The 53,996-nt window shown below is 67.6% G+C and carries 60 protein-coding genes (2 of these 60 running past the window's edge); 32 read left to right on the top strand and 28 right to left on the bottom strand.

The genetic code is table 11. From position 1 onward, the window contains the following. Positions 1-326: the final stretch of a mechanosensitive ion channel domain-containing protein gene (locus tag E4P24_RS08565; protein ID WP_115802672.1), read on the top strand. The gene continues 565 nt to the left of window position 1, outside the view; only the last 326 of its 891 coding nucleotides appear in the window; its start codon lies off the left edge, out of view; it ends in the stop codon at positions 324-326. A 102-nt stretch (positions 327-428) separates the two neighbouring features. Here E4P24_RS08565 and E4P24_RS08560 read toward each other — a convergent pair whose 3' ends face one another. Together E4P24_RS08560 and purD are read right to left on the bottom strand one after the other, a co-directional pair. After that, entirely contained in the window at positions 429-971 is a 543-nt protein-coding gene (locus E4P24_RS08560; protein ID WP_115859774.1) for a DapH/DapD/GlmU-related protein, read from the bottom strand. A 90-nt stretch (positions 972-1,061) separates the two neighbouring features. Then, complete coding sequence (gene purD, locus E4P24_RS08555; RefSeq protein WP_004063169.1) at positions 1,062-2,348, bottom strand: phosphoribosylamine--glycine ligase; 1,287 nt, start codon at positions 2,346-2,348, stop codon at positions 1,062-1,064. A gap of 189 nt (positions 2,349-2,537) precedes the next feature. Between purD and E4P24_RS08550 the strand changes: the two genes are divergently transcribed. Continuing rightward, a complete protein-coding gene (locus tag E4P24_RS08550; protein WP_188148356.1) occupies positions 2,538-4,649 on the top strand; it encodes a thioredoxin domain-containing protein in 2,112 nt (703 codons plus the stop codon). 36 nt (positions 4,650-4,685) lie between these two features. Here the strand turns inward: E4P24_RS08550 and E4P24_RS08545 are convergent, their stop codons facing one another. Beyond that, complete coding sequence (locus tag E4P24_RS08545; protein ID WP_115802670.1) at positions 4,686-5,066, bottom strand: thioredoxin family protein; 381 nt, start codon at positions 5,064-5,066, stop codon at positions 4,686-4,688. 145 nt (positions 5,067-5,211) lie between these two features. On the opposite strand from E4P24_RS08545, the gene E4P24_RS08540 reads away from it, so the two are divergent. Further along, positions 5,212-6,132, top strand: a complete 921-nt coding sequence (locus E4P24_RS08540; RefSeq protein ID WP_115802669.1) for a PLP-dependent cysteine synthase family protein — start codon at positions 5,212-5,214, stop codon at positions 6,130-6,132. A gap of 20 nt (positions 6,133-6,152) precedes the next feature. On the opposite strand, the gene E4P24_RS08535 is transcribed toward E4P24_RS08540, so the two are convergent. The 3 genes from E4P24_RS08535 to thiI form a co-directional block, all read right to left on the bottom strand. Beyond that, positions 6,153-6,605, bottom strand: coding sequence for a DUF5804 family protein (locus tag E4P24_RS08535; RefSeq protein ID WP_004063174.1), 453 nt, complete (start codon positions 6,603-6,605; stop codon positions 6,153-6,155). A gap of 42 nt (positions 6,606-6,647) precedes the next feature. Next, entirely contained in the window at positions 6,648-6,902 is a 255-nt protein-coding gene (locus E4P24_RS08530) for a hypothetical protein (protein ID WP_004063175.1), read from the bottom strand. Between the two features lie 221 nt (positions 6,903-7,123). Continuing rightward, complete coding sequence (thiI, locus tag E4P24_RS08525; protein WP_115859780.1) at positions 7,124-8,299, bottom strand: tRNA uracil 4-sulfurtransferase ThiI; 1,176 nt, start codon at positions 8,297-8,299, stop codon at positions 7,124-7,126. Positions 8,300-8,563: 264 nt separating this feature from the next. On the opposite strand from thiI, the gene ppk1 reads away from it, so the two are divergent. After that, entirely contained in the window at positions 8,564-11,035 is a 2,472-nt protein-coding gene (gene ppk1 / locus E4P24_RS08520; RefSeq protein ID WP_188148355.1) for a polyphosphate kinase 1, read from the top strand. Positions 11,036-11,106: 71 nt separating this feature from the next. Here ppk1 and E4P24_RS08515 read toward each other — a convergent pair whose 3' ends face one another. Both E4P24_RS08515 and cyaB read right to left on the bottom strand, forming a co-directional pair. Next, on the bottom strand, positions 11,107-12,315 hold the full coding sequence (locus E4P24_RS08515) for a methionine adenosyltransferase (protein ID WP_115802666.1): 1,209 nt from the start codon (positions 12,313-12,315) through the stop codon (positions 11,107-11,109). Between the two features lie 127 nt (positions 12,316-12,442). Continuing rightward, positions 12,443-13,000 carry a class IV adenylate cyclase gene (gene cyaB, locus E4P24_RS08510; RefSeq protein WP_188148354.1) on the bottom strand — a complete coding sequence of 186 codons (558 nt, stop codon included), beginning with the start codon at positions 12,998-13,000 and terminating at the stop codon, positions 12,443-12,445. Between the two features lie 114 nt (positions 13,001-13,114). Between cyaB and E4P24_RS08505 the strand changes: the two genes are divergently transcribed. The 7 genes from E4P24_RS08505 (at position 13,115) to E4P24_RS08475 (ending at position 18,707) form a co-directional block, all read left to right on the top strand. Next, positions 13,115-13,630 (top strand): DUF6789 family protein, encoded by a 516-nt coding sequence (locus E4P24_RS08505; protein WP_188148353.1) that lies wholly within the window; start codon positions 13,115-13,117, stop codon positions 13,628-13,630. Positions 13,631-13,837: 207 nt separating this feature from the next. Then, positions 13,838-14,629: a cytochrome c oxidase subunit II gene (gene coxB / locus E4P24_RS08500; protein WP_115859788.1), complete on the top strand. Its 792-nt coding sequence runs from the start codon at positions 13,838-13,840 to the stop codon at positions 14,627-14,629. Further along, entirely contained in the window at positions 14,626-17,187 is a 2,562-nt protein-coding gene (locus tag E4P24_RS08495; RefSeq protein WP_188148352.1) for a cbb3-type cytochrome c oxidase subunit I, read from the top strand. Before coxB ends, E4P24_RS08495 begins: the two co-directional genes overlap by 4 nt. A gap of 10 nt (positions 17,188-17,197) precedes the next feature. Further along, the gene (locus tag E4P24_RS08490; protein WP_004063182.1) at positions 17,198-17,458 is read left to right on the top strand and encodes a cytochrome C oxidase subunit IV family protein; all 261 of its coding nucleotides are present in this window, start codon (positions 17,198-17,200) and stop codon (positions 17,456-17,458) included. Next, the gene (locus E4P24_RS08485) at positions 17,455-17,688 is read left to right on the top strand and encodes a hypothetical protein (protein WP_049896063.1); all 234 of its coding nucleotides are present in this window, start codon (positions 17,455-17,457) and stop codon (positions 17,686-17,688) included. The genes E4P24_RS08490 and E4P24_RS08485 overlap by 4 nt, the downstream gene beginning before the upstream one ends. A gap of 216 nt (positions 17,689-17,904) precedes the next feature. Continuing rightward, positions 17,905-18,306 (top strand): hypothetical protein, encoded by a 402-nt coding sequence (locus tag E4P24_RS08480; protein ID WP_004041533.1) that lies wholly within the window; start codon positions 17,905-17,907, stop codon positions 18,304-18,306. A gap of 191 nt (positions 18,307-18,497) precedes the next feature. Then, a complete protein-coding gene (locus E4P24_RS08475; protein ID WP_115891231.1) occupies positions 18,498-18,707 on the top strand; it encodes a hypothetical protein in 210 nt (69 codons plus the stop codon). Positions 18,708-18,731: 24 nt separating this feature from the next. Here E4P24_RS08475 and E4P24_RS08470 read toward each other — a convergent pair whose 3' ends face one another. From E4P24_RS08470 to E4P24_RS08455, 4 genes are read right to left on the bottom strand one after another with little or no spacing between them, the layout of a single operon-like run. Beyond that, positions 18,732-19,019, bottom strand: coding sequence for a hypothetical protein (locus E4P24_RS08470; RefSeq protein WP_115891232.1), 288 nt, complete (start codon positions 19,017-19,019; stop codon positions 18,732-18,734). A gap of 20 nt (positions 19,020-19,039) precedes the next feature. Then, entirely contained in the window at positions 19,040-20,464 is a 1,425-nt protein-coding gene (locus tag E4P24_RS08465; protein WP_115891233.1) for a hypothetical protein, read from the bottom strand. Next, positions 20,461-21,168, bottom strand: a complete 708-nt coding sequence (locus tag E4P24_RS08460) for a hypothetical protein (protein ID WP_115802660.1) — start codon at positions 21,166-21,168, stop codon at positions 20,461-20,463. The genes E4P24_RS08465 and E4P24_RS08460 overlap by 4 nt, the downstream gene beginning before the upstream one ends. Before the next feature lies 1 nt (position 21,169). Then, positions 21,170-21,655 (bottom strand): hypothetical protein, encoded by a 486-nt coding sequence (locus tag E4P24_RS08455; protein WP_115802659.1) that lies wholly within the window; start codon positions 21,653-21,655, stop codon positions 21,170-21,172. Positions 21,656-21,810: 155 nt separating this feature from the next. Here E4P24_RS08455 and E4P24_RS08450 point away from each other — a divergent pair, with 155 nt between their 5' ends. After that, positions 21,811-22,743 carry a peptidylprolyl isomerase gene (locus E4P24_RS08450; RefSeq protein WP_115802658.1) on the top strand — a complete coding sequence of 311 codons (933 nt, stop codon included), beginning with the start codon at positions 21,811-21,813 and terminating at the stop codon, positions 22,741-22,743. A gap of 73 nt (positions 22,744-22,816) precedes the next feature. After that, positions 22,817-23,083 (top strand): hypothetical protein, encoded by a 267-nt coding sequence (locus tag E4P24_RS08445; RefSeq protein WP_004041526.1) that lies wholly within the window; start codon positions 22,817-22,819, stop codon positions 23,081-23,083. Positions 23,084-23,147: 64 nt separating this feature from the next. Here E4P24_RS08445 and E4P24_RS08440 read toward each other — a convergent pair whose 3' ends face one another. From E4P24_RS08440 to E4P24_RS08425, 4 genes are all read right to left on the bottom strand, one after another. Beyond that, positions 23,148-23,771, bottom strand: a complete 624-nt coding sequence (locus E4P24_RS08440; RefSeq protein ID WP_004063190.1) for a hypothetical protein — start codon at positions 23,769-23,771, stop codon at positions 23,148-23,150. Between the two features lie 26 nt (positions 23,772-23,797). Further along, the gene (locus E4P24_RS08435) at positions 23,798-24,415 is read right to left on the bottom strand and encodes a CDP-4-keto-6-deoxy-D-glucose-3-dehydrase (RefSeq protein WP_004041524.1); all 618 of its coding nucleotides are present in this window, start codon (positions 24,413-24,415) and stop codon (positions 23,798-23,800) included. A 73-nt stretch (positions 24,416-24,488) separates the two neighbouring features. After that, complete coding sequence (locus E4P24_RS08430; protein WP_004041523.1) at positions 24,489-24,863, bottom strand: YlbF family regulator; 375 nt, start codon at positions 24,861-24,863, stop codon at positions 24,489-24,491. 81 nt (positions 24,864-24,944) lie between these two features. Further along, complete coding sequence (locus E4P24_RS08425; protein ID WP_115802657.1) at positions 24,945-25,598, bottom strand: alpha/beta hydrolase; 654 nt, start codon at positions 25,596-25,598, stop codon at positions 24,945-24,947. A gap of 165 nt (positions 25,599-25,763) precedes the next feature. On the opposite strand from E4P24_RS08425, the gene dph2 reads away from it, so the two are divergent. The 3 genes from dph2 to E4P24_RS08410 all read left to right on the top strand — a co-directional run bounded on the left by dph2 (position 25,764) and on the right by E4P24_RS08410 (position 29,011). Further along, positions 25,764-26,798, top strand: coding sequence for a diphthamide biosynthesis enzyme Dph2 (gene dph2, locus E4P24_RS08420; protein ID WP_004041521.1), 1,035 nt, complete (start codon positions 25,764-25,766; stop codon positions 26,796-26,798). Between the two features lie 163 nt (positions 26,799-26,961). Then, on the top strand, positions 26,962-27,336 hold the full coding sequence (locus E4P24_RS08415) for a hypothetical protein (RefSeq protein WP_188148351.1): 375 nt from the start codon (positions 26,962-26,964) through the stop codon (positions 27,334-27,336). A 79-nt stretch (positions 27,337-27,415) separates the two neighbouring features. Then, positions 27,416-29,011, top strand: coding sequence for a hypothetical protein (locus tag E4P24_RS08410; protein WP_188148350.1), 1,596 nt, complete (start codon positions 27,416-27,418; stop codon positions 29,009-29,011). 18 nt (positions 29,012-29,029) lie between these two features. On the opposite strand, the gene E4P24_RS08405 is transcribed toward E4P24_RS08410, so the two are convergent. Both E4P24_RS08405 and E4P24_RS19180 read right to left on the bottom strand, forming a co-directional pair. Next, on the bottom strand, positions 29,030-29,479 hold the full coding sequence (locus tag E4P24_RS08405; protein WP_004041518.1) for a TIGR00725 family protein: 450 nt from the start codon (positions 29,477-29,479) through the stop codon (positions 29,030-29,032). Positions 29,480-29,632: 153 nt separating this feature from the next. Beyond that, the gene (locus tag E4P24_RS19180) at positions 29,633-29,755 is read right to left on the bottom strand and encodes a hypothetical protein (protein WP_013035294.1); all 123 of its coding nucleotides are present in this window, start codon (positions 29,753-29,755) and stop codon (positions 29,633-29,635) included. A gap of 211 nt (positions 29,756-29,966) precedes the next feature. Between E4P24_RS19180 and E4P24_RS08400 the strand changes: the two genes are divergently transcribed. From E4P24_RS08400 to E4P24_RS08390, 3 genes are all read left to right on the top strand, one after another. Further along, entirely contained in the window at positions 29,967-30,800 is an 834-nt protein-coding gene (locus E4P24_RS08400; RefSeq protein ID WP_115802653.1) for an MBL fold metallo-hydrolase, read from the top strand. Positions 30,801-30,953: 153 nt separating this feature from the next. Further along, on the top strand, positions 30,954-32,948 hold the full coding sequence (locus tag E4P24_RS08395; protein WP_188148349.1) for a hypothetical protein: 1,995 nt from the start codon (positions 30,954-30,956) through the stop codon (positions 32,946-32,948). 75 nt (positions 32,949-33,023) lie between these two features. Next, the gene (locus E4P24_RS08390) at positions 33,024-33,920 is read left to right on the top strand and encodes a hypothetical protein (protein WP_188148348.1); all 897 of its coding nucleotides are present in this window, start codon (positions 33,024-33,026) and stop codon (positions 33,918-33,920) included. Here E4P24_RS08390 and E4P24_RS08385 read toward each other — a convergent pair. Next, a complete protein-coding gene (locus E4P24_RS08385; protein ID WP_115859802.1) occupies positions 33,897-34,889 on the bottom strand; it encodes a hypothetical protein in 993 nt (330 codons plus the stop codon). The two genes, E4P24_RS08390 and E4P24_RS08385, sit on opposite strands and share 24 nt — an antisense overlap. 42 nt (positions 34,890-34,931) lie before the next feature. Next, entirely contained in the window at positions 34,932-35,552 is a 621-nt protein-coding gene (locus E4P24_RS08380; RefSeq protein ID WP_115802650.1) for a transcriptional regulator, read from the bottom strand. Positions 35,553-35,740: 188 nt separating this feature from the next. On the opposite strand from E4P24_RS08380, the gene E4P24_RS08375 reads away from it, so the two are divergent. Beyond that, on the top strand, positions 35,741-36,124 hold the full coding sequence (locus E4P24_RS08375) for a RidA family protein (RefSeq protein WP_004041511.1): 384 nt from the start codon (positions 35,741-35,743) through the stop codon (positions 36,122-36,124). Positions 36,125-36,195: 71 nt separating this feature from the next. Here the strand turns inward: E4P24_RS08375 and E4P24_RS08370 are convergent, their stop codons facing one another. The 3 genes from E4P24_RS08370 to E4P24_RS08360 form a co-directional block, all read right to left on the bottom strand. Next, complete coding sequence (locus E4P24_RS08370; RefSeq protein ID WP_115859804.1) at positions 36,196-37,245, bottom strand: tyrosine-type recombinase/integrase; 1,050 nt, start codon at positions 37,243-37,245, stop codon at positions 36,196-36,198. After that, on the bottom strand, positions 37,235-37,681 hold the full coding sequence (locus tag E4P24_RS08365) for a DUF5805 domain-containing protein (RefSeq protein WP_188148347.1): 447 nt from the start codon (positions 37,679-37,681) through the stop codon (positions 37,235-37,237). Before E4P24_RS08365 ends, E4P24_RS08370 begins: the two co-directional genes overlap by 11 nt. A gap of 1,368 nt (positions 37,682-39,049) precedes the next feature. After that, positions 39,050-39,754 carry an SOS response-associated peptidase gene (locus E4P24_RS08360; protein WP_115859808.1) on the bottom strand — a complete coding sequence of 235 codons (705 nt, stop codon included), beginning with the start codon at positions 39,752-39,754 and terminating at the stop codon, positions 39,050-39,052. 122 nt (positions 39,755-39,876) lie between these two features. Between E4P24_RS08360 and E4P24_RS08355 the strand changes: the two genes are divergently transcribed. From E4P24_RS08355 to E4P24_RS08340, 4 genes are all read left to right on the top strand, one after another. Further along, positions 39,877-40,632, top strand: a complete 756-nt coding sequence (locus E4P24_RS08355; RefSeq protein WP_115859810.1) for a ribonuclease H-like domain-containing protein — start codon at positions 39,877-39,879, stop codon at positions 40,630-40,632. A 102-nt stretch (positions 40,633-40,734) separates the two neighbouring features. Continuing rightward, positions 40,735-41,088, top strand: a complete 354-nt coding sequence (locus E4P24_RS08350; RefSeq protein ID WP_004041506.1) for a hypothetical protein — start codon at positions 40,735-40,737, stop codon at positions 41,086-41,088. A 75-nt stretch (positions 41,089-41,163) separates the two neighbouring features. Continuing rightward, positions 41,164-41,850 carry a dolichyl-phosphate hexose transferase gene (locus tag E4P24_RS08345; protein WP_004041505.1) on the top strand — a complete coding sequence of 229 codons (687 nt, stop codon included), beginning with the start codon at positions 41,164-41,166 and terminating at the stop codon, positions 41,848-41,850. 119 nt (positions 41,851-41,969) lie between these two features. Beyond that, on the top strand, positions 41,970-43,145 hold the full coding sequence (locus E4P24_RS08340) for a DUF3179 domain-containing protein (protein ID WP_188148346.1): 1,176 nt from the start codon (positions 41,970-41,972) through the stop codon (positions 43,143-43,145). A gap of 121 nt (positions 43,146-43,266) precedes the next feature. On the opposite strand, the gene E4P24_RS08335 is transcribed toward E4P24_RS08340, so the two are convergent. Beyond that, positions 43,267-43,470, bottom strand: a complete 204-nt coding sequence (locus tag E4P24_RS08335; RefSeq protein WP_004041503.1) for a DUF5800 family protein — start codon at positions 43,468-43,470, stop codon at positions 43,267-43,269. A gap of 120 nt (positions 43,471-43,590) precedes the next feature. Here E4P24_RS08335 and E4P24_RS08330 point away from each other — a divergent pair, with 120 nt between their 5' ends. The 3 genes from E4P24_RS08330 (at position 43,591) to E4P24_RS08320 (ending at position 46,693) form a co-directional block, all read left to right on the top strand. Next, positions 43,591-44,442, top strand: a complete 852-nt coding sequence (locus E4P24_RS08330; RefSeq protein WP_115859814.1) for a polymer-forming cytoskeletal protein — start codon at positions 43,591-43,593, stop codon at positions 44,440-44,442. Between the two features lie 120 nt (positions 44,443-44,562). Next, entirely contained in the window at positions 44,563-45,435 is an 873-nt protein-coding gene (locus E4P24_RS08325) for a DUF4349 domain-containing protein (RefSeq protein ID WP_188148345.1), read from the top strand. An 82-nt stretch (positions 45,436-45,517) separates the two neighbouring features. Beyond that, positions 45,518-46,693 (top strand): redox-regulated ATPase YchF, encoded by a 1,176-nt coding sequence (locus tag E4P24_RS08320; RefSeq protein ID WP_115859818.1) that lies wholly within the window; start codon positions 45,518-45,520, stop codon positions 46,691-46,693. Positions 46,694-46,917: 224 nt separating this feature from the next. Here E4P24_RS08320 and E4P24_RS08315 read toward each other — a convergent pair whose 3' ends face one another. Then, a complete protein-coding gene (locus E4P24_RS08315) occupies positions 46,918-47,163 on the bottom strand; it encodes a hypothetical protein (RefSeq protein ID WP_004041499.1) in 246 nt (81 codons plus the stop codon). 81 nt (positions 47,164-47,244) lie between these two features. Here E4P24_RS08315 and E4P24_RS08310 point away from each other — a divergent pair, with 81 nt between their 5' ends. Further along, positions 47,245-47,664: a DUF5367 family protein gene (locus E4P24_RS08310; protein ID WP_013035489.1), complete on the top strand. Its 420-nt coding sequence runs from the start codon at positions 47,245-47,247 to the stop codon at positions 47,662-47,664. A gap of 20 nt (positions 47,665-47,684) precedes the next feature. Here E4P24_RS08310 and E4P24_RS08305 read toward each other — a convergent pair whose 3' ends face one another. Both E4P24_RS08305 and E4P24_RS08300 read right to left on the bottom strand, forming a co-directional pair. Further along, a complete protein-coding gene (locus E4P24_RS08305) occupies positions 47,685-49,277 on the bottom strand; it encodes a Na+/H+ antiporter NhaC family protein (RefSeq protein ID WP_188148344.1) in 1,593 nt (530 codons plus the stop codon). Positions 49,278-49,407: 130 nt separating this feature from the next. Further along, positions 49,408-50,529 (bottom strand): pyridoxal phosphate-dependent aminotransferase, encoded by a 1,122-nt coding sequence (locus E4P24_RS08300; protein WP_115802641.1) that lies wholly within the window; start codon positions 50,527-50,529, stop codon positions 49,408-49,410. Positions 50,530-50,785: 256 nt separating this feature from the next. On the opposite strand from E4P24_RS08300, the gene E4P24_RS08295 reads away from it, so the two are divergent. Genes E4P24_RS08295 through E4P24_RS08280 form a run of 4 tightly spaced genes read left to right on the top strand, consistent with a single transcriptional unit; the run spans position 50,786 to position 53,994 of the window. Beyond that, complete coding sequence (locus tag E4P24_RS08295) at positions 50,786-51,832, top strand: ABC transporter substrate-binding protein (RefSeq protein WP_115891240.1); 1,047 nt, start codon at positions 50,786-50,788, stop codon at positions 51,830-51,832. After that, positions 51,829-52,698, top strand: coding sequence for an ABC transporter permease (locus E4P24_RS08290; RefSeq protein ID WP_004063212.1), 870 nt, complete (start codon positions 51,829-51,831; stop codon positions 52,696-52,698). The genes E4P24_RS08295 and E4P24_RS08290 overlap by 4 nt, the downstream gene beginning before the upstream one ends. After that, the gene (locus E4P24_RS08285) at positions 52,686-53,510 is read left to right on the top strand and encodes an ABC transporter ATP-binding protein (protein WP_006600251.1); all 825 of its coding nucleotides are present in this window, start codon (positions 52,686-52,688) and stop codon (positions 53,508-53,510) included. Before E4P24_RS08290 ends, E4P24_RS08285 begins: the two co-directional genes overlap by 13 nt. Positions 53,511-53,544: 34 nt before the next feature. Continuing rightward, a complete protein-coding gene (locus E4P24_RS08280) occupies positions 53,545-53,994 on the top strand; it encodes a hypothetical protein (RefSeq protein ID WP_223173903.1) in 450 nt (149 codons plus the stop codon). Between the two features lies 1 nt (position 53,995). Here E4P24_RS08280 and E4P24_RS08275 read toward each other — a convergent pair whose 3' ends face one another. Beyond that, on the bottom strand, position 53,996 holds a 1-nt sliver of the coding sequence (locus tag E4P24_RS08275) for a hypothetical protein (protein ID WP_004041491.1). The gene runs 149 nt beyond the window's last position; only 1 of the gene's 150 nt is visible here; its start codon lies off the right edge, out of view — the gene reads right to left on this strand; the stop codon is cut by the window's right edge — 1 of its three bases falls inside, at position 53,996.

Raw genomic sequence — 53,996 nt, 5'->3', positions numbered from 1 at the left:
ACACCGTCTTCTTTCTCGCCACCCTCGTCGCGCTCTCGCAGGTCCGCGTCGCCACGCTCGCGCTCATCGTCCTCCTCGGGGCGTACCTGCTGGGACTCATCGTGTTCGGTGCCGTCGCGTTCCGCGACCTCCTTCGCTCGGGCGCGGCGGGGACGTATCTCCTGTTCACTCAACCGTACAGCATCGGCGACGAGATAGTCGTCGGCGAGGTTCGCGGCGTCGTCCAGGAGTTCGATATGTTCGTCACCCACGTCGAATCCGAGGATACGGAGTTCGTCATTCCGAACGCGCGCGTCCTCGACAAGGGCGTCGGGCGCGTTCGGTAGGCGCTCGGAACCGAGGCCACTGTCGTCGTTCGGACCGATTCCGTGCGGTTCGGTGCCGGGCCGGCGGTCGCCGCGTCTCGAACCGCCCACTACGACGACCGATTACTGCCCGTCGGTCTCGCCGCCGGACATGGGTCTCGCGGGCACGCCGGCGACCGTCTCGCCCGCGGGCACGTCGCGCGTGACGAGCGAGTTCGCCGCGACCTGCGCGCCCTCGCCGATGCGGACGCCCGGGAGAATCGTCGCCTTCGCGCCGATCATGGCGCGCTCGCCGACGACGACCTCGCCGGTCCGGTACTCGTCCTGCAAAAACTCGTGGCAGAGGATGACCGCGTCGTAGCCGATGATAGCGTCGTCTTCGATGGTGACGAGTTCCGGCCAGAACACGTCGGGCGTCGCTTCGAGGCCCCACGAGACCCCCCTTCCGACGGTGACGCCGATGCGCCGGAGCGCCCAGTTTCGGACCCGAAGCGACGGCGCGATGCGGGCGACGAGGACGAACACGTAGTTGAGCATCACGCGCCAGACGGGCTTGGCGTCGGTCCAGTACTGCAACGAGTTCCGCGGGCCGGGCGTCGGGTGGTGCTGGATTCGGTCGTGTCGGCGGGCCTCCGCGTCCGCCGGTGCGGCATCGTCGTCGGTCACGTCCGCCGATTGGACCGCGGGGGTAAAAGCGCCCTCGGCGCGGGGGCGACGAGAGAAACAGAAACGCGGGGTCGCGGAACCGCGTCCCGCTTACTCGCCGCGGAGTTCGGCCATGTGGTCGATGCGGCGCTGGACGAGCGCCGCCGTGCCGATGTCGTGGCGGATGTGGAAACCCTCGCCGGCGTCGGCGAGCGCGTCCTCCGCGAGTTCCTCAGCCTCGGTGATGCTGTCGGCGACGCCGACCACGGCGAACGACCGGGAGGTCGTCGTGTAGAGGCCGTCCTCGCGGTCGTCGACGCTCGCGTAGAACAGCAGCGCGCCGGCGTCCTCGTCCACTTCGACCGTGATTTCCGCGCCGGCCTCGGGGTCCGTCGGGTAGCCCTCGGGGACGGCGTACTTACAGACCGTGGCGGCCTCGGTGAAGTCGAGTTCCGGCAGGGATTCGCCCTCGCGGGCTGCGGTGAGCACGTCGATGAAGGGCGTTTCGAGGACCGGTAGGGTGTTCATCGCCTCGGGGTCACCGAAGCGGGCGTTGAACTCGATGACCTTCGGCCCCTCGGTCGTGAGCATGAACTGGCCGTAGAGGATGCCCTTGTACTCCGGCAGCGCCTCCACGACGGCCTCGATGACTTCGACGGCGGCCTCGTAGTCGCCGTCGGCCATGAACGGCAGGGAGGGAGACACGTCGGTGTAACTGCCCATGCCGCCGGTGTTCGGTCCCTCGTCGCCCTCGTAGGCGCGCTTGTGGTCCTGCACGGCGGGGCTGACGCGGAACTCGCCGTCGGCGACGAACGCCTGAATCGTGAACTCCTCGCCGACGAGGCGCTCTTCGAGGACGACGCGCTCGTAGTCCGAGTCGCGGAGGTACGCCTTCGCCTCCGCGGGCGTCACCTGGTCGCCGATGACCTTCACGCCCTTGCCGCCGGTGAGGCCCGCGGGCTTGACCGCGAGGTCGCCGTCGTAGTCGTCGATGTAGTCGCAGGCGGCCTCCATGTCGTCGAAGGTGGCGAAGTCGGGGTTGCCCGGAATCTCCTCGTCGCGCATGAACTGCCGCTGGAACGCCTTGTCCGTCTCGATGCGCGCCTCGGCGGCCTGCGGGCCGAAGGTGTAGATTCCCGCCTCGTCGAGGGCGTCGGCGACGCCGGCCGCGAGGCCGGACTCGGGGCCGACGACCGCGAGCGTCGCGTCGACGGACTCGGCGTAGGCGACGATGTCCTCGGCGGCGGTCTCCGAAATCGTCTCGAAGCCCTCCGCGAGGGCGGCGATGCCGGGGTTTCGGTTGCTGGCGCAGGCGTACAGGTCGCAGTCGGGGGCCAGCGCGCGGGCAATCGCGTGCTCGCGGCCGCCGCCGCCGACGAGGAGGACGGTCTCGCTCATGGTCGCATACCATGCGCACGGGAGTGTAAAGATTGCTCTTTATCTTCGACGAAATAGGCACGATTGTGGTCATAGACGGTCGCCAGCGAGGGTGACTCGCCGTCCGACCCACACCCCGCGCCACACCCCGAGTCGGCCACGACGGCCGTCTCCACGCCGCTTTAGTTCCCGGAGCGCCGACTCCGACGCATGTCCGACCCGGTGGGACGCAACCGACTCGACGAGGAGCAGAGCCCGTACCTCCGCCAGCACGCCGACAACCCGGTCAACTGGCAGCCGTGGGACGAAACGGCCCTCGAAGCGGCCCGCGAGGCGGACAAGCCCATCTTTCTTTCAATCGGCTACTCGGCGTGCCACTGGTGTCACGTCATGGCCGACGAGAGCTTCTCGGACCCCGACATCGCCGAGGTGCTCAACGAGGAGTTCGTCCCGGTCAAAGTCGACCGCGAGGAGCGCCCCGACCTCGACCGCATCTACCAGACCATCTGCCAACAGGTCACCGGCGGCGGCGGCTGGCCGCTTTCGGTCTGGCTCACGCCCGAGGGCAAGCCCTTCTTCGTCGGCACGTACTTCCCACCCGAACCCCGCCGCGGCGCGCCCGGCTTCCGCGATGTCGTCGAGAGCTTCGCAGAGTCGTGGCGGACCGACCGCGACGAGATAGAGAACCGCGCCGACCAGTGGACGAGCGCCATCACCGACCGACTGGAGGAGACGCCCGACACGCCCGGCGAGGCTCCCGGCTCGGACATCCTCGACACCACCGTACAGGCCGCGCTCCGCGGCGCCGACCGCGACCACGGCGGCTTCGGCGGCGACGGACCGAAGTTCCCCCAACCCGGTCGCATCGACGCCCTGCTCCGCGGCTACGCCGTCTCCGGCCGCCGCGAAGCGCTCGACGTGGCGCGGCAGAGCCTCGACGCGATGGCCAACGGCGGCCTCCGCGACCACCTCGGCGGCGGCTTCCACCGCTACTGCGTCGACCGCGAGTGGACCGTCCCGCACTTCGAGAAGATGCTGTACGACCAGGCCGGCCTCGCCTCGCGGTATCTCGACGCCGCCCGACTCACCGGCAACGACTCGTACGCGACCGTCGCCGCCGAGACGTTCGAGTTCGTCCGCCGCGAACTCACCCACGACGACGGCGGCTTCTTCGCCACCCTCGACGCCCAGTCCGGCGGCGAGGAGGGGACCTTCTACGTCTGGACGCCCGACGACGTGCGCGAGCTCCTCCCCGAACTCGACGCCGACCTCTTTTGCGACCGCTACGGCGTCACGCCCGGCGGCAACTTCGAGGACAAGACGACCGTCCTGAACGTCTCCGCGACGACCGCCGACCTCACCGACGAGTACGACCTCGACGAGTCCGAGGTCGAGGACCGACTCGAAAAGGCCCGGAAGGCGCTGTTCGCCGCCCGCGAGGGGCGCGAGCGGCCCGCCCGCGACGAGAAGGTGATCGCCGGCTGGAACGGCCTGATGATTTCGGCGTTCGCGCAGGGCTCGGTCGTCCTCGAAGACGACTCGCTCGCGGCCGACGCCCGCCGCGCCCTCGACTTCGTGCGCGAGCGCCTCTGGGACGACGAGACCGAGACGCTCTCGCGGCGCGTGATGAACGGCGAGGTGAAAGGCGACGGCTACCTCGAAGACTACGCCTTCCTCGCGCGCGGCGCGTTCGACCTCTATCAGGCGACCGGCGACCTCGCGCCGCTCTCGTTCGCGCTCGACCTCGCGCGGGCGACCCGCCGCGAGTTCTACGACGCCGACGCGGGCACGCTCTACTTCACCCCCGAAAGCGGCGAGTCGCTCGTCACCCGCCCGCAGGAGCCGACCGACCAGTCCACGCCGTCGAGCCTCGGCGTCGCCACGTCGCTGTTCTTGGACCTCGAACAGTTCGCGCCCGAGGACGGCTTCGGCGACGTCGCGGACGCGGTCCTCGGGTCGTTCGCCAACCGGGTCCGCGGCAGTCCGCTCGAACACGTCTCGCTCGCGCTCGCCGCCGAGAAGGCCGCCAGCGGCGTCCCCGAACTCACCGTCGCCGCCGACGAGGTTCCCGACGAGTGGCGCGCGACGCTCGCCTCGCGGTACCTCCCCGGCCTCGTCGTCTCCCGTCGCCCCGGCACCGACGCGGAACTCGACGCGTGGCTGGACGAACTCGGATTAGACGAGGCCCCGCCAATCTGGGCCGGCCGCGAGGCCGCCGACGGGGAGCCGACCGTCTACGCCTGCGAGAACTTCACCTGCTCCGCGCCGACCCACGACCTCGACGAGGCGCTGGCGTGGTTCACGGCGGGCGAAGGTGCGTAACGGCGGGAGCGACTGCGAGAGAATCGGCGTCGGCGCTCAGTTCGACAGTTCGTCCGCGAGGTAGACCGCAATCGGAACGTCCTCTTCTTCCACGAAGCGGGCGACCTCCTCGCCGTCGAGTTCGACGACGACCGTCGGGATGAGTTCGATGTCGTACTCCTCGACGAGCGGGCCGACCTTCGAGCCGTCGTCGGCCTTCTCGACGGGGTAGTGGTCGATTCGCTCGGCGGGGACGCCGGCGGCGTCGAGCGCCGCCGCGAAGTCGGGAAGCTGTCCGCGGCAGTCGCCGCACCAGTCGCCGCCCCAGACCTTGAACGTGTAGTCCGCGGCCGCGAGAGTGTCGACCACGTCGGGGTAGGACGCCGCGTCCCACGCGGGGTTCGGTTGCATCGTTTCGAGCGTCTCGGCTTCGGCCATGCGCCGGTGTACCGGCCGCGCGGATTTAACGGGTGCGCTCGCGGCGGGGCTCGCCGCCCGCGCTCGTCGCTGTCTCCCCCCGAGACGGTGGCCGTATCGTCCGCCTCCGCCAGTCGTTTAGTGTCGCACCGTCAACGGAGGGTCGATGGACGACAGTATCCTCGACGCTATCGGGTCGCCGCTGGTCCGCGTCGACTCCCCCGAGGGGTCGACGGTCGCGGCGAAGATAGAGTCGAAGAACCCGGGCGGGTCGGCGAAGGACCGCCCCGCGTTGGCGATGGTCGAGGCGGCCGAGGAGGCGGGCGACATCTCGCCGGGCGACCGCCTCGTCGAACCCACGTCCGGGAACACCGGTATCGGACTCGCGGTCGTCGCGGCGGCGAAGGGCTACGACCTGACCATCGTCATGCCGGACTCGATGTCGCCCGAGCGCCGCGAAATCATGCGCGCCTACGGGGCGACCATCGAGCTCGTCGACGGCGACATCTCCGCCGCGAAAGAGCGCGCGGACGAACTTGAAGCCGAGGGCATGTACCAGCTCCGACAGTTCGAGAACCCCGCCAACCCGGAGGCGCACTACCGGACGACCGCCGAGGAGGTTCTCGAACAGGTGGGCGACCGCCGCATCGACGCCCTCGTCGCCGGCATCGGCACCGGCGGCACGATTTCGGGCACCGGCCGCCGTCTCGTCGAGGAGTTCCCCTCGATGCGCGTCGTCGGCGTCGAACCCGCCGAGAGCGCCGTCCTCTCGGGCCGTGAGGTCGGAAACAACGACTTCCAGGGGATGGGCCCGGGCTTCGTCAGCCCCAACCTCGACACCGACCTCCTCGACGACGTGGAAATCGTCGAACTCGCGGACGCCGAGGCCGAGTGTCGCCGCCTCGCCCGCGAGGAAGGCATCCTCGTCGGCCAGTCGTCCGGCGCGTCGCTCCTCGCCGCCAAGCGCGTCGCCGAGCGGCTCGCCGCCCCCGACGCCGACGAGGAAGACCAGCCGCTCGTGGTGACGGTCTTCTGGGACTCCGGCGAGCGCTACATGTCGACCGGGATGTTCGACGCCGAAGAATAGCGGTCGCCCCGGGGCGGCGCTCACCGACCGAACTCGTCTTCGCCCACTCTGACGACGAGCGTTCGCTCCACGTCTCTGAGGTCGTAGTCGGGCACCGAGCCGTCGACCCGCGTCACGAACATCGGCTCGACGAGGCGGCCGTCTTCGACGCCGTAGATGGCGAGGTGGTCGCCCGTGTCCTCGGGCTGAACCTTCCCGTCTCGAATCCGTCGGGCGAGGTCGCGGGAGAGCCACTCGTCGGCCGAGACGGAGGGCTCGCGGACCAACGAGAAGTCGGCGAACCGGACGAGATACCAGTTGAGGTCGTTGAGAAGCGAGACGGCCGCGCCGAGACTCACCGTGTCGACCGAAAGCGAGTTGTCGAACGGTTCGGAGATATCGTAGGTCGAAAGCGCCGCGCGCGCGGTGTCGCGCGACAGCAGTTCGTACTGGAGGTGGACGTCCTCCGCGCCGACGATACAGACCTGCGTCACGTCGAGAGGGAGGGACCGGATTCGGTAAAGCGGTTCCGGTACTCAGGCGGTCGACTCCCACTCGGCGGCGCAGGACTCGTCGCAGAACACGACGCGCTCGCGTTCGAGCGTTATCTTGCCGGGCTTGTCGATGTCTCGTTCGAGGAGGACCTGGTAGTGCGCTTCGCTCATGTCGACGCGGGCGCGGCACGCCGCGCACCGCTCGACGGCGTCGCTCCAGTCGGTCCGCGACGCCCGGTGGCTGACGCGCCACTCGGGGCCGGGGTGTCCGCGACCGGGATGCGATGTTTTCGACATGGGAGAACACTAGCGCCCACGGTAAATAAAGCCATTTTTGTGCAATTGTTCATCCGAAACGGATCTAAACGTTTGAAGAATCGTGACTGTGATGGTGGTTTGCACTGTTCGTGTGGGCGTCGGTACCGCACCTCGGAGGGGTCGCCCCGGCGTTCTTTCTCGCAGTCGGCCGTCGTCTCGCGTTCCCTCTCCCGCGCTCTCTCACTCACTCACTTACTCACTCACTCGCCGTCGGGCGAGACGACGACTCGCTCGCGGGCGGCCTCGACTGCGAGGTCGAACAAATCGTCGGGTTCCGCGGCCTCGACGGCCGACAGCGAGGCGTTCGTCTCGGGGAAACTCGGCGCGACGCGCTCGCAGCCGACGGGGAGCGTCGAGTCGTCGTAGGTGCCGAGGTCGCGGGCGGCCGCGACGATGTCGGTCTTGTCGCGGGTCAAAAGCGGGCGGTGGACGGGGTAGTCGACCGCGGCCTCGGTGACGGCGAGGTTCTCGCCGGTCTGACTCGACTTCTGACCGAGCGACTCGCCGGTCACGATTGAGTGGGCGTGCTCGTCGGTGGCGACCTCGGCGGCGATGGCGAGCATGGCGCGCCGCAGCGAGAGCATCCGGGTGTCATCGACGGACTCCATCAGTCGCTCGACCACGTCGCCGGCGGGGACGACGTGGACTCGCATGTCCGCGTTCGGGGCGCGGCGAGCGATGGTCCGCACCGTCTCGATGGCCCGCGCGCGGTGGTCAGCGCCGCCGTAGTCGCCCAAATCGACGTAGACGGGGACGATTTCGCAGCCCCGGCGCATCAGCTCCCACGTCGCCACCGGCGAGTCGATGCCGCCGGAGACGAGCGAGACGGCCCGCCCCTGCGTTCCGAGCGGGAGGCCGCCGGGGCCGTCGAACCGCCGGACGGAGAGATACGCCGTCTCCTCGCGGCACTCGATGCGGTAGGTCCGGTCGGGGTCGTCGAGGTCCACGGGCGCGCCGGTCGCCTCGACGACGGCGCTCCCGGCCTCGCGTTCGAGGTCGGAACTCGTGAACGCGTGTTGGTCGGCGTCGCCGACGCGGTCGGCGTCGACGGCGAACGCCGCCCCGTCGGGGTGGTCGGACGCGAGACTTCGACAGACCGTGACGATGTCGTCGAGGACGGGGTCGCAGGCGACGCAGGGGCGCGCCCAGACGACGCCCGGCACCTCGGCGCAGGCGGCCGCGACGGCCTCGGCGTCGGCGGCGTCGCGGACGAGCAGGCGGGACCACTCCCGCTCGACGCGGCCCGGGAGCGAGCGGTCGTCGAGGACCGCCTGGAGGTTCGTCCGCAGTCTGGCCTCCATCTTCGCCCGGACGCTCGAACTCTTCGTGCCCACCTCGCCGTAGCCGACGAGGACGACGTGCGCCGTCTGATTCACGGTCGACGTTCTCCGCCGGCACCCTTCAGCGTCTCGTTTCGAGGGGCGTCCGCGCCCGACACGGCACGTCGCTCTCCGCTGCTATTAGTGTTATATATTTGTAAATAGTACAATTTACTGAACCGTAGACAGACGGCGAAACAATATAAACCGCTTAATAGATTTCACGCCGTTTTCGACTCGTACAACCACCGAACGACCCGTCGTCGCGCCCGACGCTTGCCCGACGTTCGCCCGACCCCACTCGATGCCCACTCGATGCCAATGACCGACGAGTTGCCAGCCGACATCGACCTCGCAGACCCGCAGTACTATCTCAACCGCGAGCTGAGCGAACTTGAGTTCCAGTCCCGCGTGCTCAACGAAGCGCTCGACGACCGGAACCCGCTTCTCGAACGGGTCCGATTTCTGTCCATCTTCACGAAGAACTTAGACGAGTTCTTCATGAAGCGCGTCGGCGGCCTGAAACAGCAGATAGACGCCGGCGTGACAGAGCGGACGACCGACGGGCGGACGCCCCTCAAGCAGTGGGAGGAGGCCATCGACAAGGCCCGGCCCATGTTCGAGCGGCAGGCCGAGTGCTACCGCGAGGAGATTCGCCCGGCGCTCGCCGGGGAGGGCATCCACATCTGTGACTACGACGACCTGACGCCCGACCAGCGGGCGGAGATGCGGGACTACTTCGAACTCTCGGTGCTGCCGACGCTGACGCCCCTGTCGTTCGACCCGGCCCACCCGTTCCCGTTCATCTCGAACCTCTCGCTGTCGCTCGCGGTGGTCACCCGCGACGACGACGGCGACCAGACGTTCACCCGGGTGAAGATTCCGCAGAACCGCCCGCGGCTCGTCGAGGTCGACACCGACGGCGACGAGGTCCGGTACGTCCTCTTGGAGGAGGTCATCCGCGCCAACCTCGACCTGCTGTTCCCGAACGTCGAGGTCGTCGACACCGCGGTGTTCAAGCTGACGCGAAACGCCGAGGTCCGCCGCAACGAGGAGGTCGCGGAGGACCTCATCGACATGATAGAGGAGGTGCTCGAACAGCGCCGCTTCGCCACCGTGGTCCGCCTCGAAATCGAGGCGGACGCGCCCGCGGCCGCGAGGGACCTCCTCGTCGAGCAGTTGGACCTCGACGACCGCGAGGTGTTCGAACTCCGCGGGCCGCTCGACTACCGCGAACTGATGGACCTCACCGACCTCGACCGCCCGGACCTCTCGCTGGAGTCGTGGACACCCCAGCCGCACCCGCGGTTTTCGGACCTCGACGCGGCCGACGCGGGGCTCGGCTCGGGCGCGTCGTCCCCCGAGGCGGCCGGCGACGACGGCGACACCATCTTCGACGCGATTCGCCGCAAAGACGTGCTGTTGCACCATCCGTACCACTCGTTCGGTGACACCGTCCAGCAGTTCCTCGACGCGGCCGCCAACGACCCCGACGTGTTGGCCATCAAGGCCGCCATCTACCGGACGGCCTCGGACTCGCAGGTCATCGAGGCGCTCATCGACGCCGCCGACAACGGCAAACAGGTCGCGGCGATGGTCGAGCTCAAAGCGCGGTTCGACGAGCAGAACAACCTCGAATGGGTCCGTCGCCTCGAAGAGGAGGGCATCCACGTCGCCTACGGAACCATCGGCCTCAAGACGCACACGAAGACCGCGCTCGTCGTCCGCGAGGAGGAAGACGGCGTCCGCCTCTACTCCCACGTCGCCACGGGGAACTACCACTCCGGGACCGCGAAGGGATACGTCGACCTCGGCGTCCTCACCGCCGACCGCGACATCGGGCAGGACCTCGTGAAGGTGTTCAACTTCTTCACCGGCCCCTCGCTCGACGAGGAGTTCCGGAAGCTCCTCATCGCGCCCGTGACGATGCGAAACGAGTTCACGAAGTGCATCCGGCGGGAGGCCGAACACGCCCGCGCCGGTCGCGACGCCCGCATCGTCGCCAAGATGAACGCCCTCGAAGACCCCGGCATCGTCGAGGAACTGTACGAGGCGTCGATGGCCGGCGTCGACATCGACCTGCTCGTCCGCGACATCTGTCGGCTCCGCCCCGGTCTGGAGGGCGTCTCGGAGACCGTCACGGTCCGGAGCGTCGTGGACCGCTTCCTCGAACACTCCCGCATCTTCTACTTCGAGAACGCGGGCGACCCCGACTACTACGTCGGTTCGGCGGACTGGATGACCCGCAACCTCGACAAGCGCGTGGAGGCCATCGCCCCCGTCGAAGACCCCGACATCCGCGAGCAGTTGCGGTTCGTCCTCGAACTCGGCTTCGCGGACAACCGGAAGGCGTGGGAGATGAACGCCGACGGCAGCTACGACCAGCGCGACCCCGGCGACGGCCACGAGATTAGCATGCAGAAGATTCTGATGGACCAGACGCTCGCGGCGTCGAACACGCCCGGCGTCCACCGCGGCATCTCGGCGTCGCATCCCGACGTGCCCGAGACGCTCCTCGTGGAGTCCGACCCGTCCGTGATGGCTCCCAGAGACGAGGCAGAGACGCAGGAAGGTGACGAGGACGAGAGCACCGACCCCGCCGTCGAATCGGGCGCGGGCGCGCCGACGAACGGCGACCCGCGGCACGTCCTCGACGATTTCCCCGAGAAGTGGTACGTGCCGAGCAGTCGGCACTACGAGTACGCGGTTCGGACGCCGGACGGCGACCGCGACTACCGGAAGACGGCCGAGGCGGCCGCGCGACTGGTCGAGAAGTACTACGGCGAGGAGTAGCGTCGTCGCCCGCGCCGGCGACGCGGCGGTCGGTGTTCTGTTTTGGTTTCGACCCGCCGCGAGGCGACGCCTCAGAACGTGCTGAGTTCGCCTTCGATGGTCCGGCGGGTGATGTCGGTCACGTTCGCGAGTTCGCGGTCGATGATGGCGATAACCTCGTCTTCGATGTCAGCGATGGTGACGCCGTCGTCCGTGATGACCTTCGCGTCGGCGACGTGGGGTTCGTCGATGGGGCGACCGATTTGCGAGAGCAGGCGGACCTGGAGGTCGCGGATGCCGTCGACCTCGTCGACGACCGTCTCGGCGATGTGGGTGGAAAGCAGGTTGTAAATCTTCCCGATGTGGTTGACGGGGTTCTTGCCGGAGGTCGCTTCCATGCTCATCGGGCGGTTCGGCGTGATGAGGCCGTTGGCGCGGTTGCCGCGGCCGACGGAGCCGTCGTCGCCCTGCTCGGCGGACGTGCCGGTCGTCGTGAGGTAGATGGAGCCTTCGTCGTAGTCGTCGGCGGTGTTGACCTCGACGTTGACCTCGCGGTCGGTGTAGTCGGTGGCGAGGTCGGAGACGAACTCGCGCACGTCGTCGACGGCGGCGACGTAGTCGTCGATGTCGTCGAGGTGTTTGTCGACCATCGCGGCGGCGACGGTCACGTCGATGACGTCGCCCTCGCGTTTGCCCATGAGCTTGATGTCCTGTCCGAGTTCGGGGTGGTCGTCGCCGTAGGCCGGGCCGTTGAGGGCGCGCTCGGCTTCGAGGACGATTCGCTCCGTCTCGGTCAGGGGGGCGTGGCCGACGCCGAAACTCGTGTCGTTGGCCATCGGGACCTGCTGGGTCTCCTCGCCGAACACGTCCTGGAGGTCGCCGGAGCCCTCGCCGAGTTTCACGTCGACGATGATGTCGGTGCCCACGTCGAGCCCGGGGATGTTCTCGTTGAGGTACTCGCGGGCGGCCCGGAGCGCCGTCGAGTCGACGGGAATCTTCTCGCCGTCGTACTCCTTCGTGGCGCGGCCGACGATGAGGAGATAGATGGGCTCGATGACCTCGCCGCCGCCGAAGGCGGGCGCGGCCGTGCCGGCGACGAGCTGGGTCTCGTCGGTGTTGTAGTGCAGCACTTTGCCGACGCGGTCGAGATAGAGGTTCGAGAGGGCGCGGGAGACGCTCTCGGCGATGCCGTCGGAGATGGAGTCGGGGTGCCCGATACCCTTTCGCTCGACGATTTCGACCTCCTGGTCCTCGACCGCGCGCTTGTCGGCGGATTCGAGGCGGATATTTCGGTCGTTCATTGGCGGGACGTACCCGGCGGGCGGTTCTATAACTTGCGGAAACCTTTGGCCACACTCGTATTACCTGAGAGTATGCTCGGGCAGTATCTGCCGAGGTTGCGGACGCCCGCGGGGGTCGATAGTCCGTCTATTCTTCGGGCGACCCGAGCAGCATCCCGAGGTAGGAGGTCCGAATCTGGTCGTCGGGGTCGAGGCCGAGGTCCCGGAGGACGGCGAACGCCCCGTCGCGGGCGTCGTCGACGCCGGACTCGACTTCGATTTCGACCTCCACGAACTCGCCGAGTCCGGACACCGAATCGAGCGAGACGGTGTAGCCGTCGAGGGCGAACCGCTCGCGCTCTTTCTCGACGGTCGCGGCGGGTTCGAAGCCGACCGCCTCGCAGATAGCGTTCATCGTTTCACCGTCTTCGACGCCGGTCTCGTACTCCCGGCGGGTCTTCGACGACTCGTCCACGAGCGGTCCCTTGTAGGTGACGACGGTCTCCTCGTCGGCGAGTTCGCCGCCCTCGTAGCGCGACTCCCGGCGGAGTCGGAGCGCCTCGTCGGTCTCTGCGAAATCCCTGTGCGGGGCGTCGTAGTAGGTGTCCGTCTGGGCGACGCGGTTGACCTGTTCGGCCCCGGCCGCGTCAAGTCGCTCGCGAACCGCGCCGTGGTCCGCGCGGACCTTGACCTCGACTTCGTACATGCACTCACGGGCGCGTCCGGAGGGCAAAAACCTCGGTGACTCGCGCCGGCGACCCCTCAACACTACGGCATTTGTTACCTTTTATCATGAAAGAACCCGTAGTATGACGGGAGTATGAGTCAAGAGACGCCGAACCCGGCTACCGCGGTCGAACAGCGCGCCGGCGAGACCGCCGACTACGACATCACGGGGAACGTCATCCTCACTGCGATGGCAAGCGGCTTCGTCGGGACGGTGTTGATGCTGCCCGTCCTCGTCGGCATCCCCGAACTCCTCGGTCTGTTTACGACCGAGCCGATTACGCGGTTCGCCGGTATGGGGGCGTTCTTCGGCTACGAACCGACGCTCGTCCTCGGAGCGTTCCTCTTCGGCATCGGCGGGGTCGTCGTCCTCCCGGTGACGTTCGTCGTCGTCGGCGCGTTCCTCCCGCCGGAGTCACCGAAGTACCTCCGCGGCGTGTCGTTCGCGACGCTCTACTGGGTCGGGTTCGTGCCGGCGTTCTGGCCGCCCGCGGACGCGTTCGTCATCGCCTCGTTCCTCGTGTTCTCGCTTCTGGCTCACTGGGTGTACGGCCTCTCGCTCGGCTACCTGCTCGAACTGTTCGCGGACATCCCGCAACACGAGGTCTGAGCGTCACCGCGGCCGCAGACGCGGTCGCCGTCGTCCGCCGCCCGCCCGCCGCCCGCCATCACTCGTCGTCGCCCGCGACTTCGCTCGTTTTGCTCCCCGCTTCGCCCTGCGACCGACCGGAACCGCCCGTTCGACGCCGCTTTCCCCGATTGCTCCGAAACAATAATCATCACGAACGTTAATTATCTTATTTGGGTGGTGTTATCAATGGTCACGGAACTCGTACTGACGGCCGCGTTCCCGCTCCAGTCGGGGTTGGTTCCGCGGGGGACCCGCGCGTTCGTCTTCGAGAGCATCTTCGAGGTGTTCCTGCTCTTGGGGACGCTCGTGGGCGTCGTCGTCGTGGGGTATATGCTCTACAACGCGTACAAGTATCGCTCCGGCTCCGGAAACGGCCACATCGACGACGGGGACCGCCTCGTCCTCGGTGAACTCCCGTCGGGGAGCGGCGGGGGCCGGAAGCTGTTCACCTCGTTTTTCATGAGCATGGTCATCGTCGTCTCGCTGGTCTCGTGGACGTATCTGACGCTCCTGTACGTCGAGGAAGGCCCCGCCGACGACGAGTCGCTCGACGTGGCCGTCGAGGGCTACCAGTTCGGCTGGCGCTTTACCTACCCGAACGGCCACACCACCGACGGCGTGCTCCGGGTCCCCGCCGACCGGCCCGTCCGACTGACGATTACCACGGCGGACGTGTTCCACAACTTCGGGGTCACGGAGTTACGCGTCAAATCCGACGCCATCCCCGGTCAGGAGACGGAGACGTGGTTCACCGCCGACGAACCGGGGACGTACACCGCGCAGTGTTACGAACTCTGCGGGGCCGGCCACTCCTACATGTCCGCCGAGGTCGTCGTGATGCCGCCCGACGAGTACGAGGCGTGGTACGCGAACACGACCGCGGACAACGCGACCGCGGACAACGCGACAGCGAACGAGTCGAGCGCCGATGAATCGGTCGCCGCGCAATCGAACCTCCGACCGGCGGTGGTTCCATGACCGACGCGTCTCCCGAACGGGACGCCGCGGCCGACGGCGGCCACGAGGTCGCTCGCGGCGGCGACGACCACGGCCACGACTTCCCCGGCACGGGGAGCATCAAGCGCTGGTTCGTCACGACGAACCACAAGGACGTGGGCATCCTCTACGTCGTCACGTCGCTTTTCTTCCTCGTGCTCGGCGGCGTCCTCGCGTGGCTGATGCGCGTCCAACTGCTCGCTCCGCGCGCGCTCGGCGAGGGGATTCTCTCGCCCGTCGCGTACAATCAGGCCGTCTCGGCCCACGGGCTGTTGATGGTGTTTTGGTTCCTCTCGCCGTTCGCGTTCGGCTTCGCCAACTACGTCGTCCCGCTCCAACTCGGCGCGAAGGACCTCGCGTTCCCGCGGCTCAACGCGCTGTCGTACTGGCTCTACCTCTTTTCGGGCATCCTGTTCGGCGTCTCGTTCTTCCAAGGGGGGACGTTCTCCGGCGGGTGGACGATGTACGCCCCGCTGAACGTCCCGACGTTCACGCCGGACGTGGGGGCGTCGACGGCCGTCTTGGCGCTCGTGCTGTTCGTCGCCTCCGTCACCGTCTCGTCGGTCAACTTCCTGACGACGATGCACCGGATGCGCGCCGAGGGGCTGACGCTCCGGAACCTCCCGCTGTTCAGCTGGACGATTCTCCTGACCGCGTGGATGATGCTGTTCGCCTTCGCGGCGCTTCTGGCGGCGCTTCTGGTGCTCTCGTCGGACCGCCTGCTCGGGACGACCTACTTCGCCATGGAGTCGCCGGCGGGGGCGCTCCTGTGGACCCACCTGTTTTGGTTCTTCGGCCACCCCGAGGTGTACATCGTCTTCTTCCCGGCGCTCGGCGTCATGGCCGAGGTGTTCCAGACGTTCACCGGCCGCCGCATCGTCGGCCGCAAGTGGTTCATCCTCGCGATGGTGCTCGTCGCCATCCAGAGCTTCGCCGTCTGGATGCACCACATGTTCCTGACGAGCATCAACCTCCAGGTGAAGACGCTCTTTATGATTACCACCATCGGCATCTCCCTGCCGTTCGACCTGATGGTGTTCGCGCTCATCTACACGATGCTGAAGGGGAAGATACGCTTCACGACGCCCTTCCTGTTCGTCTTCGGGGCGCTCCTGTTGTTCATCATCGGCGGCATCACCGGCGTCTTCCTCGGCGCGGTCGTCCTCGACTACGAGTTCCGCGGCACCTACTGGGTCGTCGCCCACTTCCACTACGTGATGGTCGGCGGGGTGACGGCGCTCGTCGGCGGCCTCTACTACTGGTTCCCGAAGATGACCGGCCGGATGTACGACGAGTTCCTCGGCAAACTCCACTTCGCCGTCTACTTCGTCGGCTTCAATCTGCTGTACTTCCCGCTTTTCGTCGCGTGGGAGACGCCCCGGCGCGTGTTCGACTACGCGCCCGAACTCGCGCCGTGGCACCAGCTCGCCACCGTCGGCGGGTTCGTCCTCGGGCTGTCGTTCCTCATCATGTTCTACAACCTGTTCAAGAGCGCCTTCGCCGGCGACCCCGCGCCAGACAACCCGTGGGAGTACGCGACGACGGCCGAGTGGGCCGTCCCGTCGCCGCCGCCGCTGGAGAACTTCGACGGGACGCCGACCTACCGCGACGGTCACCTCGAATTCCTCGACGCCGGCGAGGCCGCGCCGAGCGAGGACCGCTCTAGCGGGCCGACCGGCGCGGCCGTCTCCGACGGCGGCGTCACCGCGTCGGCAACGACGGCGGTCTCGTCCGCGCTCCCGACCGCCGAAGCGACCGAAGTCGGGGGGCCGAGCCACGCGAGCATCTGGCCGTTCGTCCTCTCCGCCGGCGCGTTCCTCGTCCTCCTCGGCCTCTCGCCGCTTCAGGACGCCGCGTTCCCCGCGGGGATGGTCGGGGCCGCCTACGCGACGACGGCCGTCGCGGGCGGCGTCGTCACCCTGGGGTCGCTCGTCGCCATGGGGCTCGAACCGTTCCACGGCCCGGTCTTCGAGGAGGGCGAGGCGTGGCCCTTCGCCGGCATCGACAACGGCAAGGTCGGGATGTGGATATTCCTCGCGTCCGACGTGGTGCTGTTCGGGGGCTTCATCGGGGCGTACGTGTTCACCCGCGTCGCCTTCGGCTGGACCGGCTGGGAGCCGATTCCGTCCGACCCGATTCCCGGACTCGTGAACACGTACATCCTGCTCACGAGCAGTTTCACGGTCGTCCTCGCGCTCGTCGCGGCCGAGAAGCGACACAAGTGGGGCCTCGTGACGAGTCTCGGGGCGACGTTCGTCCTCGGCATCGGCTTCCTCGTCAACAAGGGGCTGGAGTGGCAGCACCTGTTCCACGAGGGGCTGTGGCTCTCGACGAACGTCCGCGCCTCGACGTTCTTCCTCACGACCGGCCTGCACGCCGCCCACGTCATCGCGGGGCTCGTCATCGCGCTGTACCTGACCGCGCGCGCCTGGCGGGGCGCGTACCTCGAAGACAGCCGCTCGGTGGAGTACTTCGGCCTCTACTGGCACTTCGTCGACATCGTCTGGCTGTTCCTGTTCCCGCTGTTCTACATCCTGTGAGGTGACAAAGATGGTATCAACGAAACTCTATACGGCGATTTACGCGGTGTTGTTCGTCTCGGCTACCGTCCAGGTGCTGGTCGAGTTCGCCGGGCTGAGTTACTGGCTGGCCTTCGGCGTCATCATGGTCCTGTCGGCCGCGAAGGCGGTGCTGGTCGCGGCGTACTTCCAGCACCTCCGGTTCGAGCCGCGGTCGCTGACGTATCTGGTCGGCATCGGCCTCGCGGCCGCGCTGGCGCTCACGCTCGCGGCGTCGTACTCGCTCCTCTGACCGTGCGAGCCGACTCCCATCCCCGCTGGCGCTCCCGCGAAACCCTCGTCGCGGTCGGCTACGCGCTCCTGTTTTCGGTCCCCGTCGGCGTCGGCGTGACCGTCATGATGACCCGCGTCGCCCCCGGCAGGCTCACAGACCCGCTCGTCGTCGGTCCGGGTCTCGTGCTCGCGGTGGCCGTCTTCGCGCTCGTCGTCGCCGCCGCGACGACCGGCGAGAACGCGGCCTAACTGGAACGTTGTTCGTCCCCTTCTGAGGCCCTGTGAATCCGTTAGAAACTGACAGAATCCGTGTGAGGCGGGAGGGTGTATCCAGCGAAGTATCTGGGATAACGGCGAGCGTCACGAGAGATGGTTCGGCCGGTAAGTAGGGTAGCGCCAACCCGAACGACCGGTCTCCGGTCCCGTGGAGAAGATTCATTGCTTCGTCGTCCGTGACCGCAATCTGTGTCTGAACAGCCCTCCAACACCGAACCGTCTCTTGGACTGGTCGTCCAGACCATCTTTGTTCTCGCGGTGGTAATCGGCATCCCCTCGGTGTTTGCGCTCGGCGGACGGCTCCGCTTTCTCGCCCTCGCGGCTGTCAGCATCTTGCTGCTCGCGGGCTTCCTCGTCGTCGGTTACCGTCACGCACGCCGACGGAAGTCCCTGCACCAACATGTCGCGTTCTTGGTGGTCTGGTTCGGCGGCATCGTTCTGGCGGACCGCCTTGCTCGCGTGGCGAGCGGTCGCCTCCCGGAGCCGGGTCCCTACCTCGTGGCGGTGGGCGTCACCCTCGGCGCGCTCTGGCTCGGTTCGCGACTCGCCTACGGTGGCGCACTCACGCAAGCGCTGTTTGGCTCCGACTGAGACCTCACGGTAGGCGGGTACGGGTCAGTCGAGGTGGAATCGCTCGCAACGTCTCACTTCGTGCCGTATTCGCGCACTCCATTCAGTCCGACCGCAGAACCCCATCCGTAACTGAGGGCTTCAACAGCGTCTTTCTTTCCGCCGCCGCACTCGCACGTACCTTCTTTGACTTCGGTGTGGTAACGGTACGCATGAATCGGACTACTGTCGCCCTCGTGGCCGCCTTCGGGGCCGTCGTCCTCGGACTCGCGATCCTCCTCGTCTCGGAGGCCGTCGGCGCGAGCGAATCGTTCGTCGTGGTCGGCGGCGTCGTCGCGCTGGCGGGCGTCGGCGTGCTCACCGGCGTCGTGATGCGTCTGTCTGACCCCGGCGAAGGCGAACACGGCGGCGACCACGCCTGAGCCTGAGCCCCGTCCGCACTCCTCTCACAGGCTAAAACCGACGACCGCGAGCAGGAACAGCGCCGTGAAGACCACGCCGAGCGCGCCGGCGACCTTCAGGTGATAGACGAACAGGTCTTCGGCTTCGGCCTCGACAGCGGCCTCGTACGCCGCGGTTTCGCCGTCGCTCAGGTCCTCGTGCGCGTCACCGACGTGGAGGTCACGGAGTCGCTCCCGGCGGAACGGGCGGTCGCAGTACGGACACGTCGCCGCCGCGGTCTCGCCGTCGGAGACGGCGGTTTCGGGGACGACGACGGATGCTTCGCGGCTCATCCCGTGACTCGCTCTGCGACTCATCCGGCGACACCTCCGACCGTCGGTTGGGCGACGACCCACAGGCTCGCCATCGTGTAGCCGACCGTGACGGCGACGAAGGGGTACTCGCTCCGGAGCGGTTGCAGGCGACCCGGAAAGAGGTCGAACGCGCGGGCGTGGGCGACCCACACCGAAAGCAGGTGGCCGAGGACGACGAACGCCAACTGGAGGCCGCCGAACCACGCCGGAACGGCCAGCACCGAGGGGTTCGCGGGCGGCGACAGCGGCGAGGCCGCGACCGCGACCAGCGCGGGCGCGAGGCCGACGACGTAGCCGAGGAAGTGCGCGAGGTGGTAGCCGGCGGCGATGGGGACCAACGCGGGCGCGAACCAGCCGGCGACGAAGCCGACGGTCACGTACGTGTCCGCGGTTCCGCGGGCGATTCTCGCGGCCAGTCGGTAGCCGCCGAGGAAGACGAGAAAGCCCGCGACGATTCCGACGAGGTTCGCGAGCCACGCGGGGACCGGAGCCGCGGCGGCGAGGACGCCCCCCCACGCGACGGTGACGACGAGGCCGTCGAACGTCGTCACCCAGAGGAGCGCGACGACGAACGCCACGTCGTCGGCGCCGAGTCGCTCGCGGCTGCGTGTCAGCCCCGCGCCGGGAACCGAAATCGAGAGGCCGCCGCCGTCGCCCCGCCGGACCGGCGCGAGCAGGCCGTACAATCGGAACACCCGCGCGACGGGGTCGGCGCGGCGGAACCACGCGTCGCCGTAGACGACCGCGCCGCCGACGGTGACGAGGCTGTACGCGACGACCACGACGGCGAGCGCCCGCGGGTTCGCCGCGAGCGGACTGACGACCTCCAGCCAGACGAGTCCGAGCAGACCGGCGACGCTGGGCCACGACCCGAGTCGGTCGGGGTAGGGTCGCGATAGCCTCCCTCCCGCCGCGAATCGACCCCGAAGCGCCGCGCCGAGCGTCCGCCACGGATTCACCAGCGGCCACGCGTTCCCGACGAGGTAGGTGACCATCGTGAACCCGGCCCACCAGCCGACCCACACGAGCAGGACGCCGAGGTTGGCGATGCCGACGGGCGGCCCGAACAGCCCGAAGGCGACGACGAGGACGAGCGCGGCGACGCCGAGGAGCTTGAGCGCGGCCTCCGCGGTTGCGACGGCTCCGGCGAGCCCTCCGATACGGACGCCCGCGCGCTCGAAGGCGTCCAGCGTCTCGTCGTCGGTGACGAACGCCGACAGCAGAAAGGAGACGCAGACGACGCCGCCGCCGGAGACGACGACGAGCCAGAACGGGGCCGGGACCGAGCGGAGCGACCCGGCCAGCGAGCCGGCGTGCGCGAGCGCCGAAGTCGAAAAAGTGACCGAGGCGACCGCGAACGTGGCGAACCAGACTGCACCGCGCCGAACCGCGGAACCGACCATGCTTCCGGCGCGTCGGCTCATCGCCGCGCCCGCGCCGCCAGCGACGGTCCGAACGCGAGCAGGGCCACGGCGACGACGAACACCAGCGTCGAGATGTCGACCGAGAGCGCCCGGAGCGCGCTCACGACGCCCGTGCCCCCGGCCGCGCCCGCGGTGAGGCCGCCGACGAGCGGGACGGTACAGCCGACACAGGAGACGAGTCCGAGCGCTCCCGAGAGCGCGCGCCTCGCCGCGTCGAGGACGGCGGCGTAGACGAGGTACGCGAGCGCGAGGGAGCCGGCGACGCGGTACGGGACGAACGTCGCGGAGACGGCGTCGCCGGCGTAGCCCACTCGCGGCCCCCAGCCCGGCGCGGCGAGCGAGAACTGCCAGCCGGTCGGATAGTGCGCGGCGGCGTGCCCGTGGCTCCCGCCGAAAAGCGCGACGAAGTCCACGGACACCAACCCGGCCAGCGCCGCGAGGACGAGGAAGTACGCGGCGGCGACCGCGCCGGCGACGACTCGCGCCCGGGCGCTCGCCCGCGGTGGCTCGGTCCAGAGGACGGCCGCCGCGCCGACGGTTATCCAGACGAACGGATAGAACAGGTACCGGAGGCTCTCGACGCGCTCCGGCGCGGCGGAGAGGTACGCCCCGACGGCGAGCGCCTCGACCCAGCAGAGCGCCGCGAGCCACCACAGCCGCGGCGCGTGCCGTGGGTCGAGTCGCCCCGCGTACGAGGTCGCCATCTCAGAGGAGGCCCACCAACCTGAGCGCGACGCCGACGACGAACAGCAGGCCGAGCACCCACGACCCGAGAAGCGCCGCCTGCGACCGCTCCAGCCCGCGCCCCCGCGCGGCGTGGTACGTCCCGTAGAACAGGTACGTGACCACGACGGTGAGCGTCCCGGCGACGAGCACCGGCCCCGCGGCGTCCGACACGCCCTCGGGGATAGTGCTGCCGCCGACGAACAGCACCGCAACCGCGCCGAAGCCGAGCGCCGCGAGGAGGAAGACGAGCGACAGCACCGTCGGGTCGTCGGCCCAGCGGCGCGCGGCGGTCCCGCTCCCGCGCTCGCGCTCGCTTTCGCCCGCGTTCCCCGACGATCCGCCACCGGTCGGCGTCGGAACGCTCGTGACGGAGTACTGTCGCCAACCGCGTCCGGTCAGAAACACGGTGAGCGCCAGCAGTGCGACGCCGAGGACGAACCCGAGGAACAAGCCAGTTTGTGCCATGTGAACACGCCTCGTTTTCTATAACTATCGACAATGATATAAGCGATTCGACCCCGCAGCGGCCCTCGGGGTCGAGTTCCCGGTCGTCGCCCGCCTCGAACGCGTCGCGACGGCGAAACGTGATTCTTAAGGGTCGCACGAGTCACGTAGCGTGTATGAGCGACGAACAGCAGGCGGAGGCCGAGCAGGTCGATGAAGAGGTCGAGTCCGGTATTCAGGACGGCGACTTCGTCCGCCTCGCGTACACGGTGCGAACGATCGAGGACGGCGACGTCGTCGACACGACGGACAAAGAAGTGGCCGAAGAGGCCGAGATCGACGTCGAGGGCTACGAGTTCGAGCCCCGCGTCGTCATCGTCGGTGCCGGCCACGTCTTCCCCGAGGTCGACGAGGCTCTCATCGGTGCCGAGGCGGGCGACGAGGACACCGTCGAGATTCCGGCGGTCGACGCCTTCGGCGAGTACGACGAGGACGAAGTGCGCACGGTCAGTGCCAACAAAATCGACGAGGACGACCGCTACCCCGGCGCGCAGGTCACTATCGACGGCGACCAGGGCCGTCTGGAGACCATCATCGGCGGTCGCGCCCGCGTCAACTTCAACCACCCCCTCGCCGGCGAGGACCTCGAATACGAGTACGAAGTGCTCGAACTCGTCGACGACCGCGAGGAGCAGGCCTCCGGCCTCCTCGGCATGTACCTCCAGCAGGCCCCCGAAGTCTGGATTCAGACGGACGAGGTCGAAGAGGAGCAGGTCGTCGAGTCCGACGACGACGAGGACGAAGACGCCGAACCCGAGACGGAGACCGTCACCGTCGAGAAGGACACGCTCTACATCGAGGCGACGCCGCAGATGACGATGAACCAGCAGTGGATGTTCTCCAAGCAGCAGATTGCGCAGGACATCATGCAGCGGCTGGACATCGACCGCGTCATCGTCCAGGAGACCATCGAGGGCGGCATGGGCGGCATGGGCGGCCTCGGCGGCATGATGGGCGGGGCGGGCGGCGCCGACATCGAAGAGGCAATCGAGGACGTCGACATCGACGCCGACGAACTCGCCGCGGAACTCGACGCCGACGAAGAGTAAGCGACTCCGCCGCCCTCGCCGTCCCGGCGAATCGGCGGCTTCTTGATACTCGCCTTCCGACCGCCTCGTAGCCATGGCTTCGCCAGACGACGCCGCGACGGACCAGTTCCGCGACCTCACAGACGTGAAAGTCGCGCTCGTCGCCGGGGTCTGCACCGTCGCACTGACGCTCTCGCTCGAATACGGCGCCGGTATCGAGGTGCCGTTCGTCTACCGCCTCTCGCCGCTCGCACCGTACTTCGCCTACGTCTTCTCCCGCGGGGCGGCGCTGTCCGCCCGAACGTGGATGGCGCTCATTGCGGTCGTCACGCTCGGCACGTTCGGCTTCTTCGTGTTCTAACCGCCCGCCGTCCGGCCTGATTTGACCCGGCTTGACCCGACCCGACTCGCCGCCGATGCGACGCTCAGGCGATGTCGCGGCTGGTGTCGACGCTGACGCGCTCCGCGAGCCGGAGTTTGATGGTCTCGTCGAGCGCGCGGCCGCCGCGGAACTTAGGGACCGCGAGCCGATTGACGATTTCCGAGCCGTCTATCTTCGTGTCGAGGTCGAACACCACGTCGGCCATGTGTTCTGTCAGGTCGCGGTTGTCCGGGACCGACTCGCCTTTCAGCCCGTGGAGGACGGTCAGGCCGCGCGTGTTGACCATGTGGGTCTGGAGGTCGTTGAGGAACTTCCGGTAGCGGGCGCTCTCGTTGCGTTCGAGCACGTCCGCCACGTCGATGATGAGATTCGCGCCCTCCGGCAGGTCACGGACCAGGCTGTTCGCCGTGTCGAGCGGCGCGTCGCCGCCCACGTCGCGGACCGTGGGGGTTCCGGTCGGTCCGGGACTTCGGTCGAGCGCGTCGGAGACGGCCTCGGCGGAGCGAATCGTCGTCAGCCACAGCGTCCCTCGCGTGGTCGTCAGTTCGTGTAAAAACAGCTCTGACTGGCTGGCCGGGTCGGCGGCGAGGAGGACGATGCTCCCCGCGGGAATGCCCCCGCCCAGTTGGCGGTCGAGCACGTCGATTCCCGTCGCCAGTCGAGACATAACCGTGTGTAAGGGGGTCGCTCATATTACTTCTTCCCCGGTATCTTGTCGGCTATCCGACGGTACGCGGCCCGAACTGTCGGCCGAGTGAGTACTGGCGACGACTCCTCGGGAACGGTCCCGAGCACCGGCGCGCCCACGAGGTCGGACACCGCCTCGGGAGCCACTCGTGACCGAGAGATGACACATCCGACGACCGGGGTGCCGAGCGCCCGCGCCATCGCGGCCGTCTTCGCCGCGTCGCGGAGCGCCGGCGCGCACAGCGGCGACACGACGACCACGCCGTCGGCGACGCGGAGCGGGACGGCGGCGTCGGGGCCGGCTCCCGCGGGACAGTCGACGACCGCACGCCGCTCGTCGCCCGCGGCGGTTCGGAGCCACCGCTCGAAGGCGTCGTCGTCGGTCCCGGCGGGTGCCGGCAGCACGGAGACGGTCGAGTCGGTCGGATGCGACCGAACCGACGGCTCCCGTACGGGTGCGCCAGAGGCGGCGTCCACCGGTCGTCCGACGCCGGCCATCGTGTGGAGGTTCGGCATGTCCCTGTCGGCGTCGACGGCGAGCACCGGGCCGTCGAGCGCGCTCGCCAGTCCGAGGGTCGTCGTGGTCTTCCCGCTGCCGCCCTTGCCGCCCGCGATTGCCAACATAGCCGAGGCTGGCCCCGGCTTGGTACTTGAACCTGCGGCGAAAACGAGTCGAGCGAGCCGGGTCGAGCCGAACTTAGTCGTTACAGCAACCGCCGGCCTCGCCGCCGAAGTCGACCGCGAGCGGCTCCGAGATGGCCTCGTTAATCTTCTCTAACTCGCCGACGAGTTCGGCCTGCGCGAGGAGGTACTCCTCCATCACGGGCTCGGAGTGGAGCTCTTCCTGTGCCGCTTGGACCTTCCGGAGCCCCTCTTGGGTCGCTTCCCCCATCTGCCGGGACACGTTGAACTCCTCGCGAAGCTGGTTGAACTCCGTGATGAGCTCCTGCACGTCGTCGTCGGCTTCGACGGCGGCTTTCGCCTCCTCGTAGGCTTCGTACTTCGGATGGTCGGCGATGGCTTCGCCGAGTTCGCGCCCGAGTTCTTCGAGCCGCGTCGTCTGCGTGCTCATAGCCGCGCGTTGGGGTGCGAGCGGTTTCAACCTGCCGAACGGGGAAGGCAACGGTGCGAGCGTTTCGAGCGTCAGGCGCGCTCAGACGTGGGCGTCGACGAACGCGGCCACGTCCTGCAGTTCGTCCGGGCCGACGCCGTGGGGCGCGTTGTAGACGTTCGCCGTCACGTCAGCGCCGAGTTCGCGGAGGCGCTCGGCGGCGCGTTCGACCCGCGAAGTCGGGATGATCTGGTCCATCGACCCGCCGCCGACGAACACCGGTTTGCCCGCGATGCCGTCGGGGTCGAGGTCGGCGTGGGAGTCCGCGAGGTAGCCGTGGAGCGCGACGACCCACGCGTAGTCGTCGGGGTCGTCGAGGAGGAGCGACAGGCTGGTAATCGCGCCCTGACTGAAGCCGAGGAGGCCGATTCGGTCGGGGTCGATGTCGTACGCTTCGACCGCGCCGGCGATGGCCTCGCGGACGAGATTCCGCGAGCGTTCGAACTGCTCGGCGTGGGGTTGGCTCTCGTGGAGACCGCCCCCTGAGAGGTCGAGTTCGTACCAGGTGTAGCCGCCTTGCAGACGGTCGGGCGCGCGGAGGCTCACGACGTGGACGTGGTCGGGGAACTCCTGTGCGATAGACAGGAGGTCCTGTTCGTTCGAGCCGCGGCCGTGGAGCAAGACGACGGCGGGAGCCGGCCCGTCGCCCGGTTCCGACGGTTCGACGTGGACGTGTTCGAGGGGGATGTCCGACATGGACACCGGTAGGCCGCCGCGAGCCTTGAATCCCCGAGTGACGGGCGGGTAACCGGGTGACACCGTCGCGGGCGCCGCACCGCCGGTCGACTCGCGTGTGGGTGTGTGACGCTCGCTCGTGGGGAAGCGCGGTGGTTAAACGGCTCCGTCCGCAACGATGGGGCAATGAGCCAGGACGCCACCTCGGAGGGAGACCTTCGAAACACCGGGATGTCGCTCAAGCACGACCGGGAGTGGGATTACGAACTCGAACAGATCGTCGAAGCCATCGAGGAACGCGACGCCAAGCGCGTCGGCCTCCAGTTCCCCGAGGGGCTGAAGCGCCGCGGCCCGGCGGTCGCCGACGACCTCCGTCAGCTCTGCGACGACGACGTGACGTTCATGCTCTCCGGTCAGCCGTGTTACGGCGCGTGCGACCTCGACACCTACCTCATGCGCCGAACCGACGTGTTCGTCCACTTCGGCCACTCGCCGATGAAGGAGTCGGACAAAATCATCTACGTCCCGCTGTTCTCCAACGTCGACCCGTTCCCCATCATGGAGGACGCGCTCGACGACATCGAGGGCGACGAGGTCGGCCTCGTCACCACCGCCCAGCACATGAACCGCTTCGAGGACATGTGCGACTGGCTCGAAGAGCGCGGCTACACCGTCCAGACCCGCAAGGGCGACGACCGCCTCACCTACGAGGGACAGGTCCTCGGCTGCAACTACGCCTCCGCGGACATCCCGGCGGACGACGTGCTCTACGTCGGCGGCGGCAAGTTCCACCCGCTCGGCCTCGCGATGGAACACCCCGACAAGAACGTCGTCATCGCCGACCCCGTCAACAACGTCGTCACCATCGCCGACACGCGGAAGTTCATGAAACAGCGCTACGCGTCGGTCCACAAGGCGATGGACGCCGAGAAGTGGGGCGTCATCTTCTGTACGAAAATCGGTCAGGGCCGCATGGAAATCGCCGAGAAGATTCTGGAGGACAACGAGAACGCCTACCTCATCACGATGGACGAGGTGACGCCCGACCGGCTCCGGAACTTCGACATGGACGCGTTCGTCAACACCGGCTGCCCGCGCATCACGACCGACGACGGTCCGCGGTTCCACAAGCCGATGCTGACGCCCCAAGAGTACCGCATCGCCGTCGGCGACGAACCCCTCGACGCCCTCGAGTTCGACACGTTCCACGGCACCTGGTAAGCCGAGTAGCCGAGTCGCTCCACGACCCCCGTGAACGCCCCGCGCGACCCCGCCGCGTGTCGCGTCCTGTCTCGATGCTCTCGTCGCGCCTCGTCTCGGATATGTTCGATTTCTAGATTGTCGCCCCAGAATACCTATACGGGCCGCCCGTTCACGGACACGTATGGTCCCTCCACGAACACGAACTGCCCTCCTGAGTCTGCTCGGCGTCCTCGCGCTCGCGGGAACCGCGGCCGCGCAGAACTTCGACTCCGCACCGCAGCTTTCACCGGTGTTCCGCGCCGGCGGGAGCTTCCTCATCGACCTCGTCGTCGGCGGCATCCTCGTCGCCGTGGCCCCAGCGTACACCAGAGACGCCATCGCCGAGATTCGAGACGACCCCGGCGGGTCGCCCCCGCTCGGCGTCTCGGTCGCGGTCGGCGCGCTCGTCGCGGCGATTCTGTCGCTCGTCCCCATCCTCGGTAGCGTCATCCTGTTCGTCGTCGACATGCTCGGCCTCGGCGTCGTCGGCCGCAACCTCGTCCGCTCGTGGACCTGACGCCGCGTCGGCGCGACTGACGGGCGGCTCTCACGAGCACCACAACATTCAGGGCACAGGTAGCGAATTGGTCAGACAGATGTCGACGACCCACCTCTCCGTTCTCGGACTCGACGTGCAGCGGGTCGTCACCCCGCTCGAAGCCGCTGTCGCCGACGCCGACCGGGTTCGGCTGGTCCGCGACGAGGCCGACCCCGAGCAGGGTCGCGACCCGGACGACTGCGCCCCCGGCGTGCCGCGCGCGAGCGCTCACGCCGCGAAAGCCGTCACCGAACGGCTCGCGGGCCGGAACGCGGTCGACGAAGCACGACTCCCGTTTACCGCCTCCTTCGAGGAACTGTACGCCGCGACGACCGACCTGCTCCGCGGGGCCGCCGCGGACGGCGACGTACAGGTGAACCTCGCGGGCGCGCCCCCGCAGGTCGCCGCCGCGTTCTACGCCGCGCGGACCGCCCTCGTCGACGGCGGCGAACTCGACCGTGGAACCGTCTCGCTTCTGACCATCCCCGCGACCGACCGCCCCGACCTCGCCGCTATCGACGACCTCCGGTCGCTCGTCGGTGATGTCGAGGCCGCCTCCGACGCGTTCGACGAGTTCCGCCGCGTCTCCGACGGCCCCGCGGCCGCGGCCGTCGCCCGCCCGCTCCGTATCGCCCTGTCGGACCTGCGCGACGCGCTCGCCGACGCCAGCGGGGAGTCCCGTCCGAACTCCCGCACCGGCCGCACCGCGGGCGCTCGCGGGGCGCGCTCCGGCAGCGACTCGCCGCTCGGCGCGATGAGTTCCTACGTCGGCCGCGCCCGCGAACAGCTCGCGGACCTCGTCGAGTCCGAGGACCCCCGCCCGGACCCCGAAGACACTCGCGACCCGAACGCGGTCCTCGACGCGCTCGACGTGTGGCTCGACGGCGAGAGTCGCCTGCTCGCGTCGGTCGAAGACGACCCCCACGAACTGGTCGCCCGCTTCCGAACGAGCTGCGAGGCGCGCTTCGGGAAGTTCGAAGACCGAGCGACCGTCGAGCTGTTCGAGTCGCTCGACCGCTTCGAGGCGCACCTCGACGCCTACCTCGACGCTCGCTCGCAGCTTTCGGCCGCTGCCGGCCCGGTTGCCGAGCGGACGACCGAACTCTCCGAGCGGGCCGCCGAGGCCGCGACGAGCCTCTCGGCCCTCGACGATTCCGGTCCCGCAACGGGCGAGTCAGCCCTCGAACTCGACGGGCACGCGCTCTCGCCGCTGGGCGACCTCGAAGCGGCGGTGCTGTCCGTCCTCGCTGCGGGGCCGCCGCGCTCTCGCCCGCGGACGCGCCGCGGGGTCGCCGCCGAACTCCGCGAGCGCGCCGAACACCACGGCATCGTCGCCGGCGCGCGCGACGAGGAGACGTGGTCGGCGTTCGATTCGTTCTGCGTGGGCGTCGCTCGCGACAGCGTGGCGGGCGACCGATTCGAAAAGCGACTCTCGAACGCGCTCGCTCCGCGGCTCGACGTGGCGGTCGAGGGACTCACCGCGAACGGATTCGTCACGACGCGCGAGCGCGAACGCGGCCGCGACGCGCTCGAACCCACGGACGCGGGTCGGCTCTGGGCGTCGACGACCGACTGGGAGTCGTTCCGAGAGACCGTCATCGACGACCTGCTCCGCGACTGCGTCGAACGCGACGAGGGCGCCGCGGACGCGTAGCGCGGCGCGACCGCCCGCTCAGACCGCGTCTTCGACGAACGCGACGGCCGCTTCCGGCGAGTCGCACGGCTCGAAGCCCTCTAGCGAGCCGACCTGTTGGGTTCTGATGCCGGCCGTCGGGCGGTCGAAGACGTTGGCGTAGCCGATTTCGGAGAGCGTCCCGCCGCCGCCGTCGACGGCGATGACGGCGTCGCCGTTCATCGCGACGAGCGCGTTTCTCGCGTGGCCGAGCCCGGTCGCAATAGGGATGTCGACGTAGGAGTTCGCATCCTCGCGGTCCTCGCCCGGCAGGACGCCGATAGTCGTGCCGCCGGCGTCTTTCGCGCCGCGACAGGCCGCCTTCATGACGCCGCCGAGGCCGCCGCAGACGACCGTGTGGCCGCGCTGGGCGAGCAGGCGACCCAGGTCTTCGGCGATGGCTTCGACCGGGTCGGGGACGACGCTCCCGCCGACGACGCTCACGCGCACGGCGAAGTCACTCCTCGGCGTGCTGTGGTGTCGCCTCGGCACTCGACGCGACCGAGACTGGCGTCTGTGTTCATGTGGTATCGGACCGCGTCGAAGATGATAAGTGCGGGGCCGCATCGCCCGACCGAAGCCGGACTGCCGTTCTCAGTTGCGTCAGAACTCGTCCGGTCGCCGCGAGTCGTCGTCCAGCGGGGAAACCGCTTCCCACGCGCCGCACGCGCGCATCGTCCGAGCCATCGAAGAGAAGTTCGCCGTTTGTTTGTGGGTTCCTGACATGGTATCTGGTAACATGAGTTGGTGCATTAAATATCTTGTCAGGGTAACACCTTATACACCACATATGTCTCTATTTTCTATTGTAGGCTACAATTTCGTCCACAAATATGCGCGGGTTGTCTGCGTATTGCTAGTCGTTGTTGTCGGGTCGTCGGGACGCGTCGGACGAGAGAGCGCAACGCTTAGTCCCCCGGCGGGAGGACACGTCTCTATGACAGTCAGCGACTGGAGCGACTGGCTCCCGCGCGCGGTCGAGTCGGCCGACCCCGAGACGGTTGCCATCTGGTATCTGGGCTGCAACGGGTTCGTCATCAAAGGTAGCAAGGGGACGACGCTGTTCGTCGACCCGTACGTCGGCATCGGCGACCCGCCGCGGACGGTCCGTATGATTCCCGTCCCGTTCGACCCCGAGGACGTGACCGAGGCCGACGCGGTCCTCGCCACGCACGAGCACACGGACCACGTTCACGGGCCGAGTCAAGCGCCCATCCTCGAAAACACGGGCGCGACGTTCGTCGCCCCCGACGACTCGCTTTCGGTCGCCTACGACGACGAGGCGTGGTTCGACGACTACGACCTCTCCGAGGACCAGTTCGAGGAGGTCGCGGAGGGCGACAGCGTCGACATCGGTGAGTTCACCGTCCACGTCGAACCCGCCTACGACCCCGACGCGTCCCATCCGGTCGCCTACGTCTTCGAACACGAGTCGGGGACGTTCATCCACGGCGGCGACACCAAGCCCGCCGAGGAGTTCGCCGGCATCGGGGAGCGCTACGACCTCGACCTCGGCATCCTCGCGTTCGGAACCGTCGGCAACATCCCCGACAAGGAGACGGGCGAGCCGGTCCGCACGACGTGGTACAACGACGAAAACCAGATTATCGAGGCCGCGAGCGACCTCGACCTCGACCGCCTCGTCCCGACTCACTGGGACATGTGGAAGGGCATGACCGCCGACCCGAAGGTGCTGCACCACCACGCCAAGAGCTTCGAGGCCCCGCGCTCGCTCGACCTCGTCGAAATCGGTGACCGCGTCGACCTCTGAGGTCGCGTTCGAGCCGCCTTTTCGGGGCGGCCGTTCCGCGCCGGTCATCGCCGGCTGACAGCCGCCGCATCGAAACCGTCGAATCGGGAGACGACGGCGAGGCGACTTCGCGGCCCCGGTTGTTTTATAATGGATGTCGGGAAAGTGGCGGCCATGAGCCGCGAGTCCGAAGGGGTTACATCGGTTTCCGACGGCGAGGTCACGGTCGACAAGACCTTCGCAGCCGACGAGTTTCCCGTTCCCGCCATCAAGTTCGTCATCAGTTCGACGCGAGACGAGGCGACCCGAATCCGAGTCATCGACCGCATCCCGGAGTCGTTCCCGATGGAGAGCGTCGGGTTCCACCCCGACTTCGAGAGCGACAACTGGACGGCCTACAAGGACCACCGCGTCGAGTACGAGCGGACGCTCGACCCCGGCGAGGAGCTCGTAACGGTCTACGGCATCCGCATCACCGACGGCCACGACCAGACGGATTTCCTCGAAGAGCCGGCGCTCGAACGCATCCCGGTCGACGGCGGCATCGACCCCGACGACATCGACGACATCCTCGGAGAAGACCGCAGTCAAATCGTTCGAGACGTGCTCGCGGGCAACCGCGACCCGCCCCGCGACGAGTCGGACGCCGACGACGCGGACCCAGAGGACGAGGGGGAAGTCGTCCTCGACGCGCCCGCCGACCCCGACTCGGAGGCCGAAGCAGCCGACGCCGCCGAGACGGACGCGACCGCCGCAGATACCGCAGACGCCGCCGGCGACGAGCCGAGTGACGGCGACCTCGCGGCCGCCTTCGCTGGCGGAGACGACGGGGAGACCGACTCCGAGGCGGCCGAGGCGCAGGCGGCCGACGACGGCGACGAGTCGGTCTCCACGCCCTCGCCCGACGACGACGTGCTCGGCGACGACGGGGAAGCCGATGACGGGGAAGCCGACGACGAGTCCGCCGAATCGACCGGCCCGCGCGCGGTCGCCACCGACACCGCGCCGGCCGTGACCGCGCACCTCGAACAGCCCGATGTCGATGTCGAGGCCGAGGCTGAAGACGCCGAAGACGCCGATGCCGAGGTGGACGCCGACACCGGCGCGACCGGAAGCGCGCCCGCACCTGACGCGGACGGCCTCGTCGGGGCGCTCGCCGCCGAGATTCGCTCAGGCGCGGCCGACGAAGACGACCTCGAAGTCATCCGCGAGGCGGTCGACGCCGAGACGCGACGGAGTACCGACGTTCGCATCCGCCGCCTCCAGTCGCAGATGGAGGACCTCGCGGCGTACTCCGACGCGCTCGCGGAGTTCATCGACGAGGAGGGGACCGGGAGCGACCTCGTCTCCGAGTTCCGCGCCGAGATGACCGCGTTCCGCGAGGACCTCGACGCCCTCGACTCGATGGTCGACGGCGCGGTCGAGTCGGTCGATGACGCGACCTCACGGCTCGACGCGGCCGAAGAGACCATCGCCGCGGTCGACGACCGCTCCGACCGCGTCGCTACCCGAGTCGCGGACGCCGAGAGCCGCCTCGACGACCACGACGGCAGGCTCGAAGGCCTCGCGTCCGACCTCGACACCGCCGAAGACACCCTCGACGACTACCACGGCTGGCTCGAATCCCACAACGAGCAGTTCGAGACCGTCGAAGGCCGACTCGACGACCACGACGAGCGGCTCGAGACCGCCTCGCGAAACATCGACGCCGGCTCCGACCGCCTCGACAGCGTCGAAGAGACGCTCGCCAAGCGCGAGGAGGAACTCGTGACGGTCCGCGAACGCCTCGACGACATCGCCGGTCGGCTCGACGAGACCGTCGACCGACTCGAAGGGGCCGAATCCAGCGCCGCCGAAGCGACAGAGCAGGCTTCGACGCTCCACGACGAAGTCGGGGACATCCGCGAGGACATCGCCGACCTCGACGGGGACATCGTGGAGACGCGGGAGGCCCTCGACGACCGCCTCGCGGAGATTCAATCGCGGGTCGAAGACGCCGCGGCCGACGAGGAAATCGAGGCGCTGCGCGACGACATCCGCGAACTGGACGACACCGTCGCGGAACTCGAAACCTTCCGCGAGCGCCTCGCGGGAGCCTTCGGTACCGGCATGGGCGGCGGCCCGGCCGCCGGCGACGACGGCGACGGCGACACCGACGAGGCGGAGTAGTCCGACCGAGCGCGCTCCCGAGAGACGTTTTCCCGAAGCGCAACCTGTTTAGCGGGCCGCCCCGACGTTCCGATGATGACAGAGACGGTGCGCGTCGCTGTTCCGCGAAAGGGTCGCCCCCTCGAAGCGGTGCTCGAACGGTTCGCCACGACCGAGAGCATCGCCGAGGTGGCGGACGAAATCACCTCGACGCTCCGATACGAGAAGTCGGTCACGAAGGGCCATACCCGGCCGGAACACGACGTGTACGAGCGACTCGCGGATTACAGCGACCTCTCGGACCCGGCCGCGCCGGAGTACACGCTCCTGCGCGACGACCGGGACGGGATGCCGCGGCGCATTGTCTTCGACAGCGTCGTCCTCGAAATCGACGGGGTCGACATCCACCTCGTCGGGCGCGAGGAGCCGTTCCGCGCCCTGCGGACCCACGAGTTCGGCCTCGGCTTCGACAGCGCCGACCTCGTGCTCGAAGAGGTCGTCAAGCTTCGCCCCGAAGGGCTCGGGAGCATCGAGGACGTGAACGCCCGCATCGACCCGATGGACACCGACGTGCGGGTCGTCTCCGGCCTCGGAGACACGGTCTACCACACGCTCATGGCCGACCCCGAACTCCTCCCGCCGGGCTCCGAACTCGACCGCGACTTCGTCGCGGACTACGCGGGCGACCTGTGTATCTCGCCGCGCTACGAGCGCCTCGTGGAGGCGGTCCTCGGGACGCGGTGTCTCGACGACGTGACGTTCGCGTACCCGGACGACGCGCCGGAAGAGGAGGCCGCCATCGCGGAGACCGGCATCGGCGTCTACCTCACGATGACCGGGTCGACCGCGCGCGAACACGGCCTCGTGCTCGGTGAACACCTGTTCCCGAGCGAGACGGTCCTGATGGAGAACGTCGCGGAGGCGACGCCGGCCGCCGAAATCGTCAAGCGGGCCATCGCGTCGCCCGAGTTAGAGACCGAACTGAAGGTCTGACTGCCGACCGACGCCCTCCGCCGACGACTCGTTTTTCCGCTCCGCGTCGCCGCAGAACAGCAGCGTCGAGAGCGTCCGCGCCTCGAAGCCGCCGTCGTCGGTGAGCGAGACGGTCGTGTTCGACGCGTTGCAGTCGAACTGCGATTTGTCGACGGTGACCGCCTCGGTCGTCCCTTCGCCCGATTCGTCCCGCCGAGCGACGCGAAGCGTGACCTCGCGGACCTCGGTCAGCGATGCACCGACCCGCGCGCCGGGTTCGAGGCGGTACGCGCCGCCGAAGGCGACCGCGCCCGCGGGCGTCTCGTAGGCGAACTCGACGACTTCGGCCACGTCGGTCGGGTTCGCGACGGCGAGACCGTGGGGCTTCGTGGCCTCGGTGGGGAGCGACCCGTCGCCGAGCGCGACCGTGACCGCGTCGTCGGCGTCGACGACGTGGGAACCGCAGGCCATTCGGGTCGACCCGCCGGAGACCGAGACACCGCCGTCGCCGGGCGAGAACGCGGTCCACGAGCGGTTACAGTCGAAGTCGTCGGGGGCGACCGATTCAGTCGCCACGGCGTCCGAGTCGATGTCGGTCACGGTCACCTCGTAGGCGGCGGGAACGCGGAGCGAGACGTTCACGGTCGCGTCGGCGTCGAGTTCGTAGGTCTCCGCGTGGCCCGCGCCGAGCGGGCGCGAAACGTCGATACGAGCGGTCCACGACTCGCCGGTCGGGTTTTCGAGGCGGATGTGGTGGGGTTTTAGCGCCCCGCCGTCGCCCGCGGGACCGTCGCCGACGACTGTCGTGAGTCGCTCGCCGGATGCGACCGAGACGGTATCCACCGGTTCGGGCGTCGGGTCGGGGGTCGATTCGGTCGTCGAGTTTCCGTCGTCAGCGTCGTCAGCGCCGTCGCCGGCACTCGCGATACAGCCCGTCAGCGCCGCCGCGAGGCCGGTTCCGGCCGCGGCGAGGAGGGTTCGTCGGTGCACACCTACTCCAACGCGTCGGGGTCACTTTCGCCTGTGTGTGGCTCAAGCGCGCCTTTGAGTCCAGGCGACGCCGAGGCTCACGAGGACGGCGAGGGCGACGCCGACGAGGAACACGAGCGCGCCGGGGCCGGCGAGGAAGGCGGAGACGAACTCCGCGACGCCCGGTTCGGGGGCGGGACCGGTCGGAGCCGGCGCGGCGTACCTGACCTGTGGCCGTCGCGCGGTCCACAGCGTCTGCACGGCGACGCTTCCGACTAGCGTGACACCGACGCCGGCGACGAGCGTCCGAAGCCCCGAGGAGAGCTTCGATTCGGTTCGCTCCGCGCCCGCGAAGAGAACGACGGCGGAGCGGGTCGGGCCGTAGACGGCCATCTCGCGGCCCTGCGCGGAGACCCACGTCGTCACGGGCTCTATCAACTCGGCGTCGACCAGTCGCTCGACGTGGTAGCCGACGGTCTGGAGCGTCGTGTCGAGCGCGTCGGCCAGTTCGGAGGCGGGGCGCGGATCGTCGTAGACGGCGGCGAGGAGCCGCCTCGCGGTGGCAGACGACAGCGCCGACAGGACCTCGTCCGCGTCGTCGTCGTCGAGTGCGACGAGAAGCGGGCTCAGCCCCCGGTCTCGAACCGATGCGGCGGCGGGTTTCAACGGGAGCAACGAACTCACGGTTTCGACCGTCGTTCTCGCGCTACGGATAAAGAGGGCGGTATGAGTCAAGCGCCCGTTTGAGCCTCGCTCCGTCGGGCAGAACGAACGTCTGTGTAGATTAGTACATGCTAGCGACACGGCGATGGCCGCTCGCGGAGTAGTACGACTGTGAACCAGATTCGAACGAACCCCGCGGAGGCACAGCGATGAACGGCGATGCGGTCCGATACGAGAGCGACCACTACAAGGCGACCGCCGGCTTCGGAGCCCGGAAGCGGGACCTGCAACTCGTCTTTTTCGACGCGCAGTACCCGCAACCGGACCCGACGGCGGCCGACCGCCCGTCGGTCGAGAGCCAGACGATGAACGCGCTCGAACGCGTGGAAGCGGCCGTCGGCCGCTCGGGACTCGACTTGGACGACGTGCTCCGAACGACGGTCTACACGACGGACCTCGACCGAATCGACGCCGTCGAGTCGGCCTACGACGCCTACTTCGACGACCGGCGACCGGCGATGACCGTCGTCGGCGTCTCCGAACTCCCGAACGACGCCGCCGTCCAAATCGAGGCGACGGGCGTCAAACGATAGGTCGCGCACACGCAGATTCAATATAGCGAGATACAGTTTACGAGTCGCGCTCCGAACAGCGGCCACGCTTCTCAGCGGAGCGAGTAAATGTTGGATTCGTACGTTTCGCGCACTCTGTCGCCCCAGTTGTGGGTGTACGTGTCGATGATGTCGCCGGCAACGTCGCCGCGGAGGTACTTGACGATGCCGCGGTCGCCGGTGCGGTCCCGAAGGTGGGTGGTGAAGAAGTGCCGGAAGTAGTGGGGCGTGACGTTCTCCTCGCGGTCGCCGCCCGCCCGGTACCAGCCGGCGTCGGCGGCGTGGGCGGTGACGACGTGGTGGACGGCGTCGGGTTCCAGTCGCCGGCCCCACCCCGAGGCGGTGCCGACGAAAAGCGGTTCGGCCGGCGACGGCGAATCCGGCCGAATCGCCAGCCAGCGCAGGAGGACGGCCTCCAACTCGTCGTCGACGGGGACGACGGTCGACCGCTTTCGCTTGTTCGAGGCGGTTCGCTCCTCGCCGTTCGTGACGCTTCCGACGCTCGGGTCGGCGGCGACGTATATCGACGGTCCGCGGCCGTCGAGGGCGGCGCGGGTCGATACATCGGCCAGTGGTGTATCCACCGACAACGACACGTCTCGAAGGTCGAGGTTGCACAGTTCGCCGACGCGCATCCCGGTCTTGAGGAGGGTGACCACCAGCGCGTGGTCCAGCGGATGGGCGATTCCGCGGACGAATCCCCGCATCTGCGGGACCGAAAGCTCACGTCGAGCGGGGTTGGTGTCGATGCGCTCGTCCATCTCCTCCATCACGAGGCTCATCGGGTTGGAGTCGAACGCGCCGACCTGCGCCATGTAGGCGTAAAACCGGTGGAGGTAGGAGGCGTACGTCGCCACCGTGCTCGGCGCGACATCGCGGTTTCGAAGGGTGTGTATCCACGCCATGCAGTCGCGGTGAGTCGCGTCGTCGACCGACCGGGCCGTCCCGGCGGGGTTCCGCGAGGGGTCGCCGAGAAACGACTCGAACGCTCGGAGAACGCGCTCGTAGGCGTCGCGGGTCCGGTCGGTCTTCCCGTGATAGGTCATATCCTGCAGGAAATACCCGACCGGGTCCTCCGCGTCGGCGGGTCGCTCAGCGGCCATCGCGCTCCGCCAGCGTGTAACCGCCGTGTCGCCCGCTGTACACGACTCGGCCCTTCGATTGGAGCTCCTGAAGCGTCGATTCGAGGCGGTCTTCGATGTCGTCGGTCAGCGCCGCGACGAGGTCGTCCCACGACCGGTGCGAATCGGCCGCGAGCGCCTCGACGATTCGGCCCTCGAACCCGCCGTTATTTTCACTCCCACCCTCCTGATTTGAACCGTCGTTCTGGACCCCCGTCTTCCCCCCGTCAACCCCCGGGGTTGTCGCCGCTTCGTCGCCCCTCGACGGAACGTCGAAATCCCGCCGACCGGCCTGTACCATCGTCCTGACAAATTCACTTTGGCTCATCCCGAGTCGGTCCGCGTGGTCCTTCCAGACGGCCTTCTGGTGGGCCGGGAGGTAGGTTTGCACCGTCGCACGGTCGACCTCGTCGCTCATGAACGGGTCGACACGGGGGTCGATATTCAATCTACCGGCACAGTCCAGAATAAGAGAAGTTATCCTGAGCAGTGCATGCGGATTTTCGGCGGCGAGTCTGAGTTATCCCGAATACTGCAATCGTATTTTTGGCAATTTGCATGCAGTATTCAGAATATTAGATTCCCCCGGAGAACGCCGATTTTGGCCGTTTCGAGCGAATCTGAGACTCGGCCAATTTCTGTCGCTTTCGAGAGGTCGAATATCACGCAGTACCGTCTCTTTTCTGTGATGACGCCCGATTTTTGGATGGTACTCCTCCAACCAATTACTCCCGGAGTAATGCATGGAGAACCCACTTACACGGGTTTCGTTATTTCACAACTGATGTTACTGAATTATTATAAAAACTCGATGACGGTGATTTTGTCTCCACTTTATTTCTCCCGTCATAGTGTGAATACTCACCCATATATTTCTGTCTATTTTCACAGAAATATATTTGCGGAGCGACGCACCATCCGTGTTCTCTCGAACGGCTATATTTCAACCCAAATTAACTCGGTATTTTCACTGATTATATCAGCCATTCATCTCTGAATATATGTCGCCGGACGGAGTTTCGTTTCGAATCGGCTCTGTCTGTTATTATGTGGGGCGTCGTCTCGAAGAACTCTGATGAATGTTGTCTGATTCGAACACGCAACCACCCGGGTGACTCCGTTCCGAACCCACCCGAAGACGAACCAACTGAGGTCTTTGGCGGCTCGATTCGGCCTCTGTTGACGCCTTCACAGCCCTCGTCTTCGCGGTGAGAACCGTCACTCGGGGCGTGGCCCCCGCTCAGATGGAGCGGCGCTCAAGCGCGCTGTGGCCGTCCTGACGAGATTGCGTGAATCCGAGGGTTCGGTGTCTCGCTCACGGCCGGATGCCGACGACTCACTCGCTCGGCGGTGACGACCCGTTCGAGGAACCATCTCTCGGCTGGCGGCTCGCTCGGGCGGACCGTCTCGAATTTCGAATGCGACGCCGCACTCCGTCTGCACGACCGGACTCGCGGCCGCGTCCCCGCAACCGCTGTACTTCCGACTGCGATACGAACCACCCGAGCCGCGAGCGCGACGTGGCTGTCACTTGCGGCGTTGACGACCCAAGCACTATCGTCCCTTGGAACTCCGATTTTCCTCGTTAGCGCGACTCAATCCCCGATTCTCTGAACGCTTCGGTCGCTGGCGGTTTGTCCGATTCGAGACTCGTATATTGTATTTCGCTATATACAATTCTGGTTCTCGGGTTCGACCGAGCTCGGGAAATTCGAGGTCCCGTCGAACCCGGCCGGTTCGCGTCGAAGTCACTGAGACGACCGGATGCCAACGACTTCACCCGGCGCTACGCTTCGACTCGCTCTATCAGGTCGGGGCCGTCGTTGGCGGGGCTGTTCACCCGCGTCGAGACGGGGTACGCCGTGAGTTCGTCGTCGGGGTAGGTGTCGAGGAGCGCGGCCGCCTCGTCGGGGTCGCCGTGGAGCCACGTCTGCTCGTCTTCGGGCGCGAGGACGACCGCCATCCGGTGGTGGAGCTCCGAGACGAGGTCGTTCGGTTCGGTCGTGACGACGGTGAACGTCTCCAGCGGTTCCTGTTCGCGCGAGGGGCCGCCGCTCCCGAAGTCGCCGAGGCCGGTCTGTTTCGTGGAGGGCGTCCACCGCTCCCAGAGGCCGGCCATGGCGAACGGGCGGTCGTCCTCGAAGGCGACGCGATAGGGCTGTTTGCGTCCGCCGCGGTCGACCCACTCGTAGAAGCCGTCCGAGGGAACGAGACATCGGCGGGCCTCGTAGGCCTCGGCAAAACTTCGCTTTTCGCGGACGGTCTCCGCGCGGGCGTTGATTCGGTCGTTGCCGACACTTGCGCTGTCGGCCCACGAGGGGACGAGCCCCCATTTCAGAAAGCGGAACTCCTCGGGCGCGTCGTTGGTCACGACCGGGAGTTCCTGACCGGGCGCGCAGTTGTACCGCGCCGAAAGCGGGCGCGTCGGCGTCGCGTCGAACCGCGTTTCGAGTTCCTCGGGTGGGGTAAACAGCGTGTAGCGGCCGCACATATCTCCGGCTTCGCGCTCTGCGGGTAAAACGCCCGCGGCGGGGGAAGTGCGGAAGCGTTCTGAGAGCGTGGCGGCCGGCCCACGACGACGCATTTAGGGTTGCCGACGCCCCCCTGTCGGACATGCGAATCGAGAACAGCTTCATCCCCGTCCGCGGCGTGGGCGAGCGGACGGAGCGGAACCTCTGGCGGGCCGGGGCGACCCACTGGGACGAGTTCGACGCCTCGCTCGTCGGCGCGAAGACGGGCGACCGAATCGAGACGTTCATCGCCGACGCCGCCGCCCACCTCGACGACGGTAACTCGCAGTTCTTCGACGACTGCTTCCCCTCGGGCGAACGCTGGCGACTCTACGAGAACTTCCGCGACGAGACGTGCTTTTTCGACATCGAGACGACCGGCCTCTCGCCCGAGCGCGACTCGGTGACGACCGTCTCGTTCTATCAGGACGGCGAGACCACGACGCTCGTCAGCGGCGAGGACCTGACCGCCGACGCCCTCCGCGAGCAGTTCGTCGACGCGAAACTCATCGCGACGTTCAACGGCGCGCGCTTCGACGTGCCCTTCCTCGAAACCTCGTTCGACGTCTCCATCGACGTGCCGCACGTCGACCTCATGTATCCCTGCCGCACGCTCGACCTCACTGGCGGACTGAAGGAAATCGAGAAAGACGTGGGCATCGACCGCGACCGCCCCGACATCTCCGGGCGCGACGCCGTCCGCCTCTGGCGGGAATACGAGCGCGGCGACCAGTCGGCGCTCGACACGCTCGTCTCCTACAACCGCGAGGACGCGGTCAACCTCGAACGCCTCATGGAGACGGTCACCGGCCGACTCCACGACCGCGCCTGCGAGGGTCTCGACGCCGACCTCGCCTGAGTCGAGCGAGAAGTTGACCCCGCGCCCGCGCGAGCGCCGCCGACTCGTGCGGGCGTGCCGGAACCCCGCGCTTTTTTCATCCCCCGAAGCGACGCGCCGCACATGACCGACGACCCCGACGCCGACCCCGAGGCGGACGACTCCGCCGATTCGACCCCGTCGTCCGACGACGCGACCGAGGCAACCGAGGCGACCGACGGCGACGAGCCAGTCGACGCCGACGCGACCGTCGAAGCGGCGGACGGCGGCACCGACGAGCGCGACAACGGTAACGGAAACGGCGACGAGACCGTCCCGCACGTCGAACTCGACCTCTACGAACTCTCTGTCCGCGTCAGCGGGCAGTCCAGCGACGAACTCGACGACGTGGAGGCGTCGGCGACCCGCCTCATGGACTACCTCGTCGACCACGCGAAAGAGCTGGAAGACCAACCCGACAGCCGCGGACTGAGCTAACTCCGGCGCTCGCGTCCCTCTCCTCGGTTTTGGTAAACCTAAAAGTTCAAGAGCGGCCGTCAATAACCCCGTCCAATGACTGAGTACACCTTCGACGACCTCGCGGTCGTGATGGGGACGTACAACGAAGAGCAGGCCATCGGGTCCGTGTTGGCCGACATCGACCGGATTACCGACGGGCGCGCCGAAGTCGTCTGCGTGGACGGCTCGGACGACCGGACGCCCGAAATCGCCCGGAAGATGGGTGCGCGCGTCATCGAACAGGAGCCGCAGGGGTACGGCGTCGCGGTCGAGGCCGCGGTGCTCGCGCCCGACCGCCCGGTCGTCGTCACCACGGACTGCGACGACACTTATCCGATGGAGTATCTGCCGAAGTTCCTCGACCTCATCAACGACGGCTACGACGTGGTCTCCGGCGACCGAATCACGAAGGGCGCGGAGACGATGCCCCGACTCAACCGCGCGGGCAACATCGCGTTCGCCCGCCTCGCCAGCTTCCTCATGGGCGCGACCGTCCACGACACGACCACCGGCATGCGGGCGTACCGCCGCGAACTCCTCCACGACATCGAGTGGACGGAGAACACCGGACTGTCGGCCGAACTCCTCATCCGCCCCGCGATGCGCGGCTACAACATCGCCGAGGTTCCCATCCCCTACCGCGAGCGCGCCGGCGAGACGAAACTCGACCCCTTCGCCGGCGGCGCGGCCATCGGGAAATCCATCGTCAAAGTCTGCCTGGAAGAACGGCTCCGACTCTGACCGGGCGGTTCGTTCGGTTTCTCCGCCGTTCTGACTCCGAACCGACGTGGCTCCCGACGGTCGTGCGCTTCGATACCATACCGCACATCGCTCATACGTGGCTCGGCCGAATATCCGGCATGGCTTCGACCACGAACCGCCGTCGCTTCCTCGCGCTCGGCGTCGGCGCTGCCATCGCCGGCTGTCTCGGGAGCGAGCCACCCGTCGCGGACGACGATGCCGCGAGAGCCGACGACGCGCCCGAGTCCGCCGAGTCCGCCGCCCCCGCCGACTCGACCGACGCCGCCGCGGGCGACTACTCGGGACCGTTCGAGCTTCCGGTCCCCGAGGGCGAACTGCGTCGAGGCGCGCCGAGAGACGCCATTCCGGCCATCACCGCCCCCGTCTTCGCAGACGACTGGACCGGGTTCGACGAGGTGGACGCGACGCTCGACGACGGCGACGAGGTGGTCGGCGTCGGACTCGACGGCGTCGCCCGCGCCTACCCGCTCGCCGTCCTGAACTGGCACGAAATCGTCAACGACGAGTTCGACGGCCGGCCCGCGGTCGTGACCTACTGCCCGCTGTGCGGGAGCGCCGTCGTCGCCGACAGGCTCGCCGGCGGCGAACCGACGTACTTCGGCGTCTCGGGCCTGCTGTGGATGTCCGACCTCGTGATGTACGACGACCGGACGAACTCGCTGTGGAGCCAGGTGCTCGCGACCGCGATTCGCGGGGAGTTGACCGGCGAGACGCTGTCGCTCCTCCCTTCGACTATCTCCACGTGGGGCGAGTGGCGGGCGGCACACCCGGAGACCGAGGTGTTGGTCCCGCCGCCCGTCTCGGGGACGATTCGCGGACGGCAGACCCGCCGGTACGACGTGAACCCCTACACGAGCTATCAGCAGTCCAGCGACATCGGTATCGGCTTCAACGACGCGGCGGACGACCGACTCCATCCGAAAGCGTCGGTCGTCGGCGTCGCCGCCGACGGGGTCGCCCGCGCCTACCCGCTCGACGCGGTCGAACGCGCGGGCGTCGTCAACGACACGGTGGGCGACCTGCCGGTCGTCGTGGCAACCTCCGCCGAGGGGAGTCTCGTCGCCTACGTCCGCCGGGTCGACGGCGAGACCGTCGAGTTCGACCGCGACGGGTCGGTGCTCGTCGCCGCCGGCTCGCGGTGGGACCTCCTCACCGGCCGCGCGCTCGACGGCCCCCACGAGGGCGCGGTCCTGACGCGCGCGAACGACCGCTCGCCGATGTTCTGGTTCGCGTGGGCCGACTTCAACCCGGAGACGGAGATACACGGGTCCTGACCGGGCGGCCGGGGCTGCGGGTTCTGAAGAGTCTGAGGGAGTCGGTCGCGCGGCGAGCGCGCGTGATTCGAGGGCGATACGCGGGGAAAACGAGGGATTCGGTCGTTGTTTCGGGCGGCGATTACGACGAGTTCAGGATGTCGCGGACGCGCCGGGGTTCGCCGGAGAGCGCGGGTTGCTTCTCGACGATTTTCAGCACCTCGTGGTCGGTCACGTCGGGGTAGGATTTCCCGATTGCCTCCTCGATGAGGGCCTTTTCGAGGCGGAACTCCGTTCCCTCGTAGACCACGTCTACGCCGTCGTCGTCGAAAGAGAGAATCGTCATACCTCTCGTTGTTTCCCGCGAGTAGTTAAATACACGTCGTCACCGGGAAACCGACTGCCCCGTCGTGTCTGACGGTTGTCTTGCGGACGGTTTATTACGGCACGGGTGTTGGTTCGGAGCGTGTCACTGGGTACGGACCCGCTCGATGCGCTCGAAATCCCCGACGGGACGACGGTCGAGGAACACGACCTCGTCACCGACGGCGACGTCGTCGTCGGCGGGCAGAGCACCGTCGAGTTCGGCGTCCGCGGGCGGAACGTCCTCGCGGGCGAGCGCGTCACCTTCGGCGGCGACATCGAGGCCGAGGCCGACTGCCGACTCGACATGCTCGACGACGTGGCCGGCAACGTCCTCGTCGGCAACGACGCCTACCTCGGTGAGCGCGTCCACATCGCCGGCCGCCTGATGGTCTCTGGCGACCTCGACATCGGGGACGACGTCGATATCGAAGAGGGGTTCGAGGCCAACGGCTGGATCGTCATCCGCAACCCGATTCCGACGCTCGTGTTCTACTTTATCGTCCTCTCGCAACTCCTCCGACTCGGTGAGGACGAGGCGGCCGACGAACTCGCAGAGACCCTCGCGGGCGAGTCGCCGCACGACCCGCTCGTGATTCCACGGAACGCCACCGTCTCCGACGACGCGTGGCGCGTCTCGACGCCCGCGCACGTCGGTTCGGACTGCCGGATTCACGGCAACATCCGCGCGAAGTCCATCGACCTCACAGAGGACAACAACGTCTTCGGGAGCCTCCGCGCCCGCGACGATATCGTCGTCGGGAGCGGGACGCGCATCCACGGCGACGTGACCACCCGAAACGGCGAGGTTCGCATCCACGAGGGCGCGCGCGTCCTCGGCGACGTGTCCTGCAACGACCTCGTGCTCGAAGCCGGCGCGCACGTCGACGGCACGATGCGCGCCCGCGGCGAGATGCGTATCCACCGCGACAACCTCCCACGCGAGGCCGAGTAGTCGGCGTCGCGTCCGACCGCCCGCCCGACCGAGCGACCGCGACCACCCGCGCGCCGCGATAGCAACAGTCGCCGTTTGTGCTTACCCAACGATTAATCCTTCACGTCGAGAGTGTCGTCTATGGACAACCGACTGAAACTTCTCTCGGTCGCCCTCCTCGTCGTCCTCGCCGGCTGTTCCGGCGGCGCGGCGGACGGCGGTGCCGGTAGCGCCGGCGGTGCGGAGAGCGTCTCGTTCACCGCCGACGCGTCCGGTTCCGCCGAGGCCGAACAGACGGGCGGCGACGACCTCCCGCAGGCCCAGCGGCGGGCGGTCATCAAGAACGGCCGGATAGAACTGACCGTCGACGAGTTCAACGAGTCGCGCGACGCGGTCGAATCGACCGCCGAATCCTACGGCGGCTACGTCAGCGACTCCAACGAGTACGTCAACCGCCGGAGCGGCGGCACCTACCGCTCGGGCCAACTCGTCGTGCGCGTCCCCTCCGAGGACTTCTCGGCGTTCATGACCGATATGAAGGCCCTCGGTGAGGTCGAGCGCGTCGAGACGAACTCCGAAGACGTGACCGACCAACTGGTCGACATCGAAGCGCGACTGAGCAATCTCCGCGCCCAGCGCGACCGCCTGCGCGACCTCTACGAGTCGGCCAACACGACCGAGGACGTGCTCGCGGTCGAAGAGCGCCTGACGGACGTCCAGACCGAAATCGAGCGACTCGAAGCCCAGAAGCAGTCGCTCGAAGACCGCGTCGCCCTCTCGACCGTCCGGGTCTCGCTGTCCGAACGACCGCCCGGCCCGGCGCAGTGGTACGACACGCCGGTCTTACAGGCGTTCTCCGAGTCGGTCAACGGCGCGTTCGTCGCCCTCCGGGCGCTCGTCGTCGCCGTCGCCTACGCCGTCCCGTACCTCGTCGTCTTCGGCGGCCTCCTCGCGATTCTCGGGAGCGGGGTGGTGCTCGCCAGCCGCGCCGCGTTCAGGCGACTGACGGACTGACCTCGTCTCGCCCGCCGCTCCGTCGTCGCTCCCGCTTCCGCACACGCGAGCGTTTTTCCGCGTCCGCGACCATCGTCGACCCATGCTCTCTCTCGCGTTAGCCGGCAAGCCGAACGCCGGCAAATCGACGTTCTACACGGCCTCGACGCTCGCCGAGGTCGACGTGGCGAACTACCCCTTCACGACTATCGACGCGAACCGCGGCGTCACGCACGCTCGCACCCGCTGTCCCTGTCTCGACCGCGACGAGCGCTGCGGCAACTGCGAGGACGGCATCCGCTACGTCGCCGTCGAACTCGTGGACGTGGCGGGGCTCGTCCCCGGCGCGCACGAGGGTCGCGGCCTCGGCAACCAGTTCCTCGACGAGCTGACGAACGCCGACGCCATCGTCAACGTCGTCGACGCTTCCGGGGGGACGAACGCCGAGGGCGAACCCGTCGAGGTGGGGAGTTTCGACCCCGTCGAGGAGGTCGACTTCATCGAGGAGGAACTCGAACAGTGGCTCGCGGGCATCGTCCACAAGAACTGGGAGTCCGTGGTTCGCAAGTCGCGGTCGCCCGACTTCGACATGGACGACGCGCTTTCGGACCTCCTGACGGGCGTCGGCGCGAGCGAGTACGACATCGCCGCGGTCCTGCGACAGCTCGACTACTCGCCGAACCCACGAGACTGGGACGACGCGGACCGCGTCGAACTCGCCCGCGCGATTCGCCAGCGGACCAAGCCCATCGTCCTCGTTGCCAACAAGGTCGACGTCGCACCGCCGGAGAACCTCGACCGACTCGCCGAGACCGGAAAGCCCGTCATCGCCGCGACCGCGGACGGCGAACTCGCGCTCCGGCGGGCCCGCGAGGCGGGCATCATCGACTACCACCCCGGCGACGACGACTTCGAACTCGTCGGCGACGTGAGCGGCGCACAGGAGCAGGGCCTCGAACGCATCCGCGACCTGATGGACGACCACGGCGGCACCGGCACGCAGGAAGCCATCGACACCGCCGTTTACGACGTGCTCGACCGCATCACGGTCTACCCGGTCCAAAACGAGTCGAAATGGACCGACGGTACGGGCAACGTCCTCCCCGACGCCTTCCTCCTCCCGCGGGGGTCGACGCCGCGGGACCTCGCGTACGCGGTCCACTCGGACATCGGTGACGGCTACCTCCACGCGGTCGACGCGCGAGCGAAACGCCGCATCGCCGAGGACCACGAACTCGAAGAGGGCGACGTCATCAAAATCGTCTCGACGGCGAAGTAGCTGTCAGAAGTTCGTCTTTTCCGCGCGTTCTCGTTGCTTTCGATTGGTCAGGAATCCGTCCGCCACGCCACACGTAAACCAAAATTCGCTATACAGAATTAGTCCGCTCACATTCTCCGAGAGAGGACGAACACAGAAAGCGGAATCGCGCCGCAAGGTCGACTGTCGTGCGACTCACGCGTCGTGATTTGCGGCGGAAAACAGCGATTCGTCGCAGGCGGGGCTCAGAGGTCCTTGGCGACGCGAAGCTCCGAGTCGGTGACCGTTTCGACCGACTCGGCCGGCACCTCGATGTCGTCGCCGTCGGCGTCACCGAAGCCGAGGCCCTGCAGGACTGCCTCGGCGATGTCGGGGTCGGGTTCGACGTACGCGATTTGGGCGTCCGTGTCGACTTCGGTCACGATTCCGATCTGTTCGGCCTCCTCGTCCATGAGGAACTTTCCTTCGTCGGCGGTCGAGAGAACTGACATTCGACCAATCGTTATACCGGGATGACATAATATCCTGTGGCCGGCACGAACGCTGATACGCGTTGCCCGCGTACGAGAGGCATGACAATCAGTCCACAAGTCTCCGAGGCCGGCGCTCGTCGGCTCCCACTGTCGGAGACGCGGGTGCTTCTCGGCGTCGGGCTGGCGATTGCCCTCGTCGCCGGTCTCGTCTTTCGCGTCGTCGGCCAACTCGTGTTGGTGCCCTCCCGGCCGCTGGTCACGGCCGCGGTGTTCGCGCTGACGGTCCCCGCGATGTGGGCGCTCGCGGTCGGAATCTTCCGGTGGCGCGGGCTGTCCAGTGGCGCGCGGCGGGAGGCCGCGGTGCTGCTCGTCGTTCCCGGGATGCTCGTCGACGCGGTCTCGACGGCGCTGTTCTCGGTCGTCTACCCGAACATGGGCCTCGAAGCCGCGGGGCTCTTCGGGGGGCTGTTGCTCTTGGCGTACGCGACGGTGCTGGTCGCGGGGTTCGTCAGTCGATGAAAAATCGCGGTCGGTCGGGGTTAGTCGGACGACGACCCGAACGCGTTCGGGACGCTCACGTCGGCGTGTTGGGAGAGGTAGTAGGCGGCGACGAAGAGAATGAGGACGCCGACGCCGAGGAGCGCGAGCGGTCCGACGCCGTAGCCGGAGACTGTGAGCGAGCTTACGCCGTAGCCGTCCGCAAGGAACAGTCCCGTGGCGACAGTCCCGCTGAGCAGCGCGTACGGAATCTGCGTGTTCACGTGGTCGACGTGGTCCGCGCCGGCGAACATCGACGAGAGGACCGTCGTGTCGCTGATTGGCGAACAGTGGTCACCGAACAGCGAGCCGGTGAGAATCGCGCCGATGGCACCGGGGAGCGGCGCGCCGAGCTGGTAGGCAAGCGGCACCGCGACGGGGAACATGATTCCCATCGTCCCCCACGACGTGCCGATGGAGAACGAGATGATGGCCGCGGCGAGGAAGACGACCGCGGGCAGGAGTTCGGGCGTGATGACGCCCTGGGCGACGCTGACGACGAACGGACCCACGCCGAGCGCCTCGCTGACGCTCCCGATGGTCCACGCCAGCGAGAGGACGGCCACGGGGAACATGACCATCTTGAAGCCCTCGAAGATGGCGTCGCTGACGGCTTCGAGTTCGACGCGGGCGTGGCCGACGAGGATGGCGAGCAGCAGCGCGCACGCCGAGAAGACGCCCCAGAGGATGGCGTCGGCGGTGGCCGCGTCCTTCAGCGCCTCGACGGGTACCTGCCCGGGCCAGCCGCCGGAGTACAGCAGGCCGAAGCCGGTAACGGCGACGAGCGTGACGATGGGTGCGGCGAAGTACCACCAGCGCGAATCGACGTAGTCGGGCGTGACGATGTCCTCCTCGCGCGTCTCGATGAGGGGGTCGGCGTCGTCGCCGAGGACCTTCCCCTCCTCTTTCGCGCGGCGCTCGGCGCGTTGCATCGGCCCGAAGTCCCAGTCCATCACGACGAGGATGAACACGAGGGCGACCGCGAGCAGGCTGTAAAAGCGGAACGGGATGCTCTGGAGGAACACCACGAAGGCGCTCTGGTCGATGCCGAGCGAGGCGAACTGCTCGCGGATGAGACCGACCTCGAAGCCGACCCACGTCGAGACGACGGCGACGCTCACCACGGGCGAGGTGGTCGAGTCGAGCAGGTACGCGAGCTTCTCGCGGCTGATGTCGAACTTGTCGGTGATGGGCCGCATCACCGAGCCCGTAATCATCGTGCTCGCGTAGGAGTCGACGAAGATGAGCATCCCGAGGACGCTCGTCCCCAGCGCGGCCTGTTTACGGGTCTTGATGCGGGCGATGATGCGCTGTGCGAGCGCGTTCATCCCGCCCGAGAGGAATATCATCCCGAGCATCGCGCCCGAAAGGAAGGTAAACAGGAGGAGTTTGCTGTTGAACGACTCGGTCACGTTGTTGATGACCAACTGGAGGGAGTACGCCGCCCCGCCGATTGGGTTCCATCCCACCAGGATGGTCGCACCGATCCAGATGCCGGTGAACAGTGAGAGGAGCACCTGCCGACTGGCCAGCGTCAGCACGATTGCGAAGAGCGCCGGCAGCAGGCTGATGACTCCATGCGTCTCTGCGGGCATGACAAACGTTTCGTCACTGGCTCCCAAATTTAAGGGTTTTCAACTCGAACGCCGAGAATAAGACGTATCGGATGCCGTGAGTTGTCGTAGTTCGGGCAACGAATCGACCGACTGCGGGCGTGTTGCGGGCTCAGACGACCGCGTCGTACGCCTCGCCCATTATCTCGATGGCCTCGCGGAGCGACTCGGTGTCGGTCGCGTACGACAGTCGGGCGTAGCCGTGGCCGTGTTCACCGAACGCCTCGCCCGGCACGATAATCACGCCGCGGTCGATGCACTCGTCGACGAAGCCCTCGGGCACCTCGGGCATGACGTAGAACGCGCCGCCCGGCGACGGGACGGTGAGGCCGATGTCCTCCAGTCCCTCGACGACGAGGTCGCGGCGCTCGCGGAACGTTTCGGTCATCTCCTCGATGCGGTCCTGCGGGCCGCTGAGCGCGGCCTCGGCCGCGAACTGCGCCGGCGCGGAGGCGCACGCCTGCACGTACTGGTGGACGCGGAGCATCCGTTCGACCCGGCGGGTGGAGCCGTACACCCAGCCGAGTCGCCAGCCGGTCATCGAAAACAGCTTCGAGGCCGAGTTGACGACGACGACGTTGTCCGTCTCGGCGAACTCGATTGGCGAGCGGTGTTCGCCTTCGAAGACGGTGTACTCGTACACCTCGTCGGAGATGCAGAGCACGTCGTGTTCGTCGGCGATGCGGGCGAACTCCGCGATGTCGTCGGGCGGCGACACCGCGCCCGTCGGATTGCCGGGGCTGTTGACGACGAACGCCGCGGTGTCCTCGGTGATGGCGTCTTCGACCGCCGCGGGGTCGAGCGTCAGGTCGTCGCGGAGCGGGACCGGCACCGGTTCGCCGCCGGCGAGTTTCGTGAGCGCGTCGTAGGAGACGAAGCCGGGGTCGGGGATGATGACCTCGTCGCCCTCGTTCACGTGCGCCTCGATGGCGATGTGGAGCGCCTCGCTCCCGCCCGCCGTTGCGATGACGTCGTCGGGGTCGAGGTCGACGCCCTGGTCGCGGCGGTGCTTCTCGGCGATGGCCTCGCGCAGGCTCGGGAGGCCCTTGTTCCCGGTGTAGCCGTCGGCCTCGCCGGCTTCGATGGCCTCGACGGCCGCCTGCCGGGCGTGGTCCGGGGCCGGGAAGTCGGGCTGACCCAGCCCGAGGTTGATAGCGTCTTCGCCAGCCGCCTCGAACACCTTGCGAATGCCGCTGATGGAGATGCGCTCCACCCGGTCGGAGAACTGCGTCATATCCTATCCGGTGTCGCCGTTCGGGATAGTTCTTCCCACGCACGGCCGCGGTCGACCAATCGGCTCGGTGACGTGACTGGCGGTGTTTAGCGGCCATTCATGCCGCTATCTCGGAGTCAACAGTTCAGAGAAACCGACCGTTCAAACCTCGAATACGGTCGTAGAACGGGAATAACTCGGTTTCAATGCGTCATCTACCGCGTCTATCGTTACCGGGTACGCGCCCCGAATAAGGCGCTGATTCGTAACGAGGGCAATGACAGAGGCACCACGTTCGACGTCGATTAGCCGTAGACGATTCCTGCAAGGGTCCGGCCTCGCAGCGACCGCCGGCCTCGCGGGTTGTCTCGGCGGGTCCGGCGGAAGCGGGCTGGACGAACTCAACGTCGCCTACATGCCCATCTACCCGGATATGCAGTACTTCGTGCTGGAAGAAGAGGGACTGTTCGACCAGCTTTCGGTCCCGGTCTCGGGCAAGAAGTTCTCCGACGGCCCGAGCATCGTCCAGGCGTCCGCGACGGGCGACTTCGACGTGATGATGTTCGGCATCGTCCCGGCGATGATCGTCATGGACAAGGGCATCCCCGCGAAGATTACCGCCGCGAACATCAAGAACGCGATGCAGATTCTCGCCACCGACGAGTTCGCCGCGCTGTGGGAGGAACACGGCTCGGACGCCTTCGCGGAGTTCGAGGCGGAGAAGGGTCGTAAGTTCACGTTCGGCACGTTCCCGCCGGGGTCGGTCCCGGACATCCTGCTCCGCTACTGGGTTCAGAACACGCTCGGGCTCGACCCCGAGGAGGACGTGAACATCAAGGGCCTCGGCGGCGCGGCCGCGGTCCAGCAGGCGCTCCTCTCGAACAACGTCGACGGCACGAGCATCATGGAGCCCGTGCCGACGGTCATCGACGCCAACGACGCGCCGTTCCAGTCCATCGCGTGGGCGGGCGACTTCATGCCCGGCCAGCCCGCGGCGGTCACGCTCATGCACGACCGCCTCCGGCAGGACAACCGCGACCTCGCCACGGAGTTCGTCGAACTCCACCGGCAGGCGACGAACTTCGTCGACGACGACCCCGACACGGCCGCCCAGCACGCGAGCACGGTCATCGGGGAGAGCGCGCTCCCGGTCGAGACCGCCCGCGCGGCGCTCGATTCGCCCGCCTCGGACTTCATCACAGACCCCCACGACATCGAAGGCGGCGCTGAAATATTCGCCGACTACGCCCAGACGCTCGGGAAGACGGAGGCGCAGTTGACCGTCGACGAGATGTTCGACTACGGTATCTACGACTCGCTATGAGCAACGACGAAGTCGGCAGCGGCGTCGCCCTCTCGGAGACCGAGGCGGACGAGCGACTGCTCGACCGGCTCGCGGGGTTCTCCTCGGAACGGACGGGGCTCGCGGTCGCCGGCTTCGCGGGCTTTCTCGCCGTCTGGCACGTCGCCGCGCTGTTCCAGCCGACGTACCTCCTCCCCTCGCCCGTCGAGGTGCTCGCGGCGTTCGTCGTCGAACTCACCGCGCCGGCGTCGCTTTCGATTCCCTTCACCGGCGCGGAACTCCCGGCGACGCGGCTCCTCGTCAAATTAGTCCAGAGTCTCTACCACTACGTGCCGGGCCTGCTCATCGGGACCTCGCTCGGCGTCTTCGCGGGCATCGCCATGGGCTGGAACACCCGCGTCGACAGCGTCTTCACGCCGGTCACGCGCCTGCTCCGGCCGATTCCGCCGCTGGCGTGGATTGGGTTCGCAGTCATCTGGCTCGGCGTCAACCACCAAGGCGCGACGTTCATCGTGGCCATCGGCTCCTTCTGGATTAACTTTTACAGCGCCTACGGCGGCGTCGAGGGCGTCTCCGAGGACCTCAAGGAGGTCGCGGCGACCCTCGGCGTCGACGACGACTGGACGATGATTCGGAAGGTCGTCATCCCGGCGGCCAGCCCCTCCATCATGACCGGCATCCGGACGAGCATCGGCCAGTGTTGGATGATCGTCGTCGCGGCCGAACTCATCGTCGGCGTCGGCGTCGGCTACGAGATTCTCAACACGGCGCAGAACCTCGCGATGGACGTGTCGGTCGCCTACATGCTCGTTATCAGCATCGTCTTCCTCGTGAGCGACGGCCTGTTCCGCCGGGTCGAACGGCGGGTGCTGGAGTGGAGAGCATGAGCGACGACGCGAACGCGGATGCGGGTGCGGCCGGGGACACGAGCGCAACCGCGGCCGACTCCGACGAGGCCGCGACGGTCAGCGTCGACTCGCTCGGCAAGACCTACGCGTCCGACCGGCGGACGGTCGAGGCGCTGTCGGACGTGGAGTTCGCCGTCGAGGACGGCGAGTTCGTCTGTATCGTCGGCCCCTCGGGGTGCGGCAAGACGACGCTGTTCCGCATCATCGCCGGTCTCGAAGACGCCACCTCGGGCGCGGTCACCCTCGACGGCTCGCCCGTCACCGGCCCCGGAACCGACCGCGGGATGGTGTTCCAAGAGTACGGGCTGTTCCCGTGGCGGACCGTCAGCGAGAACGTCGCCTTCGGGCTCGAAGAACAGGGCGTCGAGGAGCCGGCGCGCTCGGAGCGCGTGACGGAGATGCTCGAACTCGTCGGCCTCGACGGCTTCGCCGACGCCTATCCCAAAGAGCTGTCCGGCGGGATGAAACAGCGCGTCGGCATCGCCCGCGCGCTCGCGGTCGACCCCGAACTGCTCCTCATGGACGAGCCGTTCGGCGCGGTCGACGCGCAGACCCGCGACATGCTCCACGGCGAACTGCTCGACATCTGGGCGGAGACGGACAAGACGGTGCTCTTTGTCACCCACGACGTGGAGGAGGCGGTCACGCTCGCAGACCGCGTGGTCGTCATGGCCGCCAACCCCGGTCGCGTCCGCGAAATCGTCTCGGTCGATATCGACCGCCCGCGCGAGCGGACCGAAAGCGAGTTCGCGGCGTACGTCGAGCGGATTCGCGGGCTCATCGGGGAGTAAGTTTTTCGCCCCCGGTTCGGTAGCCCAGTTTATGATGTCTAGACGACAGATGGTCGCTGGCGCAGTTGCCGGACTCGGTGGCATCGGCCTCGTCGGAAACGCGGTGTATCAGGAACACAGGCCGAAGCTGTCGCTCTCGGTGATGAACTTCCACGACCAACCGCACTCCGTGACCGTGCAACTCGTTCGCCGCGGTGCCGACGAGTGGAGCGAAGGACTCGCGTGGATGGAGTATATCGACATCGAGGCGCAACCCGAGGACGGGGACGTTCCGAGACTGAACTTTCCGGCGGTTGCTCCCGCTCGGCCGTACATCGTCCGCATCGAAGCCCTGAGCCACAATATCGGCGACCGAGAGTTCACGTACCTGCCCGACTGTTCCGGGTACGACTCACCAACACCCAGCATGTACATCGTCATCTCCACGGACGCGGAGATTAAACTCAAAGGGACCGGGTGTAGCGATGATTCGCTGTGGTACTGAAC

The organism is Haloferax sp. AS1, assembly GCF_014530665.1.
Lineage (GTDB): Archaea > Halobacteriota > Halobacteria > Halobacteriales > Haloferacaceae > Haloferax > Haloferax volcanii.
Note: the sequence above shows the minus strand (reverse complement) of the source record. Positions and strands in the feature narration are given on the sequence as shown.

What these genes read in the sequence shown, in the direction of transcription:
- E4P24_RS08470 (WP_115891232.1), bottom strand. Translation starts at nt 19,019, where the DNA reads ATGAGCCGCGAAGCATCCGTCGTCGTCCCCGAAACCGCCGTCTCCGAC.
- E4P24_RS08325 (WP_188148345.1), top strand. Translation starts at nt 44,563, where the DNA reads ATGGACAACCGACTGAAACTTCTCTCGGTCGCCCTCCTCGTCGTCCTC.
- E4P24_RS08475 (WP_115891231.1), top strand. Translation starts at nt 18,498, where the DNA reads ATGAATCGGACTACTGTCGCCCTCGTGGCCGCCTTCGGGGCCGTCGTC.
- E4P24_RS08375 (WP_004041511.1), top strand. Translation starts at nt 35,741, where the DNA reads ATGAACGGCGATGCGGTCCGATACGAGAGCGACCACTACAAGGCGACC.
- E4P24_RS08345 (WP_004041505.1), top strand. Translation starts at nt 41,164, where the DNA reads ATGACTGAGTACACCTTCGACGACCTCGCGGTCGTGATGGGGACGTAC.
- cyaB (WP_188148354.1), bottom strand. Translation starts at nt 13,000, where the DNA reads ATGTACGAAGTCGAGGTCAAGGTCCGCGCGGACCACGGCGCGGTTCGC.
- E4P24_RS08355 (WP_115859810.1), top strand. Translation starts at nt 39,877, where the DNA reads ATGCGAATCGAGAACAGCTTCATCCCCGTCCGCGGCGTGGGCGAGCGG.
- E4P24_RS08415 (WP_188148351.1), top strand. Translation starts at nt 26,962, where the DNA reads ATGGTCCCTCCACGAACACGAACTGCCCTCCTGAGTCTGCTCGGCGTC.
- E4P24_RS08410 (WP_188148350.1), top strand. Translation starts at nt 27,416, where the DNA reads ATGTCGACGACCCACCTCTCCGTTCTCGGACTCGACGTGCAGCGGGTC.
- E4P24_RS08335 (WP_004041503.1), bottom strand. Translation starts at nt 43,470, where the DNA reads ATGACGATTCTCTCTTTCGACGACGACGGCGTAGACGTGGTCTACGAG.
- E4P24_RS08465 (WP_115891233.1), bottom strand. Translation starts at nt 20,464, where the DNA reads ATGAGCCGACGCGCCGGAAGCATGGTCGGTTCCGCGGTTCGGCGCGGT.
- E4P24_RS08395 (WP_188148349.1), top strand. Translation starts at nt 30,954, where the DNA reads ATGAGCCGCGAGTCCGAAGGGGTTACATCGGTTTCCGACGGCGAGGTC.
- E4P24_RS08290 (WP_004063212.1), top strand. Translation starts at nt 51,829, where the DNA reads ATGAGCAACGACGAAGTCGGCAGCGGCGTCGCCCTCTCGGAGACCGAG.
- E4P24_RS08545 (WP_115802670.1), bottom strand. Translation starts at nt 5,066, where the DNA reads ATGGCCGAAGCCGAGACGCTCGAAACGATGCAACCGAACCCCGCGTGG.
- E4P24_RS08400 (WP_115802653.1), top strand. Translation starts at nt 29,967, where the DNA reads ATGACAGTCAGCGACTGGAGCGACTGGCTCCCGCGCGCGGTCGAGTCG.
- E4P24_RS08495 (WP_188148352.1), top strand. Translation starts at nt 14,626, where the DNA reads ATGACCGACGCGTCTCCCGAACGGGACGCCGCGGCCGACGGCGGCCAC.
- E4P24_RS08490 (WP_004063182.1), top strand. Translation starts at nt 17,198, where the DNA reads ATGGTATCAACGAAACTCTATACGGCGATTTACGCGGTGTTGTTCGTC.
- E4P24_RS08435 (WP_004041524.1), bottom strand. Translation starts at nt 24,415, where the DNA reads ATGTTGGCAATCGCGGGCGGCAAGGGCGGCAGCGGGAAGACCACGACG.
- E4P24_RS08445 (WP_004041526.1), top strand. Translation starts at nt 22,817, where the DNA reads ATGGCTTCGCCAGACGACGCCGCGACGGACCAGTTCCGCGACCTCACA.
- E4P24_RS08455 (WP_115802659.1), bottom strand. Translation starts at nt 21,655, where the DNA reads ATGGCACAAACTGGCTTGTTCCTCGGGTTCGTCCTCGGCGTCGCACTG.
- E4P24_RS08460 (WP_115802660.1), bottom strand. Translation starts at nt 21,168, where the DNA reads ATGGCGACCTCGTACGCGGGGCGACTCGACCCACGGCACGCGCCGCGG.
- E4P24_RS08515 (WP_115802666.1), bottom strand. Translation starts at nt 12,315, where the DNA reads ATGAACGACCGAAATATCCGCCTCGAATCCGCCGACAAGCGCGCGGTC.
- E4P24_RS08550 (WP_188148356.1), top strand. Translation starts at nt 2,538, where the DNA reads ATGTCCGACCCGGTGGGACGCAACCGACTCGACGAGGAGCAGAGCCCG.
- E4P24_RS08300 (WP_115802641.1), bottom strand. Translation starts at nt 50,529, where the DNA reads ATGACGCAGTTCTCCGACCGGGTGGAGCGCATCTCCATCAGCGGCATT.
- E4P24_RS08360 (WP_115859808.1), bottom strand. Translation starts at nt 39,754, where the DNA reads ATGTGCGGCCGCTACACGCTGTTTACCCCACCCGAGGAACTCGAAACG.
- E4P24_RS08315 (WP_004041499.1), bottom strand. Translation starts at nt 47,163, where the DNA reads ATGTCAGTTCTCTCGACCGCCGACGAAGGAAAGTTCCTCATGGACGAG.
- E4P24_RS08540 (WP_115802669.1), top strand. Translation starts at nt 5,212, where the DNA reads ATGGACGACAGTATCCTCGACGCTATCGGGTCGCCGCTGGTCCGCGTC.
- E4P24_RS08425 (WP_115802657.1), bottom strand. Translation starts at nt 25,598, where the DNA reads ATGTCGGACATCCCCCTCGAACACGTCCACGTCGAACCGTCGGAACCG.
- ppk1 (WP_188148355.1), top strand. Translation starts at nt 8,564, where the DNA reads ATGACCGACGAGTTGCCAGCCGACATCGACCTCGCAGACCCGCAGTAC.
- E4P24_RS08295 (WP_115891240.1), top strand. Translation starts at nt 50,786, where the DNA reads ATGACAGAGGCACCACGTTCGACGTCGATTAGCCGTAGACGATTCCTG.
- E4P24_RS08280 (WP_223173903.1), top strand. Translation starts at nt 53,545, where the DNA reads ATGTCTAGACGACAGATGGTCGCTGGCGCAGTTGCCGGACTCGGTGGC.
- E4P24_RS08390 (WP_188148348.1), top strand. Translation starts at nt 33,024, where the DNA reads ATGACAGAGACGGTGCGCGTCGCTGTTCCGCGAAAGGGTCGCCCCCTC.
- E4P24_RS08320 (WP_115859818.1), top strand. Translation starts at nt 45,518, where the DNA reads ATGCTCTCTCTCGCGTTAGCCGGCAAGCCGAACGCCGGCAAATCGACG.
- purD (WP_004063169.1), bottom strand. Translation starts at nt 2,348, where the DNA reads ATGAGCGAGACCGTCCTCCTCGTCGGCGGCGGCGGCCGCGAGCACGCG.
- E4P24_RS08310 (WP_013035489.1), top strand. Translation starts at nt 47,245, where the DNA reads ATGACAATCAGTCCACAAGTCTCCGAGGCCGGCGCTCGTCGGCTCCCA.
- dph2 (WP_004041521.1), top strand. Translation starts at nt 25,764, where the DNA reads ATGAGCCAGGACGCCACCTCGGAGGGAGACCTTCGAAACACCGGGATG.
- E4P24_RS08340 (WP_188148346.1), top strand. Translation starts at nt 41,970, where the DNA reads ATGGCTTCGACCACGAACCGCCGTCGCTTCCTCGCGCTCGGCGTCGGC.
- E4P24_RS08530 (WP_004063175.1), bottom strand. Translation starts at nt 6,902, where the DNA reads ATGTCGAAAACATCGCATCCCGGTCGCGGACACCCCGGCCCCGAGTGG.
- E4P24_RS08505 (WP_188148353.1), top strand. Translation starts at nt 13,115, where the DNA reads ATGAGTCAAGAGACGCCGAACCCGGCTACCGCGGTCGAACAGCGCGCC.
- E4P24_RS08305 (WP_188148344.1), bottom strand. Translation starts at nt 49,277, where the DNA reads ATGCCCGCAGAGACGCATGGAGTCATCAGCCTGCTGCCGGCGCTCTTC.
- coxB (WP_115859788.1), top strand. Translation starts at nt 13,838, where the DNA reads ATGGTCACGGAACTCGTACTGACGGCCGCGTTCCCGCTCCAGTCGGGG.
- E4P24_RS08370 (WP_115859804.1), bottom strand. Translation starts at nt 37,245, where the DNA reads ATGGCCGCTGAGCGACCCGCCGACGCGGAGGACCCGGTCGGGTATTTC.
- E4P24_RS08430 (WP_004041523.1), bottom strand. Translation starts at nt 24,863, where the DNA reads ATGAGCACGCAGACGACGCGGCTCGAAGAACTCGGGCGCGAACTCGGC.
- E4P24_RS19180 (WP_013035294.1), bottom strand. Translation starts at nt 29,755, where the DNA reads ATGTCAGGAACCCACAAACAAACGGCGAACTTCTCTTCGATGGCTCGG.
- E4P24_RS08365 (WP_188148347.1), bottom strand. Translation starts at nt 37,681, where the DNA reads ATGAGCGACGAGGTCGACCGTGCGACGGTGCAAACCTACCTCCCGGCC.
- E4P24_RS08350 (WP_004041506.1), top strand. Translation starts at nt 40,735, where the DNA reads ATGACCGACGACCCCGACGCCGACCCCGAGGCGGACGACTCCGCCGAT.
- E4P24_RS08440 (WP_004063190.1), bottom strand. Translation starts at nt 23,771, where the DNA reads ATGTCTCGACTGGCGACGGGAATCGACGTGCTCGACCGCCAACTGGGC.
- E4P24_RS08450 (WP_115802658.1), top strand. Translation starts at nt 21,811, where the DNA reads ATGAGCGACGAACAGCAGGCGGAGGCCGAGCAGGTCGATGAAGAGGTC.